Consider the following 55957-nt stretch of genomic DNA (forward strand, 5'->3'; position numbering starts at 1 on the left):
CGATTGGGGGCCAGCGCCGTTTGCGGGATCCTGAGGGGTGCTGCCGCTTAGTTCTCGATGATGGTTCGGTGGAAGTTCAAGTGGCTGCGCGAAGCCGTTGGGCCACGCTGGCCCTGGTAGCGGTTGCCGTAGGGTCCCGAACCGTATGGGTGCTCGGTGTCCGAAGTCAGCTTGAAGAAGCACAGCTGGCCGATCTTCGATCCCGGCCACAGCTTAATAGGCAAGGTGGCCATGTTGGACAGCTCCAAGGTCACGTGACCGGAGAACCCTGGATCGATGAAGCCTGCGGTGGAGTGGGTGAGCAGGCCAAGGCGGCCCAGGGAGCTCTTGCCTTCCAGGCGCGCGGCCACGCCGTGGCCCAAGGTCACCACTTCGTAGGTCGAGCCGAGCACGAATTCGCCCGGGTGCAGGATGAACGGCTCATCGGGGTCGACCTCGACCAGGCGCGTCAGTTCATCTTGCTCCACCGAAGGATCGATGTGCGCATACTTGTGGTTATCGAAAAGCCGGAAGAACCGGTCAAGTCGAACATCCACGGATGCGGGCTGGACCATCTGCGGGTCAAAGGGCTCTAGCCCAATCTCACCGGACGCTATTTCTCGACGAATGTCACCATCTGAATACAACACGCATATAAATTTATCCTGACTTTCCCCGGCAGCCGAACTATTGGGCCAATTATGTACAGTGAGTCGAGAACAGTTGCCGCTTGCCGTTCACCAGCTGGTGGCGCATTTCTCACCAATTACCCAGCGTTTCCAGCTATCGTTAAGGTGGGATTTTCCCATCATCGCTCCGCAACACAAGGGTTTATTCAACATGCGCCTAGCCTCCGCGCTGACTGGCACCGTACTCGCATCGGCACTGCTGCTCTCCGGCACCGCCGCACTCGCTGCGCCGGCCGAGGATCTGCCTGCCGTCGAGAGCTCGCAGCTGACGAAGGCGTCCGGCCCCCTGGCCTTGATCAACCCCACCACGAAGCTTTCGCCGGAGGACTACGTTCCCGGCAAGCTGGTTGGTGTTGCCGGCAGCTCGATGACCCTGCGTCCCGAGGCAGCCAAGGCCGTCGAAGCGTTCATTGCAGATGCGCGCGCTGCGGGCCACTCAATCAAGCTGCTCAGCGCCTACCGTTCGTACCAGCGCCAGGCAGTCCTGTTCAACCAGTACCAAGCCAAATACGGCACCGCTTATGCCGAACGGATTTCTGCGCGCCCCGGGACCAGTGAGCACCAGCTCGGTTTGGCCGCAGACCTGGGCTATACCGATAGCCATGCCGAATTGAAAGCGGAATTCGGCCAGACCCCGGCCGGCCTGTGGATTGCCGAGCACGCCGTGGAGTACGGCCTGATCATCCGCTACCCCCAGGGCAAGGAAGATATCACCGGCTACAAGTACGAGCCGTGGCATGTGCGCTATGTCGGCACCGAGCATGCCGAAGCGATGCTCGCTTCGGGAGCGGAAACTTTTGAAGAGTACCACCAGATGCTGATCGACTCGATAGCGGATGCCGAGCAAAGCGAAGCAGAGGCAGCTGTCGAGAAAGAACCCGGAAAGGCCAAGGAAGAAAAGCCGCAGGAAGACTCCGAGAAGGCCGGCGAAGATGTTGTCGCCGACGAGGACTTGCTGGTTCTGCGTTTCCTTCCGCCGTACCGCGACTGGGGCTTTGGCTTCACCCAGTAGCCTGGTCTAGTAAAAGGTCGCTGCTAGGAACACCAGTACCGCAGGAACCAGTGACATTGCCACTGCGAGTCCCCAATTTCCGGCTTTGCCGCCGAGCGGATCAAGTTCCCCGATACGGGTCCTGCCTGAAATCAACTTGGCGTTGGACAGCACCCAAATCATGGTGCAGATGGCCAACGGAGGACCGAGCAAGGACTGCATGGGCAGCAATGAATTCGCCTCGTACCAGCCCTTGAGCAGCTGGCCCCACCCGGTCAGGGGTTCGCGCAGCACCATCAGGCTGAGCGTCCAGTAATAAATAATTCCGGGGACGCCAAGCAGCAAGTTCACGATAGCAAGTCGCTTCATCCCACTGCCCTTCTGCATTTCCTGGAGGGTGCTTCCCGTTTCGAGAGCATCACGGATTCTGCCCTACCGCACCGGCCAGCAATCCCGGGACCGGTTTTCCGGGTTGCGTGGCGCCGGGCGAAATGAAAAGGAGCCACCAGCCATGGCTGGTGGCTCCTGTCCAGAGCGCTGGATTACTACTTCGCGCGTACTGGAATGCCGGTGAAGGTCGGCTTCAAGGTCTCGGCGAAGAAGTCCTCGCCCTTGTCATCGACAACGATGAAGGCCGGGAAGTCCTCGACCTCGATCTTCCAGATCGCTTCCATGCCCAGCTCCTCGTATTCGAGCACCTCGACCTTCTTGATGCAATCCTGGGCCAGGCGTGCAGCCGGGCCGCCGATGGAACCCAGGTAGAAGCCGCCGTGGGTGTTGCATGCATCGGTGACCTGCTTGGAGCGGTTGCCCTTGGCCAGCATGACCATCGAGCCGCCGGCAGCCTGGAACTGGTCCACGTAGGAGTCCATGCGGCCAGCGGTGGTTGGGCCGAACGAGCCCGAAGGCATGCCTTCAGGGGTCTTGGCAGGACCTGCGTAGTAGACCGGGTGGTCCTTGAGGTACTGCGGCATTTCCTCGCCAGCGTCCAGGCGCTCCTTGATCTTGGAGTGCGCGATATCGCGTGCCACCACCAATGGGCCCGAAAGCGACAGGCGGGTCTTGACTGGGAACTTGGTCAGTTCCGCCAGGATCTGGTCCATCGGCTTGTTCAGGTCGATCTTCACCACGGAAGATCCACCGGTGCCGGTCACGCCCTCGGTCTCGTGGTCGTGGGCCGCGATGGCCGGGTGGGTCTCATCTGGCATGAAGCGGGCTGGATCGGTTTCCAGCTGCTCGACGAACAATCCCTCTTCGGTGATCTTGGCCAGCATCTGGCGGTCAGCCGAGCAGGACACCGCGATGGCCACTGGCATCGAGGCGCCGTGGCGAGGCAGGCGCACCACGCGCACATCGTGGCAGAAGTACTTGCCGCCGAACTGCGCGCCGATGCCGAAGTGGCGGGTCAGTTCAAGGACCTTCTCTTCCAGCTCGGTGTCGCGGAAGCCGCGGCCGGTCATCGCGCCTTCGGTCGGCAGCGAATCCAGGTACTTGGCCGAACCGTACTTCGCGGTCTTCAGCGCCATCTCTGCCGAGGTGCCGCCGATGACGATGGACAGGTGGTACGGAGGGCACGCGGCGGTGCCCAGCGAGCGCAGCTTCTCATCGAGGAACTTCAGCATCGAGTTCTCGTTGAGGATCGCCTTGGTCTCCTGGTACAAGAAGGACTTGTTGGCCGATCCGCCGCCCTTGGCCATGAACAGGAACTTGTAGCTGGTGTCAGCGCCGTCCTTGGTGTTCGCGTAGAGGTCGATCTGCGCCGGGAGGTTGTTGCCGGTGGCCTTCTCTTCCCAGGTGGTGATCGGAGCCAGCTGCGAGTAGCGCAGGTTCAGGCGGGTGTAGGCGTTGTAGATGCCGCGCGAAAGCGAAATCTCGTCCTGCTCTTCGGTGAGCACGCGCTGGCCGCGCTTGCCCATTACGATCGCGGTTCCGGTGTCCTGGCACATCGGCAGGATGCCGCCGGCGGCGATGTTGGCGTTCTTCAGCAGGTCCAGGGCGACGAACTTGTCGTTCGGGCTGGCTTCCTCGTCGTCGAGGATATTGCGCAGCTGCTGCAGGTGGGCCGGGCGAAGGTAGTGCGAGATGTCGTGCAGCGCGGTCTCGGCCAGCTGCTCCAAGGCAGCCGGTGCGACCTTCAGGAAGTTCTTTCCATCCGGGCCGGCGACAACCTCGACGCCTTCGGCGGAAATCTTGCGGTACGGGGTGGTATCTTCGCCAATTGGCAGAAGATCCTCATAACGGAATTCAGGCATGCTCAGTCCTTGATTCAATCGTGTGTGCTCATCTGCCATTTTAGGCCTTTACCCCGAATTAACCGCATTCGGCGTTTGCACCTGAGGGTTTATCGCGACATGCTGTAATACATGAGCAACGAGAACACCTCCGAAGCGCACGAGAACCAAGAGCTGAACCAGGTCCCCGATGCGATCATCGAAACCCCGATGGACAAGCAGCGGGCACAGCCCAAGACCCACTTCGAAATGATGCTGCAGGCCGGGCTCAACAAGCCTGAGCTTTCCGGCTCGGTCATCGGCGCTTTCATGAGTGCAGAGGTGTATTTCCTCTCCCGTGAAGAGGTCACCGGCGAGAACAAGAACGCCCAGCCGATGATGCTGACAAACCCTTCCGGCGAAGCCGTAGTAGCGGTCTTCACCTCCTTGGAGCGCATTCCCTCCTCGTACATCGACATGGCGCCCTACGGCGTGAAGGTCCAGGGTGCCACCGTGGTGCGCGCACTGGAGAACACCGGATTCGTGGTGAACCCCGGCGACGAGCTCAGCTTCGAGGTCCCTGCCGATGGGGTGGCAATCTTGCGCGAGCAGCTGCTCAACCAGAAGCCCTCCGAATAGGCATTGCGTAACTTTGGCCACGATTTTCCGTGCCGTTTTCCGGTGCGCGGGATTCGTGGGATATGCTTTTGATGCCCGGGCCGTCAATAGGCCGCTCGGTGCACTGCGGGCGTAGCTCAATGGTAGAGCGCTAGCTTCCCAAGCTCGATACGCGGGTTCGATTCCCGTCGCCCGCTCAAGCGAACGCCGGGGCACCAATGGTGCTCCGGCGTTATTGGTCTGCTTACAGCCAGCGAAGGAGCACGATGACCGGAGTCCTCGAAGGCTTCTCCATCATCTGGGTTGTCATTCTCGTCGGCTATCTGGTGGGCCGCACCGGTGTGCTGGGCGAGCAAGGCCGCCATGTGCTCAGCCGGGTCACCTTCTTCGTGGCCAGCCCAGCCCTGCTGTTCACCACCCTGGCCGAGTCCGATCCGGTCTCCGTGCTCGGGCCGATGCTCTGGGTTGCCGCCCTGTCCGCGGCGCTGACTGCGGTGCTCTACTACCTGGCGACGGCGCGGATGCTGAAGCGCCCGGCGTCGGAAAGCATCATCGCAGCAATGTCCGCCTCCACGGTGAACTCCGCCAACCTGGGCCTGCCGATCGCGTTGTACGTGCTCGGCGACATGTCATACGCGGCCCCGATCATCCTCTTCCAGCTGGCCCTCTACCAGCCGATCAATCTGGCAATGCTGGATGCCACCACCTCGCGGCACCGCACCACCCCGATCGCATTGCTGCTGGCCACCGCGAAGAACCCGATGATCATCGGATCGCTGCTCGGCTTGGCCGTCGCGCTGACCGGCATCGAGCTGCCTTCTATCGTGCTCGAACCAATCGACCTGATTGCCGGCGCATCGATTCCCGCCATGCTCATGGCTTTCGGCATCTCCCTGGTGGGTTCCAAGCCGCTGGAAAAGAAGTCGGGCCGCCGCGCCGACGTGCTGATTGCCGCCGGGGCCAAACTGCTGGTCCACCCGTTCTTGGCATGGGTACTGGCCTACTGGGTATTCAATTTGCGTGGAGAACTGCTGGTGGCTTCGGTCATCATGGCCGGCCTGCCAACTGCGCAGAACATTTTCGTGACGGCCATGCGCTATGACCAAGGGGTGGTAATCGCGAAAGACACGGTACTGGTCACCACCATCTGCGCGATCCCGCTGATGATGCTGCTGGCGATCGTCCTCGGAATTTAGCGTAACTTTCAACTGCAGGAATAAGCGATCATCACTAGAGTGTTCTTAGGACAACAGCTTTTATCCGCTCCCCTAGTGAGGTCACCATGAAGCGCACTGCACCACTGCTGGCTACCGCCGCAATTATCGCCCTGTCACTGAGCGCCTGCGGGTCGGCAGGCTCATCGACCTCCGCGAGCGAATCAGGTGGCACCAAGTCCTCGGCGGAGACCGGGGCCACCTTGAAGAAGGTCAAGGATTCCGGCGTGCTGACCGTGGGCACCGAAGGCACTTACCGTCCGTTCTCCTACCACGAGGGCAACGAGCTGACCGGCTACGACGTCGAGGTCATCGAGGCCGTTGGCGAAAAGATGGGCGTCGAGGTCAAGTTCCAGGAGACCCAGTGGGATGCGATCTTCGCGGGACTGGACGCCGGCCGTTTCGATGTCATCGCCAATCAGGTCTCGATCAACCCGGAACGCGAAGAGAAGTACCTGTTCACCCAGCCTTACACCGTCTCCACCGGCGTGGTGGTGACCAAGAGCGACAACAGCGAGATCACGTCCTTCGCGACGCTGGAGGGCAAGACCACCGCGCAGTCGCTGACCAGCAACTTCTACGAGACCGCCAAGGCCGCCGGCGCGAAGGTCGAGCCGGTTGAAGGCTGGGCCCAGTCGATCACCCTGCTCAAGCAGGGCCGTGTCGATGCCACCGTGAACGACAAGCTGACCTTCCTGGATGCGCAGAAGACCAACCCGGATGACAGCATCAAGATCGCTGCCGAATCCGAGGAGAAGAGCGAATCCGCCGTAGCCCTGCGCAAGGATTCCACTGAACTGGCCCAGGCCATTGACACCGCACTCGATGAGCTGCGCGCCGATGGGGAACTGGCAAAGATCTCCGAGAAGTACTTCGGCGAAGACGTCAGCAAGTAGCAAACACTATAAGTAGACTGGCTCCACACGTAAGAACGCGTGGAGCCAGTCTCATTTGCGCAAAAGGTAGCCCATGGATTCGAAATGGCAGTTATTCCTCGACTCGCTCGGGCCGTTAGCCCTCGGGGCGATCACAGCAACCATTCCGCTGGCCCTGATCAGCATGGCTTTGGGCCTGGCCATCGCCTTGCTGATGGCGCTGATGCGGATCAGCAAGAACCGGGTAGTCTCCTCGATTGCCCGGATCTACATCTCCATCATTCGCGGCACGCCGCTGCTGGTGCAGCTGTTCGTCATCTTCTACGGGATGCCTTCGGTGGGTCTGACCATCGACCCGTGGCCTAGTGCCATCATCGCCTTCAGCCTGAACATCGGCGGCTATGCGGCCGAAATCATTCGTGCGGCCATCCTCTCGGTCCCCCAGGGCCAGTGGGAAGCCGGCTACACCCTGGGCATGTCACGCACGCGCACCCTGTACCGGCTGATCTTGCCGCAAGCCACCCGGGTAGCTGTGCCGCCGCTGTCGAACTCCTTCATTTCCCTGGTCAAGGACACCTCGCTGGCCTCCACCATCCTGGTCACCGAAATGTTCCGCAAGGCCCAGGAAATCACGGCCTCCACCTATGAGTTCCTGCTGCTCTACTGCGAGGCCGCAGCCATCTACTGGGTCATCTGCCTGGTGCTCTCGGCCTTGCAAAACTCTGTTGAAGGAAGGCTTGAAAAGTATGTCGCCAAGTAATTCCGCCCTGCTGTCCGTCACCGCCCTGCACAAGGCCTTCGGCGAGAACCAGGTGCTCAAGGGCATCGACTTCACCGTGCATTCCGGTGAAGTGCTTGCATTGATCGGCCCGTCGGGCTCTGGCAAGACCACCGCCCTGCGTTGCCTGAACGGCCTGGAAATCGCCGATGCCGGCACCGTGGGATTCACCGGTGGCCCGGAAGTTTCCTTCAGCGCCGGGATGAAGCCCAAGGCCGCACAGATCCTGCGCAGCCGTTCGGCGATGGTGTTCCAGGGCCATCACCTGTTCCCCCATCTGACGGTGTTGCAGAACGTGAGCATCGGGCCGATCGAGGTGCAGAAGCGTCCCAAGGACCAGGTCCTGGCGCAGGCGAAGAAGTTGCTGGCCCGTGTGGGTCTTGAAGCCAAGGCTGATGCCTACCCGAATTCCCTCTCCGGCGGCCAGCAGCAGCGTGTGGGCATTGTCCGCGCGCTGATGCAGCAGCCGGATCTGCTGCTTTTCGATGAACCCACCAGCGCGCTGGATCCGGAGCTGGTCGGTGAAGTGCTCACGGTCATCAAGGAATTGGCCCAGGAAGGCTGGTCCATGGTGCTGGTGACCCACGAGCTGGCCTTCGCCCGGGATGTGGCTGACACCGTGGTGTTCATGGATGGCGGGGTGGTCGTGGAGACCGGTCCGGCCGCTCAGGTGCTCGGCTCGCCTGCCAACCCCCGCACCCAAACTTTCGTCCAGCGTCTTTTGCACCCGTTCTAAAAGCAATAGAGTGAAGCCATGACCCAGGAAACGAATACTTTGCTGACCAGCCTCGTTGAAGGCTACGACTTCAAATCCGATTGCTTGGAGCTCGGGGCTGCACTGATCGGCGGCAAGGCCGAGCCAACCGCCCAGGTCCGACTGCCGTTGAAGATGCTCAACCGCCACGGCCTGATTGCTGGCGCCACCGGCACCGGCAAGACCGTCACCCTGCAGACCATGGCAGAACAGCTCTCTGTTGCCGGCGTTCCGGTTTTCCTCGCAGATGTCAAAGGCGACCTGACCGGTTTGGCGCAGCCTGCCGAGCCTTCGGAAAAGCTCAGTGCCCGCCTGGCCGAACTGGGCCACGAATTCACTGCGCGCACCAACCCGGTCGAGTTCCTCAGCCTGGGTGGCAACGGCGAGGGCATCCCGGTACGCGCCAGCGTGGACTCCTTCGGCCCGATCTTGCTGGCCCGTGTCCTGGAACTGAACGAGACCCAGGAAGAATGCCTTCAGCTGATCTTCCATTACGCCGATTCGAACAAGCTGCCGCTGGATGACCTGAGCGATCTGAAGGCGGTCATCAGCTTCCTGCTCAGCGACGAAGGCGCCTCGGCGTTGAAGGCCCTGGGCGGCGTTTCCCCGTCCACCGCGTCGGTGATCCTGCGCGGCATCACCATCATGCAGACCCAGGGCCTGGACCAGTTCTTCGGCCAGCCGGAGTTCGACACCGCAGACTTCCTGCAGGTACGCGACGGCGCTGGCGTCATCAACATCCTGGAACTGCCATCGGTCAGCTCCCAGCCAATGCTTTTCTCCACCTTCCTCATGTGGCTCTTGGCCGACATGTTCGAGGACCTGCCAGAAGCCGGAGACCTGGAGAAGCCCAAGCTGGTGTTCTTCCTCGACGAGGCCCACCTGCTCTTCAAGGATGCGACCAAGGCGTTCACCGATGCGATCATCAACACCGTGCGGTTGATCCGCTCCAAGGGCGTGGGCCTGTTCTTCATCACCCAGTCCCCGACCGACCTGCCCGATGAGGTGCTCGGCCAGCTGGGTAACCGCATCCAGCATGCGGTGCGCGTCTTCACCGCCAAGGACCAGAGCGCGCTCAAGCAGATCATCAAGACCTTCCCATCCGGTGAGCTGGACCTGCAGGAGGCATTGACCCAGGCCGGGGTCGGCGAGGCCGTGGTCACCGTGCTGGGCGAGAAGGGTGCGCCGACCCCGGTAGCCTGGACCAAGATGTCCTCGCCAGGGTCCAACATCGGGCCGGCATCCCCTGAGATGATGGCCCAGGTCCGTGGCACCTCGACGCTGGCTGCGCAGTACACCGCCGCTGTGGATCGTGATTCTGCCCGCGAAATGCTCGAGGCCAAAACCCAGGCCGCGCCGCCGGCACCAGCACCTGATCCCGAGCCGGAGCAGGAGCCGCGCCGGGAAAGCGCCCCACGTCAGAGCCAATCCCGCCAGGAAGAGAACCCGATGGTGGACATGGCCATGGGTGCCGCCAAGGTGATTGGCCGCGAGCTCATCCGCGGCTTCTTCGGCAACCGCAAGCGCCGTCGCCGTTGGTAATACCTGGCTGTTCCAGCACGCCGTTTACTGTCTGGGCCCGGAAACCAGATAGCCTAGCTACTGATGAACACTCGTAATTCCATGCCGATCTCCGCTGCCCGTCTGGCCCTTCGCTGGGCATTGGCCGCAGCGGCTGTCGTCGTTTTGGTCATTGCCGGAACGATTGCCGCCAACCGTACGCTCTTCTCCCCCCAGCACCAGGTGCAGGCACTGCAACAGCATTTGGCCAGGGGCGAAGGCGCCGAGGCTTTGGGCCTGATGCAGGCCAAGGTCCCCGCTGGCGATGCGGTTGCCCTGGACGGGGACGTGTTGAAGCGCACCCAGGCCGGGATTACAGAGTTCACCACCGATAAGGCCCAGGCGGTAGAGCGTGACGAGCAGTTGCGCACCGTCACCGCGCATTACAAGGCCCACGGCGTGGACAAGGAATCCACCTACACGCTGCGCCATGCTGGCAAGTCCTGGCTGCTGTTCGACAAGTGGGCCTTTGAGCCAAGCACGCTGCCCAGCGTGAAGATCAAGGCCAACACCGTCAACGAGGTCACGGTCAACGAGCAGAAGATCCCGTTGTCTGCTGGCGTGAGCACCCTTCCGGTGTTCTACCCCGCGATCCTCGACGCGAGCTTCAGCACCAAGAACTTTGCAGCCGACACCCGCGGCATGGTGGTCACCAAGCCTGCCAAGGAACCGGTGGAGATCGCGCTGAAGACCGAACCGACCAAGGAATTCATCGCTGCCATCAATGCCAAGGTGAAGAACTACCTCAACGAGTGCGCCAGCGAGCAGGTGCTGATGCCTGCTGGTTGCCCGTTTGCCTACAGCACCTCGGCGCGCGTGGACCCGGCAACCATCGACTGGTCCATCGCGAAGTACCCCACCATTGAAGTGAACTACTACAACGGCGCTTGGGTGCTGTCCCCGCTGAAAGCCACAGCCACCTTGACCCTGACCGAGCAGGATCTGCGCACCGGCGCCAAGGCCAAGAAGACCGTCAAGGATGACTACTCCTTCACCGCCCAGCTGACCACCAGCACCACCGAAGTTTCCGTGGTTCCGGTGGCCGGCGGCGAACAGGTTGCCGGCTAGCGTCCGAGCAGTTCGCGGAACTGGCTGCGCAGCGGCACCGCGTTGGTCTTGAACTTCTGCCAGACCAGCAATGCTGCCAGGCTGGCGGCCAGCGACAGCCCGGCGCCAATGGTCACCGCGATCTGGATGCCGAAGAGTTCGGCGAACCAGCCGATCAGCGGCGAGCCAATGGGCGTACCGCCCATCACCACCATCAGATACAGCGCCAGCACCCGCGCCCGGTACTCCGGCGGCACCGAGGTCTGCACCATGGTATTGCAGCTATTCAAGAAGGTCAGCGACCCCAGTCCCACCGGGATCAGCACCAGCGCGAACGCAATGTAGTTGGGCATCCATGCACTGGCAATCCCGGCGATGCCGAAGAACACGCCTCCGCCGATCAGGAAGCGCCAGCGCGGAGCCGAACGCCGCGCCGCGAACAGCGCACCGCCAAAGGTGCCCACGGCCATGATGGAGCCCAGGATCCCGTACTCCCCTGCTCCCACCCCGTAGACCTCGGTGGCCATCAGCGCGTTGGTCATCTGGAAGTTCAGCCCGAAGGTGCCGATCACGCCGGCCAGGAAGAAGATCAGCACCAGGTCCTTGCGGTTCTTCACGTAGGCGAATCCCTCGCGCACCTGCCCCTTGGCGCGCGCTACCGGCTTGGACGGGTTCAGCGCGTCCTTGCGCATGAAGGCCAGCGAGAAAATTACCGCGAGGAATGAGGCGCCGTTGAGCAGGAACGCCGGTCCGGTGCCCACCAGTGCGATGACCGCGCCGGCCACGCCTGGCCCGGCCAGCCGGGCCAGGTTGAAGTTGGCGCTGTTCAACGCCACCGCGTTGGCCAGGTGGGTGCCGGGAACCACCTCGGAGACAAAGGCCTGGCGTGCCGGGGCATCGAAGGAGGCACCGATGCCCAGCATCGTGGCCAGCACGTAGACATGCCAGAGCTGCGCGGTGCCGGTGACTACCAGTAAGCCCAGGACCAGAGCGCAGACTCCCATGAAGCTTTGGGTGAGGATCAGCAAGCGGCGCTTGTCGAAGCGGTCGGCGATCAATCCGGCATAGGGGCCCAGCAGCAGCACGGGCAGGAATTGCAGGCCGGTGGTGATGCCGGTGGCCACCGCATCGTGGTCGGTGAGCTCGGTGAGCACCAGCCAGTCTTGGGCCACGCGCTGCATCCAGGTCCCGATATTGGAGACCAGGGCACCGATCACCCACAACCGGTAATTTGGCACTTCCAGTGCACGGAACATTTTCGACGCCATAGCAACCGCCAGATCCCTCCGGCTCCTCCCGCCCTCCAGTCTAGCCACCCGGGCAGGAAAATGCTGAGGTTTCCTCAGATTCTTGCTGTGGCGCTGCCCGGGCGTTCGCCGCCGGGCACGCAAAAAGGCGCACCATCCCTGGTGCGCCTTTTTGCATATTGCCGGCCGGGGCTAGTTCACGCCACGCAGGTCAAGCAGCAGTTCGCTCTCGCCTTCCGCATCCAGCACGACCGGGATGCCCCAGTCCTGCTGGTACAGGTGGCAGGCCGCGTGATCGGGGATCTCGCCGCCCGGCTCGCCGTCGCAGGCCGCCGCGCGGGCGGTAATGTGCAGCACGCCCTCGGGCACCTCCGGGTTCAGTTCCAGGGTGCGGGCCAGGCCTACCGAGGTGCCGGCCCCGTCGAGGATCAGTTCCTCCGGGCTGGCCGAGATCTTCAGCTGGGTCGGATCGCCCCAGCGGTCATCGAGCTTCTGCCCCTTCGGAGCGGCGAAGCGCACGAGGATCCCGTGCTTTCCGGCCTGCACGCGAGTCTTGGGGCGCTGGGTCTGGCTCGCGCCCTCGTCGACCACCAGGGCCTCGGCAGGAATCGGGATGCGCACCAGCTGGTGGGTGTTGGTCTCCACGACCAGCAGCACCGGGTCGCCGTCCACGGTGGTGTCCACCAGCACGTCGGCCGGTTCCTTCAGGCCCTTGGCCAGGGTGGAGACGGTCTTGGTGGCCGGATCGAAGCGGCGCACCGCGCCGTTGTAGGAGTCGGCGATGGCAATCGAGTGGTCCGGCAGCACGGCCACGCCCAGCGGGTGCTGCAGGCGCGCCTGCTGCGCCTGGCCGTCGCGGAAGCCGAAGTCGAACAGGCCGGTGCCCACCGCGGTATGCACGGACCTCGCCTTGCCGTTCTCGACCTCGATCCAGCGCAGTGCACTGGTTTCCGAGTCGGCGATCCACACGTTCTCGCCGTCCAGGGCCAGTCCCGAGGACTGGGCGAACCAGGCCTTGTCCGGTGCCCCGTCGGCCAGGCCTTCCAGGCCGGTGCCGGCGAAGACCGAAAGCGCGGAGGTGCGCGGGTCGAAGGCGAAGATCTGGTGGGTGCCGGCCATCGCGATGATGACCTGGCCCGAGGGGTGCCAGAGCACATCCCACGGGGAGGAGAGCGAAATGTTCAGCGCGTCGGTGCCCAGATCGGTGGGCTGGACTTCCTGGCGGGCGCTTTCCGAGTCCAGCAGGCGCTGCACGCCATTGCCGGCCAGGGTGCCCACGGCCCCGGTGGCCAGGTTGACCGAGCGCAGGCGGTGGTTCACGGTGTCGGCGACGATCACGTCGTAGCCGACCTCCGCGGCAAGTTGCGCGGGCAGCGCGGTCAGCCCCTGCAGCTCGTTGAACTGCGCACTCTGCGCATCGCCGTCCGCGTAGCCCTTCACCCCGGCGCCGATGGTGCGCACCACGGTGGACAGGTCGCCGGCCAGTTCCACCAGGCGGTGGTGGCCCGAATCGCCCACCAGGAAGTTGCCGTTGGCCAAGGCGATGGCCTTGCCCGGGAAGCGCAGGTCGCCCTCGCGGGCTGCGGGTGCCACGTACGGCCCGTTGCCGCGGTGCAGCGTGCCCTTGGCTTCGTGCTCGGCAACCAGTTCCTCGATCAGCGAGCCCAGGCCCTGGGCGTGGCCTTCGCCGGAAAGGTGCGCGACGATGTAGCCTTCGGGATCCAGCACCACCAGGGTTGGCCAGGCGCGGGCGCCGTAGGCCTGCCAGGTGACCAATTCCGGGTCATCGAGCACCGGGTGGTGGATTTCATAGCGTTCCACGGCGGCGGCCAGCGCATCCGGATCCGCTTCGTGCTCGAACTTCGGGGAGTGCACGCCGACGGTGACCAGCACGTCCTTGTACTGCTCCTCCAGCGGGCGCAGCTCGTCGAGCACGTGCAGGCAGTTGATGCAGCAGAAGGTCCAGAAATCCAGGATCACGATCTTGCCGCGCAATGCGTCCAGATCCAGCTGCTTGCCGCCGGTATTCAGCCAGTTGCGGCCCAGCAGCTCGCTGGCGCGCACCTTGTAATTGGCGCGGACGGATTCGGAAGTGCTCATGGTGATCCTTTCGCTGTCGCCGCGGCTGCGGCAATTCGAACCTCAATTATCTGCCACCGCGGCCCGCTGGGGCTAACGGTGTTAAGCAACATTGAGAAAAGTGTGAAACTCGCTCACGGTCTGCTGGTGTAACCGCAGGCCCAAGCCTTCTATTCCCTGCCCGACCAGCTAGGGCAGCTGCGCGAGCACGGTGTCCATGATGCTGGTAGCCACCTTGTTGAAGGTGGCATCCTGCAGCGAGGTCGCGGACATGAAGGAAACCATCACCTTACGATGCTAAGCAACTGTCGAATTATTCCGGACGCTTCTTCGATTTCGCCTTTCGTCTTAGCTCTTTAATCAGCTTTGCGGGAAGACCTAAACTCTTCAATTCCATCCACCGAGTCGAAATCTGATCCATCCGCGATAAATTGAGGGCCTCAGCAGTAGTCGGATCTTTCTGGTCATATGCCTTACTACCACTAATTACAGCCACCAGTAGAGAAACGAACGGAGTCACAAGCGCAGCAATTAGGGCACCGGAAATACCCCGACTGAAATCCTCAACTATGTCTGAGATCGAGACTTCACCCTTCTCAAAAAGCCAGAAGTATCCAAGAACAACCGTAATTACCGCAAAAAGCAACGCCAATGCCCCGAAGAGCACAGCCCGACTCATGCGTTGAATTCGTTGATCACGTACGATCTGTCGTGAATCAAATTCTGCCTTAGCAAGCTCTTCTGCGCCCTGCTCCAAAATTTCGTTTGAGTAATCGTTGCCAGCTATTTCGGTAAATGTACATCCAACGATGTCTCTGCCAGCAAAAAAATCACGCATAATGAAGCTCCCCTATCGTCAAATGATTCGATTAGAAGGATAGCACTCGAGACATTAACTGTAGTCAGAGCTGAAAAGTTTATTTACTAATTACTCTGCTGGCGTACCTAGAGCAATTTATTAAGCAAGTTTCAGGGTGCTCAGACGTAGCCCTCGACGGCAAATGACTTTATATCCACTAGACAAGTCGGGTCAACCTGAAACCCCTAGGGCAGCTGCGCGAGCACGGTGTCCATGATGCTGGTAGCCACCTTGTTGAAGGTGGCATCCTGCAGCGAGGTCGCGGACATGAAGGAAACCATCACCGCATACTCCCCGGTGCTCTTGATCAGCACCAGCGAATCCTGCGCATACTGCCCGTCGCGGCTGTAGTACAGGGCCGAATCGGCTTCCGGCACGCCCGGATCCGAGAACTTCAGGGTCTCGCGGTAATCCAGGCCGTTGAGCTTCACGGTTTCGCATTCCTCCAGGATGGTGGCCACGTTCGCATTGTGCGCCGCGACCTTGGCCGCCTGGTCGCCGAGCTTGGCGACCTCCACCGAGCCGGTGATCGACTGGTTCTCGTTGGTGAAGTCGGTCCGCGCCGCCTCGGTGCCCAGCTGCACCGGCGACCAGTTCAAATCCTCGATCGGAGCCGAGCACTGGGAAGGCAGTACCACCAGGTCCTTGAGCGTATCGGTGGGCGGCGTAGCCAGGGATTCGAGGTCCTTGCCCTGGATCTTGGCGCTGGAAGGGAAGCCGAGCTCGGCGGCCATCACTGCCCCGGCCGTGGTGGCCACCTGCGCGGTGCTCATTTCTTCCGGCTGGGCGGGCTTTTGCGGCTCTGGCGATGCGCTTGGCGTCGCGGTGCCCTGCACAGCGATCTTGTGCGTTTCGTCCTGCGGCATTTCGGCCTCGGCGGAGCAGGCGCTTGCGGCCAGCAGCGCGCACACCGCCAGGGAGGCGGCGAGGATTTTCTTGGTGCTAGGCACGTGGGTCCCTTCGGTCGGCCTGCTTGAAGCGGGCGAACATTTCGTTGTAGGCAGCCAGCTCGGCGTCGTTGTCGCGCTCGGCCTGGCGGTCGTAGCGCTTGGTGTCCTTGTTGTCCTGGCGCAGCCAGGAGATGACCACGAAGATGGCCAGCACCAAGGTCGGCACTTCGCCGATCGCCCACATCGCCCCGGCACCGACCACCTGGTCCTCCAGCGCGGTGCCGCCCCAGGTGCGGCCCATGTTACCGAAGTAGTCCGGGGCCAGCAGGGTTTCGGTGCTCATCAGCGCCACCCCGAAGAAGGCGTGGAAGGCGACGGTGGCCAGCAGCACCACCAGGCGCATCGGGTACGGGTAGCGCTTGGGGACCGGGTCGGCATCCACCAGCGACAGGGCGAACAGGTATCCGGTGAGCAGGAAGTGCAGGTTCATCAGCTCGTGGCCCGCGTGGTAGCGCATGGCCGGTTCCAGCAACGGGGTGAAGTAGAAGACCACGATCGATCCGGCGAAGTTCACGGCCGCGAAAATCGGGTGGGTGATCACCTTCGAGTAGCGCGAGTGCACCAGGTAGAGGATCCATTCGCGCGGTCCGCGGGTGCCATCGACGCGCGCTCCCAGCACCTTGAGCAGCAGCGTGATCGGGGTGCCCAGGACCAGGAAGATCGGCACGATCATGGTCAGCGACATGTGATCGACCATGTGGGTGGAGAACTGGATCTTGCCGTATACGGCCACCGCGCCGCTGGTCACGTAGAACAGCGCGATCAGGCCCACGATCCAGCTGGCCAGGCGCAGCACGCTGGGCTTGTCCCCGCGGCGGGCGAGCTTGATGAAGGCCCACAGGTACACGGCCAGGCCGAACAGGCACACAGCCACCCAGATCCAGTCCATTCGCCAGGTGGTGAACCACGCGGCGGTATCCGGGGCCGGTGGCAGGTCGTAGCCGGTGAGCAGGCGCGCCGGGGTCGCTTGCACCGGCGGCGCATCGGAAGTCGGCGGGGCGGTGCGCGCCAGCACGGTGGCCACCGACATCACCGCAGCCATCAGGATAACTTCGCCGGCCACGACCTGCCAGGCCGCGCGCAGCGCCGTGAACTTGCCTTCCAGCAGCTTCGGGATCACCATCCGCCGGTGCCACAGGCCCAGCGCGCCCAGCCCCAAGGTGATCAGGATCTTCACGATCACCAGGGTTCCGTACGGGGTCAGCCACTGGTCCCAGTCGGTGATGCGGATAACCGCCGAGGCCAGCCCGGAGCCGATCATCAGGAAAACCGCGAAGGTGGCCAGCGCCGAATAGCGCTTGAGCACCACTCCGGCCAGCACCTGCCCGCGTTTGCGGCCTGGCGCTTGGCCGGCCAGCGTCGGAGCGAGCAGGGCCAGCACCATGATGCCGCCGAACCAGAGCACCACGGCCAGCAGGTGCAGGCCGATGGAGTTCACCGCGGCGAAGTGGTCATCGCCCCCGGCAGCGTGGCCGATGAAGGCCAGCGGCAGGATGCCGAACAGCGAGAATAATGCGCTGAGCCCCACCGTGGTCTTCGAGCGCGCGGCCAGTGCCAGCGAGCTGGTGATCGCGGCGATCACCACCATCCAGGCCCAGGCCCGTCCGGTGGTGATCGACAGGATGTAGTCCAGGATCGCGGCCGAGTACTGCGGATCCAGGCTCATCGGGATTCCGGCCAAATCCCAGAAGGTCAGCAGCATGACGGTGGCCGCGGACAGGGTCCACACCACCGCGGCCCCGGCGGCGATATTCATCGTGCGGGAGAACGCCGGATGGGCCTGGCCTTCGGCATCGCCGGTCACCTTGGCGGCCCGCGGGATGATCGCCGCACCGAAAACCAGTGCGGCGATGCTCAGCGACATCGAGGCATGGTGGATGGCCCGGGAGATGGGCAGGGACCAGCGCACGAAAGCCCCGGGATCGGCCAAATCCGCCGGCCGGGCGATCCCGGTGAACAACACCGCTGCCAGGAAGGCCACCGCCGCAGCGAGGATTCCGGGCAGGATGAAGCGGGTGACTGAAACCGTGCGCTGTGCTGTATCCATAACCTTCTCATCATCTCATTTTTCGCCCGGCCGGTCACCGCGCAGCAGCCCGCTTTGGGCACATCTCACACCTGGCCCAGCAACGGCTCCCCCAGGTAGCCGCCTTCGCGCGCCCCGGGCAGGATCGCATACAGGCCCGACCCCACCGGCTTCAGCCAGGTGTTCAGCGCATCCGCGGCAGCCAGCCGGTGCTGCACCGGAATGAAGCTGGTGGCCGGGTCGCGCTGGTAGCTGGCGAACAGCAACCCCGAAGCCGGACCGTCGAAGTTGTAGCCCCGACGGTGCATGGCCTCATCCGCGCTGGCTGGTTTGGCCAGCGCCACATGGGCGTTGGCCGCGATCGCCGGGAGCCCCAGCTCATTGGCCGCGGCCAGGTCCACCGGGTCATCCACGCTGGTGCCCGACAACGGTGCGCCGTCGGCCTGCCGGCGGCCCAGTGCATGGTCCCGTCCGGCGGCATCCACCTCGTCCCAGCCATCCAGGTCCATCTCGAACCTGCGCAGCGCCAGGGTGGTCCCGTTCTCGATCCAGCCCGGCTGGCCGAACACCGCGCTCTCGCGCAGTTCTCCGCCGGGGTTGTTGATCCCGTCGAGCTGGCCGAACAGGTTGCGGAAACCGTGCGCGCCGGGGCTGATGAACCCGGTTTGGGCAAAGCGCCTGGCGCCCAGCCCGCGCAGGTTCTTTGACACCGCCCGCAGCGCATGGTGCAGCACGGTCTTCTCCTGCGCGCAGAACTGGATCAGCAGATCGCTCTGCCCGAACTGCTCCTTGAGCTGGTCCCCGGCGAAGTGCGGCAGCGTGCCGATCTGCCCGTGCCCGGCCACATCCAGCAGGCTCTGACCGAGCCCTACGGTCAGCGTCAGCTCGCACCCGGGCTGCGCCATTTCCGGTTCGGTGTCGGCCAGCACCCCGCGGCCGCTGGCCAGCCGGGCCGCATCATCGGTGATCATCTGCAGCACCGCGCGCAGCTGGTCCTTCTTGGAGCCTTCGCGCCAGTGCAGATCCCACCCGGCGAATACCGCGTGCGCCTGTTGGCCGTCGAGGATCCCCGACTGGTACTTCCCGTAGAACGGGCGGTACCCCTGTGGGCCAGCGGTGGCCGCTGGCGCCGGCGTGCTGAGCTTGCCGGTGCCGAACCCGGTGAGCATCCCGCCCAGCGCGGCGGCCGCGGTGGTGCCCAGCAGCACCCGGCGGTCGACGCTAGTGCCCGGCATGCTCATCCCCGGCATGCTCGTCGTAGCTTTCCTTGGCCCCGTCGAAGTTGCGGATCGGGAAGTCCACCTCGGTGCTCGACCCGTCGGCGAATTCCAGGTTCAGCCTCGCCGTTTGGGAGGCCACCAGCGGCTTTTGCAGGTCAATGAACATCAGGTGGTTGCCGCCCGGTGCCAGCACGGCGTCCTTCCCGGGTTCGATCACCAGGTCCCCTTCGAGCTGCGCCATCGTCATCTCGTTGCCGGTGCCGCGCATTTCGTGGATCTGGATCTGATCGCCCTGTGCATTGCTGATCTTGTGCAGCGCAATCGGGGCGCCAGAATTGTTGTGCAGGACACCGAAGGCCGCGCTCATGCCGGACTCGGCGGCCTTGGCCCAGGTCTCGCTGGCGGTGAGCGCTTCGGCTTGCCGGGTGGTTTTCTGTTCGGTGGCCGGTCCAGGCTGCTGCCCGTCGGCGCTCTGCGCGCAGCCGGTGAGCAGCAGTCCAAGGCCCAGGGCCAGTGCAGTGGTTTTGCGGAAATTCATGTTCTCAAGCTTTCGGGTTCGGTGTGCAGGCGCGCCAAAGGCAGCGGTGGCCTTGGGCGCACCGGAAGGGTGGGAGCTACTTGGACTGGCGCATGAACTTGGCAAGCACGCCCAGCGCGCCGCCGAGGATGACCACGCCGATGATGACCCAGATAACCGGGCTCATCGAGCTGCCCAGATCCTGGACCGGGGTATTGCCTGGTTCCCCGTCAGCGGACCCTGCAGATTCGCTTGGCGCGGCCGGCTCGCTCGAGCTGACCAGGGTTGGCGCGGCCTGCGGCGCCTCGACGCTGAAACCGATCTTGTTCTCGATCGGGTGTCCGTCAGAGGACACCACGCGGTAGGCCAGCTGGTACTCGCCATTGCCCAATTCCTTGGCCGGGGTGACGATGACCTTGGTGCCCTTGGTCTTGGCCTCGGTGTCGATCTTTTCCCCATCGAGGGTCAGCGAGACCACGGTGGAGTCCACGCCGGATAGGCTCTGGAGCACGCCGGAGAATTCAAGGGTGATTTCTTCCGGCGCTTCCTGGACGGTGGCCCCGGCTTCCGGGGTGGAGCCAACCAGCTGGTCGTGCGCGCTGGCGGCACCGATCGAGCTGGCAAAGGCCAGCAAGGAGAACGCCAGTACGGCGATCAGGCGGGAGATATTCTTGGTTACTACGCTCATGATGTTCCTTCCAAGCCCCTTTCGGGGCGCTTCGATTCTTTACTCAGGCAGCAAGAATGAAGCAGGGAGGACCGCGTCGCTCCGGCAGCCTTCCCAATTGCGCCAGCTTGAGTTGGAAACGCAACGGGAAGTAGGCACGAAGCGGCCGGGCGGCAGGTGCCTGCACGCGAATGCGCGCGAGGATCCGCCGGGCCGTTGAAAGGGTGAGGCAGCCGCCCAAGGCCTTGAGCAGGCGTTCGCCGCCGTTGAGCACCAGAACGCTGGCGATCGCGGCCAGCACGTGGGCGTAGAGCATCGATTCGGTATGCACGTGGGCGTACTGCGCGGTGATGTCCGCCGCCAGCTCTAAATTGCGCCCCGCATGGTGCGCGTGTTCCAGGCCGGAAAGATCGCCTCCCCGGTGGCTCATCACCGACAGGCTCAGGTGGTAGAGCCCCTGGCTGAGCAGCACGACCAGGCTGGTGGCCCACAAGGAGAACTTCCTGCCAACCAGTACGACGCTGATTGCTGCGGAGACGCAGGTAATGAGCACCATGGCCACCACCGACAGCGCGGTGGGCGCGCTGTGGGCGTGCGCGGCAAAGGCTGTCCAGGTGCACACGCTAGCCGCCAACCAGCCGCGGATAACGCGGTGTGCGGGTTTCTGTGACACGGTGGGCAGCCATTCTTCGTGGAGTTCTACAATCAAGGCTGATTCTACGCGAAGTAGAAGAACGCCTCAAACGGTGCTCGATAAAGCAGAAGGCCCGATCCTGCCTACCGGATTTCTCCGGAGCGGGTCGGGCCTTGCGCAAAGCTCTAGCGGAAGCTTACTTCTTGGCTACAGCAGCCTTCAGCTTCGAACCAGCGGTCAGCTTGACCGAGTGGCCAGCAGGAATCTGGATTGCTTCACCGGTCTGTGGGTTGCGGCCGGTGCGAGCTGCACGATCGGTGCGCTCCACAGCCAACCAACCTGGGATCGACACCTTCTCACCCTTGGAAATCTGGTCGACGAAAACCTCGAAGACTGCATCCAGAACACCATTAACGGCAACCTGGGAGTTTTCGGTCTTCGCTGCAACAGCAGCAACAAGTTCGCTACGGTTCATAGCCAATGTATGGTCCTCCTGGACTAGTGATCCAAAGCCCTCTTCCGGGCCCCGAACGCCGCACGGTCGCACGGACTTATCAGTGAGAACATATCAAACGTTTTGCCCCGAAACACCGGAAAACAGGCGGAAAACCGGGATTTTTTCAACTAATTGCAGATTTCTTGGCTCAACGGCACCATTTTTGGGTTCAATGAAGGCTTTTGCAACGTTCCTTAACGCCGCAAGGCCCGCCAATCCGAGAACGGATAGCGGGCCTTGGGCAAAGCTCTATCGGAAGCTTACTTCTTGGCTACAGCAGCCTTCAGCTTCGAACCAGCGGTCAGCTTGACCGAGTGGCCAGCAGGAATCTGGATTGCTTCACCGGTCTGTGGGTTGCGGCCGGTGCGAGCTGCACGATCGGTGCGCTCCACAGCCAACCAACCTGGGATCGACACCTTCTCACCCTTGGAAATCTGGTCGACGAAAACCTCGAAGACTGCATCCAGAACACCATTAACGGCAACCTGGGAGTTTTCGGTCTTCGCTGCAACAGCAGCAACAAGTTCGCTACGGTTCATAGCCAATGTATGGTCCTCCTGGACTAGTGATCCAAAGCCCTCTTCCGGGCCCCGAACGCCGCACGGTCGCACGGACTTATCAAGAGTTGAACTTACCAGCTGACGGCGACAAAAAGTGCATCAGCTTGCGGATTCTGCTGAATTTTTAGCTAAATCAAGGGTGTGAAAGTTCACCCGGGACCTACAGCGCGAACGGATCGAGCCCCTCGTTTGCCTCCACGAAGAGTTCCCAGGCTTTACTTTGCAGCTCCTTGCCGCGCGTCGCTTTCCCCGGGCTGGCCAGTGCCGTTGGACCCTTCGCGAGGTACTTCGGCCCCAAGTAGCTGCCTCTCGGCGCGTCATCGAGTTCCGGCGCTAAGGCCGCTTCGACCAATGCCACCGCACCTTCGTGTTTGCCCTGCGCGAAACTGGACTGCAATTGGCCGATCAGCCGCTTGGCATAGTCCGGTTCGTTGATGTTGGGCACCTGCGGGGACAGCCCGGACAGCGAATACCCCGGGTGGATCGCCAGCGCACGAGCTGGCAATTCCAGCTGCCGCAGCCGGTGATCCAAGGCCAGGGTGAAGGCCTGCACTGCCGCCTTGGACTGCACGTAGGCGCGGTATGGGTGGTAGTCGCGGGTCAAGGCCAGGTTCAACGGATCGGTGGCCAGCATTCGGGTGGACATCGACCCCAACCCGATGAACCGCAGCGGCTGGGCGAAGCGTTCGGCTAGTTCGCTGACCAATCGCGCGTGCCCGATGAAGTTGGTGCTCATCGTCTGCTCGTGGCCCAGCAGGCCCTCTACGCGGCTCTGCGGCGCCCGGATGACCCCGGCGTTGGCGATCAGCGCATCCAGTGGCCGATTGCGCAGCTCTGCTGCCAGTCCCATGGCCGATTCCATGCGTGAGGAGTCGTACTGCATGAATTCCACGCGGGCCGCCGGTACGCGCAGCCGAATCTGCTCCATGGCATGCTCTGCGCGGCTCTGGTTGCGGCAGGCCAGGATGACTTGCGCACCGGCCTGCGCCAAGCCGAGGCTTGCGAAGAAGCCAAGCCCGCTATTCGCGCCGGTCACCACAACGGTCTTGTCCTGGCCTAGCGGCGCCCACCGCTGCCGGTTCGCATAGATGTCAGTTGCGGGTCTCGGATAGGGCGTCGCTGGCTTCATGGGTTACACGCTACTACAGGGATAGTGCTCGAATGCTGGTGGGACATGGCCGCTTATGGCAACCGCCAGCCACCTCGCAGCCGCTCCCGGGGCCCTCGAACCTTGGCAAGCCGCCCGAACCCGAAGGGAATGATTTTATCTCCCCAGCTCCCCCCATGAAATGCTTCGGAAAGTCTTCAATCGCGTTGCCGGGCTCAGGCCCTCGGTGGGATCATTGGGAGATGAAGCACAGCGAGGATGCCGCACTGAATGCGGCCCGGTACAAGATGAAGCAGGACCACGAGCCGCTGCCTGTGGACGAGTATGCGCAGGCCACCGGCATGGCTTCGGTAGCAGAGCCGAAAACGCCGTTGCAGATCTACGCGCAGGATGAGGCGTGGGAGGTGGCCAACTCCGTGCTCGATGAGGCTTTCGCCCGCGGGGACTTCGACAACCTTGCCCTCTCGGAGCAGAAGATCGACCATCTCACCAGCAATGACGATCCGGACTGGTGGCTCAAATCGATGATGCGCCGCGAGCAGATCACCGGTCTGGGTCCCCCGGCCCTGACCTTGCGGGTGGAGGACGAGCAGATGGAGCAGACCCTGGATCGCCTGCCCACCGAACGGGCGGTGCGCGAGCACATCGAGGATTTTAATCAGCGGATTATCGAGGCCCGGCGCCAGCTGCTCGGTGGCCCTCCGGTGGTCACGGCCCTTCGTGACGCCACCGCTGAGGTGCTGGCCTGGCAGCAGCGCCGCGCCAGCGTGACCGAGCCCGACCCTGCCGCCCCGGCCAAGCGCCGTTGGTGGCAGCGCAAGAACTAGTGCTTAACGGCGAAAGCCGCCTCCCCCGAAGGGAAGGCGGCTTTCGCTAAGCCAAATGACTTGCAGGTCTTACCAGGAAGACTTGGTGATGCCCGGAAGCTCACCACGGTGTGCCATGTCGCGGAAGCGAACACGGGAGATACCGAACTTCTGGAAGGTGCCGCGTGGGCGACCGTCGATTGCGTCGCGGTTGCGAACGCGGATCGGGGAAGCGTCGCGTGGAAGCTTCTGCAGGCCTACGCGTGCAGCTTCGCGAGCTTCGTCGGTTGCGTTTGGATCAACCAGGGTCTTCTTCAATTCGAGACGCTTTGCAGCGTAACGCTCGACAATGACCTTGCGCTGTTCGTTCTTTGCGATCTTGGACTTCTTGGCCATGTCTTAGCGCTCCTCTCGGAATTCAACGTGCTTACGGACGACTGGGTCGTACTTCTTCATGACCATGCGGTCAGGGTTGTTACGACGGTTCTTACGGGTTACGTAAGTGAAACCGGTTCCAGCGGTGGACTTCAGCTTGATGATCGGACGTACGTCCTTATCCTTCTTTGCCATTTTTAGAGCTTCACACCCTTCGCAATCAGGTCAGCAATAACAGCGTCGATACCGCGAGCATCGATTACCTTGATGCCCTTGACCGACAGGGTCAGGGTCACCTTACGGCGCAGGGAAGGCACGTAGTAGGTCTTCTTCTGGATGTTCGGATCGAAACGACGCTTGTTGCGACGGTGCGAGTGGGAGATGCTATGTCCGAAGGCCGGAGTAGTACCGGTTACCTGGCAAACAGCTGCCATGATCACTCCTCAGTTAGTTAGTAGTAAAATTCGGCGGTACTCGCGCACAGTGCCCATACCAAAATATCGACACCGCTTGATGCGTTATGAGTCCCGCCAACCAGTGAAACACCGTTAATACTGCACACTAGGAAGGTAACCAGGCTGGGTGAGAACCAACCGAAGAGCCTTAAAGTATGTAAGTCGGTGAACTTCGCAACCGGTCGAGCAATTTCCCCGTACTCAGTTGGTCACGATATTCGGTATTACGGGCAACGCGCAGTTGTTCTGCTGTTAGACGGCATAACAACACACGCGATTAACGCCTGATTAGCTTATCGAGAATTCCTCAGTGTTCCAAATCGAGCTTTTCAGAATTCAGTATCCAATGATCCGCGTCAAGCGAAGTTGTAATCTTCCTTGCGATCCGCGTGAGATCGTTAACGTCCTTGTCATCGAGGGTATCGAAGAGAAGTCCGCGCACCGAGGCAACGTGATGAGGCGCCATTTGCTGCACAGCTTCCCATCCGGCCTGCGTTAATGAGGCGATTTTCACACGGGCATCTTCTGCGGACTGCTCGCGGATAACCCAGCCGCGCTTCTCCAGCTTCTTCACCACATGCGACAGTCGCGAAAGCGAGGCACTGGTGTGCGAAGCCAGGGTCGTCATCGTCAGCTGATGATCCTTGGCCTCGGAAAGCATGGCGAGCATGTGGTAATCGAAAAGCGTGATGCCTTCCAGGCCCTGCAGATCGGAATCCAGGGCAGCCGGAAGCAAAGTCATGACAGCATGTAGTCCAAGCCAGGCGTCGCGTTCAGGCCCAGAGAGCCAAACCGGCTTATCGCTCATGAAGTTTCCAATCATTTATAGACCTGCACTTACAGGTCAGCAAGGTATCAACCTGTAGACCATATATTGTAAAGCTAAGTATTTACTATATGCCAGATGCCCATATTCCAGCGCTCTGCCAATATTTCATTCCGCCAGCCACCTTAATGGCCCCGATCGCGGCTGCTTCTTGCAGCCAACGATCCTGCTATGAACTGGAAGAACAGCGATCCGCCGACGCGAATAGCCAGATGCCGTCCCCAGTCCAAGAACATGCAATTCCAAGCGGGTGCAAGGTGCCAGCTGGGTAACGCTCATGCTAGTGACTTTCCCGGTCTTTGACTAGCGGGCAAGCCGGCAACGCGAAAGGCCCGCGCTGAAGAGCGCGGGCCATTGGCACTTAGGAATTTTCCAGCTGTTTCTTCTTGCGGTAGCTGATCACCTGTCCGATGACCACCACGAGCAGCGCCAGAATGAACATCGCCGAACCAATCACGTTCGCCTGGGCCGGGATGCCACGGGTAGCAGCCACGTAGATGAACTTCGGGAAGGTCTGGAAGGTGCCGGAGTTGAAGTTCGTGATGATGAAATCGTCGAAACTCATCGCGAAGGACAACAGCGCGGCGGCCACAATGCCTGGCAGCAGCAACGGGAACGTCACCTTCCAGAAGGCCGTACGCGGCGAGGCATAGAGATCGGCGGCCGCTTCTTCCAGTCGCGGATCCAGCGAGGAAACGCGCGCCCTGACGGTGACGATCACGAAGGACATGCAGAACACGATGTGGGCGATCACGATGGTGGCGTAGCCCAGTTCCCAACCGAGGTTCAGGAACTGTGCCAGCAGCGAGGCGCCGAGCACCACCTCGGGCGTAGCCAACGGCAAAATGATCAGCACATCGGTGAGCTTACGGAAACGGAACTTGTAGCGGACCAGCCCGATGGCGATCAGCGTGCCCAAGGCGGTGGCGGCAATGGTGGCCACCGTGCCGACCTGCAGCGAGTGCACCAGCGATTCGCAGACCGCCGGAGCGCCGCAGGGGTTCTGCCAGTTCTCCAGGGTGAAGCCGCGCCAGTCCAGGTTGGTGCGGCCGGCATCGTTGAAGGAGAACACGAAGATGTAAGCGATCGGGACCAAGAGGTAGATGAAGGCCAGCCCGCCAACAGCGGGGATGAACCAGCGTCCAATTTTCTGCTTCATGCTACATCAGCTCCTCGGTGCCGAAGCGGCGGATATAGATCGTGACCAGGATCAGGATCGAGACCATCAGCACGAAGCTCAGGGCCGAGGCCCCGGGGTAATCGATGACCTTGAAGAATCTGGAATCGATCACCTGGCCGATCATCGTCGTATTGCGGTTATTGCCCAGCAGGGCCGCGTTGACGTAGTCGCCGGCGGCCGGGATGAATGTCAGCAGGGTGCCGGCGAAGACGCCCGGTGCGCTCATCGGCAGCGTCACCTTGAAGAACGAGGTCATCGGGCTGGCGTACAGATCCCCCGAGGCTTCGAGCAGGCGGGTGTCCAGCCGGCCCAGGTTCGCGTAGATGGGCAGCACCATGAAGGGCAGGAAGTTATAGGTCAGGCCCGCGACCACTGCCAGCGGGGTGGCTGTCAGGTGCCCGTCAGCTGGCAGGATCGCCAGGAATTTCAGCGTTTGGGCGATGAACCCCTCATCGGCCAGGATCTGCTTCCAGGCCTGGGTGCGCAGGATGAAGCTGGAGAAGAACGGGGCGATCAGCAGCACCAGCAAGATGCCCTGCAGCAGCGTCTTCTCGCGCAAGCGGACCGCCACCAGATAGGCCATCGGGAAGCCGATGAGCAAGGCGAGGACGGTGGCGATCAGCGCGAAGCCGAAGGAGCGCAGCAGCTCGGGCCAATAGGCAGCAAGCACCGTGGCGTAGTTGCCGATTTCGAAGCCCGGCACGAATTCGCCGATTTCCCCGCCTTCGGGCTTCACATACAGGCTCATTGCCAGCAGGACAATCACCGGAAGCGCGAAGAACAGGGCGAGCACCAGCATGCCCGGGGCGATCAGGTAGACACCGGTGCGGCCCTTGCGCCGCTCCGCCCTGATTTCCTCGGCACTGCGCAGATCGGCGATGCCCTTCTTGGTGATCACCGTCATGGCTGGTCAACTCCGTCGTCCTCGTGCTCGGCACCGGCCAGGCCAAAGGAATGCTGCGCATCCCAAGACAGGTGCACGGTGTCGCCTTCGGCCGCCGGTTGCTGGCCGCGGTTCTGCGCGAAGGTTCCCAGGGTGCCGATCCCGTCCACCTCGACCAGGTATTCGGTGGTGGTGCCGGTGAAGGACACGTCGATCACGGTGCCGGTCAAGCGGTTCTCCCCCGCATACCCGTCGCGCGAGATCGAAATCTTCTCCGGGCGCACCCCGACGACCACTTCCCCTGCAGTCTGCACGGCGCGGTCGGCCGGCAGCAAGATGGTTTGGCCGTTGACCGTGACGCTGAGCATGCCGGCCTCATTGCCGCTTACCGTGCCGCGCATCAGGTTGGACTTGCCCAGGAAGTTAGCGACGAACGCGGTCTTGGGCAGTTCGTAGAGTTCGCGCGGCGGGCCCATCTGCTCGATCCGTCCGCCATTCATCACCGCGACCACGTCGGCCATGGTCATGGCCTCTTCCTGGTCGTGGGTGACGTGGATGAAGGTCAGGCCCACTTCGGTCTGGATGTTCTTCAGCTCCAGCTGCATTTGGCGGCGCAGCTTCATGTCCAGTGCACCGAGGGGCTCATCGAGCAGCAGCACCTGCGGGCGGTTGACCAGCGCTCGAGCCAAGGCCACGCGCTGCTGCTGCCCGCCCGAGAGCTGGATCGGCTTGCGATTGGCAAGGTGGCCGAGCTCCACCAAATCCAGCCCGGCCCTGGCTTTCTCCATCGCCTGCTTGTCCTTCTTGCGCTTGAGCCCGAAGGCCACGTTTTCCAGCACGCTCATGTGCGGGAACAGCGCATAGGACTGGAACACGGTGTTCACCGGACGCTGGTGGCTGGCCAGTGCGGTCACCTCCTGGCCGCCGATCGAGATGCTGCCCTCGCTTGGGGCTTCAAGGCCCGCGATCATGCGCAGGGTGGTCGACTTGCCGCAACCCGACGGTCCGAGCAGGGCGAAGAAGGTGCCCGAAGGGACCACCAAATCCAGGTCCTTGACCGCCACGAAGCTGGAAAAGCGCTTGGTGATGCCCGACAGGTGCAGATCCGCACCCGTGGCAGTGGTTTCGGTACGCGTTGCCAAGGTTGTCATGCCCTTATCACTTCCTGGAACTGGTTCTGGAAATCGGTTTCTGCTGCCGGTAAAACACGTTCGGAGGTTGCCCGCTTCAAGAAGTCCCTGGAGCTGGCCGGGCCCGCAGATCCGGCAGGTGCCGAACGGCGCGGGGCCTGGGCGGCACCGATGCCTGGGAGAGGGCGCTGGCGTTGGTAGATGATGGCTCGTTGGCGAGTCATGGTGTTCCTTGCTTTCTAGGCGCCGATTGCACTCTGGAATTCAGAGTTCAACGTGGTCTCTTCATCCGCTTCCAGCGAGCGGAATACATGTGCCTTGGCCAGGTCCTCATCGGTCGGGAAGATCAGCGGGTTGCCGACCAGTTCCGGGTCGATCTTTTCCATTTCTTCCTGGGCGCCGACCACCGGGCAGATGAAGTTCACGTAGGCTGCCACCTGCGCGGCGACGGCCGGGTCGTAGTAGAAGTCCATGAGCTTCTCGGCGTTGGCCTTGCGCGGCGAGGCGACCGGGACCATCAGGTTGTCGCTCCACAGGGTGCCTCCGGCCTCGGGGATCACGAACTCCCACTGGTCATCGTTCTCGAAGTTCATCTGCACGATATCCCCGGACCAGACGATGCCGGCGATCGCGTCGCCCGAGATGAAGTCCTCCTTGTAGGAGTTGCCCTTGACCTGGCGGATCTGGCCGTTGCCGATGTTCTCGCGCAGCACGTCGGTAGCGGCGCCGAATTCGCTTTCGCCCCATTGGCCGGCGATGTCCACGCCGTTTTGCATCATCAGCAGGCCGATGGTGTCGCGCATTTCATCTAGCACGGTGACGCGGCCCTTGAGCTTTGGATCCCAGAGGTCCTCGACGGATTCCAGGCCCTTCGGGAACGCCTTCTTGTTCCAGGCGATGCCGGCGTAGCCGGACTGCCAGGTCAGCGAGTGCTTGCGTCCCGGGTCGAAGTCCACGTCCTTCAGGTTGGGCAGCAGGTTGGCCGAGTTGGGAATGTTCGCCAGGTCCAGTTCTTGGGCGTAGCCCTGGCGGATCATGCGCCCGGCCATCCAGTCGGTCATCGTGATGACGTCCTGGCCGATGTCCTGGCCTGCCTTGAGCTGGCCCTGCACTTTGCCGTAGTAGGTGTCGTTGCCGTCGATATCCTCGCGGTAGTTCACCTTGATGCCGGTCTTCTTGGTGAACGCATCCAGGGTCGGATAGGTCTTCTTCTCGTCGTCGTAATCCAGGTACAGGGTCCAGTTGGCCCAGTTCACGGTGGGGTCGGTTTCGGAAATGTCCTTGATCGACGGCGCGGCTTTGGTGCCGCTTCCTCCGGTGCCGCAGGCTGCGAGCAGCCCGGTCAGGCCCAATGCGCCGGCGGCGGAAAGCACCGTGCGGCGCGAGTAGCTGCGCTGGCTCATGGCCTGGACCAGTGCGCGGACTTGGGGGTCTTGCGGAAGTCGGCGTTGCGAGTGCGACATGGCTGGAATCCTAACGACGAATGTGATCGGCCACACATAAAAGTGTTGTCGTTCATCCTGCCAGCAATGCACAGGTCCAACAAGACCTGGACGCAAGTTTCCTTGTAAAAATTAGGTTACGAAAACTGAAAACTTTCAAAAATACCCCTTTCGCAACTGAATCAGTGACGGTAGGGTCTGTGGAAAGTCCCTTAGACCTAGGAGGTCGATATGACGCTGCCCTCGCATACGGCACAGGCCATTGATGAAATTTCCAAGGAGATCATCGAGCAGCTGCAGGAAGATGGGCGGCGCTCCTATGCCGCCATCGGCAAGGCAGTGGGCCTGAGCGAAGCGGCTGTGCGCCAGCGCGTGCAGAAGCTGGTCGAGAGCCGCGTCGTGCAAATCGTCGCAGTCACCAACCCGCTGGAATTGGGCTTCACCCGCCAGGCAATGATCGGCGTCGTCGCCGCCAGCGACATCAGCGGCACCGCCGACCGGATCGCCGAGCTTCCGGAAGTCGACTACTGCGTGGTCACCGCCGGCAGCTCGGACATCCTCGCCGAGGTCATCTGCTCGAACGATGAGGACCTGCTGCGCGTGATCGGAACGATCCGCGGGCTCGAAGGCGTGGTCAGCACCAATACGTACACCTACCTTTCACTCAAAAAACAGGAATACAACTGGGGAACACGATGAACACACCACGTGGTACCGATCGCCAGCAAGCCGCTCGCGATCACCTTTGGATGCATATGGCCCGGCACTCCGGAATTTCCAACGGCGGGCATGTTCCGATCATCTCGCGCGGCGAGGGGCACAAGATCTACGACGATGCCGGACGCGAATACATCGACGGCCTGGCCGGGCTGTTCGTGGTCAATGCCGGGCACGGGCGCGCCGAACTGGCCGAAGCCATGGCCAAACAGGCCGAGAAACTGGCATTCATGCCGCTGTGGTCCTACGCCCACGAACCGGCGATCGACCTGGCTGAGCGCCTGGCCAGCTATGCGCCGGGCGACTTGAACCGCGTCTTCTTCACCACCGGCGGCGGCGAGGCGGTCGAATCCGCCTTCAAGCTGGCCAAGCAGCACTTCAAGATGAAGGGCAAGCCGGGCAAGACCAAGGTCATTTCCCGCGCCCTGGCCTACCACGGCACCCCGCAGGGGGCCTTGGCCATCACCTCGCTGCCGGATATGAAGACCCCGTTCGAGCCGCTGGTGCCCGGCACCTTCCGCGTGCCGAACACCAACTTCTACCGCGCACCGGAAATGTTCGCGGAAAACGAGAAGGACTTCGGGCTGTGGGCCGCGGAGCGCATCCGCGAAGCCATCGAATTCGAAGGCGCCGACACGGTGGCCGCGGTCTTCCTGGAGCCGGTGCAGAACTCCGGCGGCTGCTTCCCGCCACCACCGGGGTACTTCGACCGGGTGCGCGAGATCTGCGACGAGTACGACGTACTGCTGGTTTCCGACGAGACCATCTGCGCGTTCGGCCGCATCGGCTCGATGTTCGCCTGCAACGACTTCGGCTACGTCCCGGACATCATCACCTCGGCAAAGGCGCTGACCAGCGGCTACGTCCCGCTGGGCGTGATGGTCGTTTCCGACAAGCTGTTCGAGCCGTTCACCAAGGGCGATACCACCTTCTACCACGGCTACACCTTCGGCGGGCATCCGGTGGCGGCCGCGGTGGCGATGGCGAACCTGGACATCTTCGAACGCGAAGGCTTGAACGAGAACGTCAAGAACAACGCTGACGCGTTCAAGTCCACGCTGTCCAAGCTCACCGATCTGGATATCGTCGGCGATGTGCGTGGCGCCGGCTACTTCTACGGGATCGAGCTGGTCAAGGACAAGGCGACCAAGGAAACCTTCAGCGATGCCGAGTCCGAGCGCCTGCTGCGCGGGTATCTCTCCCCGGCCCTGTGGGAGGCGGGATTGTATTGCCGCGCCGATGACCGTGGCGACCCGGTCATCCAGCTGGCTCCGCCGATCACCATCGGGCAGCCGGAGTTCGACCAGATCGAATCCATCCTGCGCACCGTGCTGAAGGAAGCGGCCAGCAAGATCTAGCGCCACGAAGGCTCGCAGGCACCGCCTGCGAGCCTTTGTCGCAAGTCAGAGCGTGTTACTTCACGAAGCTGCACGCAATTGGTGCTTTGTGGCATAGGCCACTAGTCTGAGGTCATTAGACGATCAAGATCGCCTTTTGGAAGATTGCAGGAACCTCATGACTTTGGAACCGACCAGAATCAGGCTGGCACGCGAACGTGCAGCGCTGAGCCGGTCCGCCTTGGCCGCTTCGCTGGGTATTTGCGAGCGCGAACTTGCCCGTGCTCCCGAGGATCTTTCCCTTGCACTGGCCGATGCGCTGGGCTGCGCGCCGCAGTTCTTCCGGCTTCCCGCGACCCAGGGCATCGACACCGAACGGATCTTCTTCCGCTCCCCGCGCCGCACCAGCACCGCGCAGAAGGTCGCCGCCGCCGCGCTGGGCCGCAACGGCGTGGAACTCTACAGTCTGATCACGCGGAACTTCCGGCTCCCGCACACCGAGATCCCCCAGCTGTGCGGCTTCACTCCGGAAGATGCCGCTGCGCAATTGCGCACCGAATGGGATCTGGGATGCGGCGCGCTGCCCGATCTGCTGCATCTGCTCGAATCCCACGGGGTGCGGGTGCTGAGCCTGCCGGCCTCGCACGAAGCGGTCAAGACCTTCAGCTTCTGGGAAGACGGGCAGGCATTCATCTTCCTGGCCGCCGGCAGCCGCAATGCACAGCGCCTGGCGATGGCCCACGAGCTGGGGCATCTGCTGATGCACTCCTCGCTGGGCGAGAACCGCGAGCAGATTGCCGCCGCGGAACGCGAAGCTGATGATTTCGCGGCACGCTTGATCCTGCCCTCCCTGTCCCTGCAGGTGCGGGTCTCCGATTCCCTGCAGATCCCGCAGCTGCTGGCACTCCAGGAACAGTTCGGGGCACCGGCCCAGGTGATCCTCGCGCATTCGCGTGCCCGCGGCTTGCTGGGCGAAGGCACCTACCGGTGGTTGTCCCAGGAGCTGGCGCTGGAACCGGACCAGGAGCACCAGCAGCTGATTTCCCGGGTCTTCTCCCTGGTCTTCCCCTCCCTGCAGCGCGATCATCGGGCCAGCACGGCACGGATCGCCCGCGAATTAGGGCAAACGGCCTCGCAGATTCACGAGTTGACCTTTGGGCAGGCGTTCGTGCTGCTTGAAGGCGAGAACCTGCACGACGCCGGCCAGGCGATCCGCGGCCACCTGCACGCGCTCTAGCAACCCCGCGGTTTCGGGGCTACGCTGGTGCCACCAGGCGATGGCGCCGCGGCCGATCGCCGAGCCAAAGGGGATCGCCATGCAAATCAACGCCGACAAATCCAGGCAAATCGCCGAGGAGTCCCGCGAGCGGTTCGACCGGGCCAGCTTCGCCAAGGGCCTGTACATGGGGTCCGTGGACTTCTCGCTGATCGAGCCGCTGCCCGGCGACCTGCATCCAGAACGCGGCCAGAAGTTCCTGCCGCAGCTCGAAGCGGTCCTCGATGGCATCGACCCGGAACGCATCGAAGCCAAGGCGCGCATCCCCGACGAATATATTGCGCAGTTGCGCCGCATCGGCGCCTTCGGCATGAAGATCCCGATCGAATACGGCGGGCTGGGGCTGAGCCTGCTGGACTACGGCCGGGCGCTGATGCGGGTCGGCGTGGTCTGTCCCGCCCTCGGCGCGCTGCTCTCGGCCCACCAGTCCATTGGCGTCCCCGAGCCGGTGAAGTCCTTCGGCACCGAGGAGCAAAAACGCGAATACCTGCCGCGCTGCGCGGCCGGAGCCATCAGCGCCTTCCTGCTCACCGAGAACGATGTCGGCTCCGACCCGGCCCGGTTGGGCACCACGGCCCGGCTCAGCGACGACGGCAGCCACTACATCCTGGATGGCGCGAAGCTGTGGACCACCAACGGGGTGGTCGCCGAGCTGCTGGTGGTGATGGCCGCAGTGCAGCCGCATGAGGCCGTGGGCGGCGAGCCAGCAGGTCGCGGCGGAATCACCGCCTTCATTGTCGAGGCCGATACCGCGGGCATCATCGTCGAGAACCGCAACCAGTTCATGGGCCTGCGCGGAATCGAGAACGGGGTGACCCGGTTCCGCTCGGTCCGCGTGCCGGCGGCCAACCGCCTGGACAAGGAAGGCTCAGGGCTGAAGATCGCGCTGAGCACCTTGAATACCGGGCGCCTGTCCATCCCGGCCATGTGCGCCGGGGCCGGCAAATGGTCCACGAAGATCGCCCGGGAATGGTCTGCGGCCCGCGTGCAGTGGGGCCACCCGGTCGGCAAGCACCAAGCCATCGCCAGCAAGCTCGCCTACATCGCGGCCAGCAGCTATGCGCTGGAAGCGGTGTTCGAGGTTTCCGCCCGGCTAGCCGATGCCGGCATGAAGGATATTCGCATCGAAGCGGCGCTGGCCAAGCTCTGGGCTTCGGAGGTTGCCTGCACGATCGCCGATGAGCTGCTGCAGATTCGCGGAGGCCGCGGATTCGAGACCGCGCAGTCGCAGGCGGTGCGCGGCGAGCGCGCGGTCCCGGTCGAACAGATGCTGCGCGATCTGCGCATCAACCGCATCTTCGAGGGCTCCACCGAAATCATGCACCTGCTGATTGCCCGCGAGGCGGTGGATACCCACCTGCAGGCTGCCGGGGATCTGGCTCGTGCCGGGTCTAGCATGGAGGAAAAGGCCCGTGCCGCGGCAGCCGCCTCGGGGTTCTATGCCCGTTGGCTGCCCAAGCTTGCGGTGGGCGCAGGTTCGGTTCCGAATTCCTATTCCGAGCACGGCGCGTTGGCCAAGCACCTGCGCTACGTGGAGCGGACCTCGCGGCGGCTGGCTCGCCAGACGTTCGCCGGGATGGCGCGCTGGCAGGCCGGCATGGAAAAGCAGCAGGTCTTTCTGGGCCATATCGTGGATATCGGCGCGGAGCTGTTCGCCATGTCCGCGGTGATTGCCAAGACCACCGCGTTGCCGGATTCCCCGGCTGGACAGCGCAACTCGGCGCAGAGCCTGGCCCTGGCCTTCTGCGAGCAGGCTGCCCAACGCTGCGAGGAGCATTTCGACAGGCTCTGGAAGAACACCACGGGTACCGATGGGCGGCTTGCCGCAGACCTGCTGGACGGGAAGTTCCAGTGGCTGGAACAAGATGTCCGCGATGTATCGACAGGCACCGGAGAGTGGATCGCCCAGTGGTCGGATGAAGTTCGCGAGGATGTGCGCTGGCCGTACGGGCAGGAAGCTTAGGGCTGGGCTATTTCGACGTCCAGCAATCCCGCACGCCACTTCACTGTGGTCTCCTCCGCCAACGCTTCAGCCTCCAACGCTTCAGCCGGAGTCATGAAATAGGTGTTGATCCGCAACTTCTGCTCCGGATCCAACTCCGGCGGCAGCAGCACCATCGGCCGGCTCCCAAGGATCTTCACCGCATGGAACAACCCGCAGTGCCGGGCGGTGTGGTGGATCAGGCAATTCAAGACCGCGGACTTGATATCCGTACGCCCGCCCTTTTCCCACGGATCCAGATGATCCGCCTCGCACCGCTGCGCAGGCATGCTGCACCCGGGATAGGAACAGCCTCGATAGGCTGCCCTCAGGGCTCGGACTTGGGCCTTGGTGAATAGCCGCTGCGTTCGTCCGAGATCCAGGGGCAGGCTCTTGCCGTTCAACACCACCGGAAGAATCCCCGCATTGCACAAAGCTGTCCTGGCCTCGCCCGGGGAGAGCAAGATCCCCGAGGACGTCACCGCGAAATCCCCGGTTTGCTGCCGCAGCTTCTCCCAATCCAAGATGACGCTCACCTGCGCGCCGGCAAGCCCCGGCTGCTGGTCCGGCGGACTCCCGCCGGGTTGCCGATCGCTCATCAGCAAAGCCATGAAACCAACAAGCCGCCGCCGCTCGGGCTTCAGGTCTTCCCACTCAGCAGTCGCCGGCTTCGCTTCATTGACAGCTTCTTCCGGCGGTAATTCATCATCGTCGGAGTGGAGATCCTCTACTTCTGGGTGGAATCCTTCTTCCGGCGGGTGATCCTCGATGTCCTCGGACGTCTCGTCATCCGGTCTGTCTTTCGCCCAATCGGGTTTGCTGTCCTCATCATCCCATTCGCTGGCCTCCTCACCGGTGAACTGGGCATCAAGGTCCTTCAAGCCCTGGCGGTTGCCGGCAACGGTGGCAGGATTATCCAAATTCGCGAAATACGCCTCGATATAGGCCGAATGCGAGGGAAGAACCCGAACGAGGTATTCGACAAACCCCTTGCGCACCCCGCGCTTGAAGATCCCGATCCCGTCCAGCAACGCCTTCAGCGGACGCTTGCCAGCCTTGACCTGCGCGACCAGATCGTTGATGTGCTTGCGCGCCGACTTCGGCTCCGAACGCAGGAAAGCCGCGGATTCAGCCTGGAGCAGCGCCTTCTTCTCGTCCGCGGCCTGGCCCTCGCCCAGGTCCTTGCGGAGAGAATGCAGCTTCATGGCCGCCGAGGCCACCAGCCGCGGATCAATGCCCGGGTCCTCGAACTGCACGGCAAGTTCCGGCAGCCACGGCTCCGTCGCCTGTCCTGCCTCGTCCACGCCGCCGAGCAGGCAGTCGGCCTGCACCAGGCGGGCGGCGGCGGTGCTGCGGGGAATATCCAGCCAGCCGGTCATCAGGCCCTGGGCATCCTTGAAATGCGTGCGCCCCGTGATGGTGCTGCCCTTCGCGGCTTCGATGTGCTCCACGGTGGGGTCGGGCCCGAGATCGGCGATGGCTTGGAAGGAGGCCTGGTCCAGCTTGTGGGCGCCGGTGCGGCGCAGGAGATCTGCCGCATGGACCTGGGCGCGGGCCAGTTCCCGGGACAACTGTTCGGCGAGCATCGCGAAGCAGGCGGCGTGGCCGGCCGGGACTTCCCCAGACAGGGCTGCGGTGGCCGTGGCGACCATCCGGGCCGCCTGGGCCAGGTCCTTGAGTGCTTGCGTTGTGGTGGTGCTCATGGGAAACAGCATGCGCCCGGAACAGCCGGTCCGAGACGCGCCACGGCAAAATGTGGATAACTCAGCCGTGCATGCGGTACCAGAGCAGCGCCACCTGCAGCGAGGCGCGGGACTCGGCGGAGTCCAGCTGCACCCCGAGCTTGGCTTCGAGCTTGGCCAGCCGGGAGTAGAGGGTGGGCCGCGAGAGGTAGCCGGCCTTGGCCAGCGCGGTTTTGTTCCCGCCGTGGGCCAGGTAGAGATCGAGCAGGTCAAGGGCGGGGTGGTCGACCGGGTTGAGCAGGCCGGAGAGCTCGGCCAGGGCGAAGGTGCGCATCCGCGGGTCGCTGCCCATGGCCGAGAGCACCCCGCGCAGGCGCAGGTCGGCGAAGCGGTAGTAGGGCTGGGCGCGGGTGGGCAGGTGCGGGACGATTTGCGCGACATGCGCGGCCTCCTCCAGCCCGGCGATGCTGGTGGCCAGGGTACCTTCGGGCCCCACTCCGATGGCCACCGGCGCGGCGAGCTGCTCGGCCAGCCGGCGGGTGAAGCCCTGCAGGGTGGAGTCCAGCAGCTCGCGGGCGCGCAGCGGCAGGATCAGCCCCAGGTACCCGGGCTTGAGCGAGCCGGCCAGGATGCCCAGGTGCAGGGCGTCGGCCAGCTGGTCGAGCACCTCGAGCAGGGCGCGGTCGGCCAGCTGGGTTTCGGTCGGCGTGCCGGAACCGGCCAGGGAGATGACCACCGGGACGTAGTAGGCGGCGGCGGCCAGGCCCAGGGCCTGGGTGCGGATGGCGATGTCCTTGTCGCTGTAGCTGTGCCCGGCCTGCAGTTCGTGCAGCGTGGAGGTGCGCGCCTGGTAGAGCAGCTCGCGCTGGTCGCGCCCGGACAGGCGGGCGATGGTCAGCGCCTGCCCGGCACGTTCCAGGACCAGGGCGGCGCGGTCGTCGTCATCCAGAACGGCCGGGACGATCAGCCGTCCCCAGCGGCTGCGGACGGCCCCGACCGGGGTCTGCAGCCAGTTCTCGGTGCCGGTGGCGCGTCCGGTGTGCTCCAGGAACCCGACGAAGCGCGAACGGGTGATCCAGTTTTCCAGTTGCGCTCCGGCCTCCGCGAGCACGTGGTGGCGGACATCTTCCAGGACCACGGGGGCCGAGAGCAGCTGCGCGGTGCGGGCCACGATCTGCGCTTCGTCGGCCTCGGTCAGCGAGAGCCCGGTGTAGATCTCGTGCACCGTGCGGGAGAACTGGACGGCCTCCAGCTGCTCGGCAACGAGTTTCTGGTGGATGACCTCGGTGATGGACACGAAGCGGGTAGTGGTGCGCAGGGCGATGACCGGCAGGCCAAGGTCGGCGACGTCCAGGGGGGCGCCGGAAAGATCCTCGATGATGACCCCGACGGCCCCGGCCTCGCGCAGCGCGGTGATGAAGGCGCGCACGTCGCTCACGTTGCGCAGGGTCGTGAGGATCAGCTCGCGGCCCAGCAGCAGGTCGATGTTCTCGGTGGATTCGGTGACGTGCACCCAGCGGAGCTGCGCGTCCATCCCGGTGCCGCAGAGCACCTGCGGGTCGGCAGCCTGGACCACCGGCAGATGCAGAACCTCGTTCACCGTCAGCATTTTTACACTCCGTCATCAATAGTGCTTAAATCATGACACAGTGATGGTGTTGTCCCTCACATCCATGACCCATGATGAATGCAGGCACCCAACTTCGAAAGGCCGATACGATGACCGCAACGCTGACCGACACCCTGCAGCACTGGATCAACAACGCCAATTACTCCGCCGATGACCGCACCGGAAAGATCTACAACCCGGCCACCGGCGAGGTCACCCGACAGGTGGCGCTGGCGTCGAAGGCCACTACCGAGCATGCGATCGCCGCCGCCGCGGCCGCCTTCCCGAAGTGGCGCGACACCTCGCTGGCCCGCCGCACCGCGATCATGTTCAACTTCCGCCAGCTGCTGGCCGAGCGCAAGGGCGAGCTGGCCGCGATCATCACCGCCGAGCACGGCAAGGTGCTGGACGACGCGCTGGGCGAAGTGGCCCGCGGCCTGGAAGTCGTCGAGCTGTGCTGCAACGCGCCCTACCTGCTCAAGGGCGAGTTCTCGCAGAACGCCTCCACCGGCATCGACGTGCAGTCCATGCGCCAGCCGGTCGGCGTCTCGGCCATCATTTCCCCCTTCAACTTCCCGGCCATGGTGCCGCTGTGGTTCTTCCCGGTGGCGATCGCCGCCGGCAACGCGGTGGTGCTCAAGCCATCGGAGAAGGACCCGTCGGCCGCCAACTGGCTGGCCGAGCTGTTCACCGAGGCAGGCCTGCCCGAGGGCGTGCTGAACGTGGTGCACGGCGACAAGGAAGCGGTGGACACCCTGCTGACCGATCCGCGCGTGAACTCGGTATCCTTCGTGGGTTCCACCCCGATCGCGCAGTACGTCTACTCCACCGGCACCGCGCACAACAAGCGGGTGCAGGCCTTTGGCGGCGCGAAGAACCACATGCTGGTGCTTCCCGATGCCGACCTGGACCTGGCCGCCGACATGGCGGTCAACGCGGGCTTCGGCGCGGCCGGCGAGCGCTGCATGGCGATCTCCGTGGTCGTCGCGATCGACACCATCGCCGATGAGCTGGTGGCCAAGATCGCCGAACGCGCCAAGACGCTGCGCGTGGGCGATGGCACCCGAGGCTGCGACATGGGCCCGCTGATCACCGGCGAGCACAAGGCGAAGGTGGCCGGATACATCGAGGCCGGCATCGCCGCCGGCGCCGAGCTGGTGCTCGATGGCCGCACCGGCACCGTGGATTCCGATGGCGAAGGCTTCTTCCTGCACCCGACGATGTTCGATCATGTCGGCACGGACATGTCCATCTACACCGAGGAGATCTTCGGCCCGGTGCTCTCAGTAGTCCGCGTGGATACCTTCAACGAGGGCATCGATCTGATCAATTCTTCGCCGTACGGCAATGGCACCGCGATCTTCACCAACGACGGCGGCGCGGCCCGCCGCTTCGAGGACGAGATCCAGGTGGGCATGGTCGGGGTCAACGTGCCGATCCCGGTACCGGTGGGCTACCACTCCTTCGGCGGCTGGAAGGCCTCGCTGTTCGGCGACCAGCACGCCTACGGCCCGGAGGGCTTCAAGTTCTTTACCCGCAACAAGGTGATCACCAAGCGCTGGCTGGATCCCAGCCACGGCGGCATCAACCTCGGCTTCCCGCAGAATGACTGATACCCATGACTGAGCAAATTACGCAGGGCGTTTCCGCAGCGGATATCGCCGCTGGCCAGCACGCCTACGAGCTGGACCGCAAGCACGTCTTCCACTCCTGGCAGGCCCAGGGCCCGTTCAATCCGATGACCATCCTGAAGGCCGAAGGCTCCTGGGTGTGGGACGGCGAGGGCAACGCGCTGATCGACCTCTCCAGCCAGCTGGTGAACACGAACATCGGACACCAGCACCCGAAGGTGATCGCCGCGATCCAGGAGCAGGCCGGCAAGCTGGCCACCATCGCCCCGCAGCATGTGAATGACGCGCGCTCGGAGGCGGCCCGGCTGGTTGCCAAGCACACCCCCGGGCAGCTGGACAAGATCTTCTTCACCAATGGCGGTGCCGATGCGGTGGAGCATGCGGTGCGCATGGCGCGGCTGCATACCGGCAAGCACAAGGTGCTCTCCGCGTACCGTTCCTACCACGGCGGCACCCACCTGGCGGTGAACCTCACCGGGGATCCGCGGCGCTTCGCCTCGGATCATGGAACCGACGGGGTGGTGCACTTCTTCCCTGCCTACCCGTACCGCTCCTACTTCAATTCGAGCACCCCCGAGGAGGAGACGGCCCGGGCGCTGAAGCACCTGGAGGACACCATCCTGCTGGAAGGCCCCGGCACCATTGCCGCGATCATCCTGGAGAGCATTCCGGGTACCGCGGGCATCTACCTGCCACCCCCGGGCTATCTGCAGGGCGTGCGCGAGCTGACCGAGAAGCACGGCATCGTGTACATCGCCGATGAGGTGATGGCCGGGTTCGGGCGCAGCGGGCAATGGTTCGCGGTGGACCATGCCGGCGTGGTTCCGGATCTGCTGACCTTCGCCAAGGGCGTGAACTCCGGTTACGTGCCGCTGGGCGGGGTGGCGATCAGCCCGGAAATCTTCGAGACCTTCCGCGAGCGGGTCTACCCGGGCGGGCTGACCTACTCGGGCCACCCGCTGGCCTGTGCGGCGGCGGTGGCCACCATCACGGCGATGGAGGATGAGGGCATGGTCGAGAACGCCAAGCGCCTGGGCGAGGAAATCATCGGGCCGCGCCTGGCGCAGTTCGCCGCCGACCACCCGAGCGTGGGCGAGGTGCGCGGAACCGGCGTGTTCTGGGCGATCGAACTGGTGAAGAACCGGGAGACCCGCGAGCCGCTGGCCGCCTATGGAGGCAGCAGCCCGGAGATGAACCAGGTGGTTGCCGCCGCGAAGGCCGCAGGGCTCCTGCCCTTCGCCAACTTCAACCGGCTGCATGTGGTACCTGCCATGAACATCGAGGATGAGGTGCTCATCGAAGCGCTGGATCGCCTCGAGCAGGCCCTGATCGTCGCCGACACGTTCGTTCAATAGCACCCCACTGGCAGGACAGCCCCGCTGTCCTGCCAGTTCTGCATTCCAAGGAGATCGAGATGAACACCATGGCGACCAGCCCCGTGCTTTACGCCCATCCCCGTGCCTCGCTCGATGAGCAGGACCGCAAGCAGGCCAGCGTGGACCGCTCCGGCTATGCGCCCGAAACCTTTGCCGACGGGGTGATCTTCGCGCAGGACATCGATGATGTGGTGCTGGCGATGAAGCTGGCCCACCAGCATGGGGCCACGATCGTCCCGCGCGGAGCGGGGACCGGGCTGGCGGCAGGTTCTAGTGCGCAGGCCGGGCAGATCGTGCTCGATTTATCCCGGATGGACAAGATCCTGGAAATTGATCCGGTGGAAGCCACCGCGGTGGTGCAGCCCGGAGTGATCAACGCGGCGGTGAACCAGGCCGCCGGCGAGCATGGGCTGTTCTACGCCCCTGATCCTGCCAGTACCGCGATCTGCTCGATCGGCGGCAATATTGCCACCAACGCCGGTGGCATGTGGTGCGCCAAGTACGGGGTGACCCGCGAGTCGGTGCTCAGCTTGCTGGTGGTGCTGCCCGACGGGCAGCTGCTGCGTACCGGGCGGCGGACCATCAAGGGCGTGGCCGGCTATGACATGAATGCGCTGATGATCGGCTCGGAAGGCACCCTGGGCATCGTGGTTGAAGCGCTGCTGCGCCTGCGCCCGAAGCCCAAGCACACCTCCACCTTGGTCGCCTACTTCCCCGATGAAGATACCGCCGCGAAGGCCGCCTCGGCGGTGATCGCCGAACGGCTGACCCCATCGGTGCTGGAGCTGATGTGCGGCAAGACCCTGAAGGCAATCGATGCGGCGCTGGGAACCGACCATGGATCACGCGGCGGCGCCTTGCTGCTCGCGCAGACCGACGGCTATGGCGCGCAGCTGGAAATGCAGGCACTGCAGGATGCGATCGCCCCGCTGGCCGGGCACATCGAGATCGCCAGGGACCAGGAACAAGCCGAGGCGCTTATCGAAGCCCGGCGCCAGGCCATCCCGAGCATGGAGCTGCTGGGCACCGCCTCGATCTGCGATATCGGCGTGCCTCGCAATCGCTTGGCCGAAGCCTTCGCCGGCCTGCAGCGCATCGAGGACGAACGCGGAGTATCGATCTTCACCATTGCCCATGCCGCCGATGGCAACCTGCATCCGATCATCGTGGTGCCCGAAGGCCAATCCATCACCAGTGGCCCGCCGAAGGCCGCGCTGGGAGACATGTTCCACCTCGCCAAGGCCCTGGGCGGCACGCTCACCGGCGAGCACGGCATCGGATTGCTCAAGCAGGATTGGTTGGCCGAGGAGCTGGGCGAGACCTCGCTTGCACTGCAGCGACGGGTGCGCGCGGTGTTCGATCCACAGGGCATCTTGAACCCGGGCAAGGCGATTTAACCCTAGAAGTTCTCCACTGACATGGGTAGGGTAAATACATGGATGAGTATCTACCGGTGGTCTTCGGCCTTCCCCTCATGTCGCTGGCGGCTTCTGTGGTCTTTTTGCTGATCGGGTTGCCCTTGTTCATCCACGCCCTGGTCCGCCGCAAGGGCTTCACTCGCCTGCGTGACGGGGAGCAGACTTATGCGCGCCGCGCATCCATTCGCACCGAGTTCATTTCTGCCGGAATTGCCGTGGTGGTGACGGCCATCTTCCTGGTCATGGGCATCACCGGCTACAACACTGCGATGAGCAACCTCGAGGCGAACGTCCAGAAGGAATATTCGCCGACCAAGTTGGACATCAAGTACTGGAACGGGTCGTGGGCAACAGCAGATATCGCCTTTGCCGATGGCACCAGCTACGAGGATGCCCAGATCTCGATGCAGTCTGCCTACCGTCCATTAGTTGAACCGAAGATGACGATGGATTAGCTTGCAGAGAACTGTCGCCATTATCTAACTTCAGTATGAAATACTGACCACAGAATATTTTCACGCCGATATCCTGTGGAGGGAAAAGACAATGACCGGAAGTGGTGCGCCAGCAGGCGATCCGTTCCAGCCGCATCTTGAGTGGGGTCTGAAAACCTCGTTCGTGAGCTATATTTCTTCTCTCGCCGATGGACGCATTGAAGCTGCCAACGGGGTATGGCAGGTAGGCAACGCGTTGGCGTTCCCTGTCTCCCCCGCTGCCGAGGTCCCGGAAAACGAAATCTGGTTCAACGGGCGTGTTTCCTTCTCCGGGCACGGCGGCATGATGAAGCTCGATCTCTTTGAGCCGCGCATCGTGAACCATGATGAGAGCATCAGCCTCACAATCGACGAGGCCGGCGAGCGCGTTGCCATTGCCGAGCTCACCGAAACCAGCGTTTCGAACGCTTTCGGCTTGGTCAAGACCCGCTTCTCGGCGGTGCTCACCGAGGCAGGTTCGAAGCTGTTCAACGGCCAGTATCCTGCAGGCCAGCAGATGGAAGAAGTCGAGGTCGTGCTGCGCGGCTAGCAGCTCACCAGCAAGAGGGCCCGGCACGAAAGTGCCGGGCCCTCAGTGCTTGTGGACTGCTTAGGCGATCTGGTTCTGTTCCAGAGAACGCAGGTAGGCAAGTCCGGGGTGCCTTTCCAATCCTTGTTGCCCACGGACGGCCCAGACCCCGGCTACGGCAGCAAACAAGCCGCCGGTACCACCAAGCATCAGCGGTTGAGTGTCCGGGAATTGCACGATCATCGTGCCGGTTGTGCTGTCAATATCCATGCTGGTGGCTCCGCTGAAGTAGAAGCTCAACCAAGTTCCGTCTTGGCGTCGGCAGATCACTCGGTGGTTCGTTACCACCGCAAGCACTTCCTGTTGCTCACGCCACTGTTCTTTCGCCAATGCTTCAGCTTGAGTACGGCGGGCTTTGTTTCCCAACGCCATGGCCAGAACGCCAACAGCAACCAGCGTTGGATTTCCCATCAGGAAGCCCGAACTCTGCGTGAAGGTGACATCAGAACCATAGAAACGGGCATAGTTGGCATTGGCGGCACAGATTGCCTGCTCGTTCTGGCCCAAGACAACGTCCCATGGCGGGTTTTGCGGTCGCCAAGTTCCGTCGAAAAGGTCACCCGCCAGCTGAGCAGCAGCAACCTGTGCACGGGCGAGTTCCGCCCTTTCGTTGACGATGACCTTTTCCGCCTTGGTGTAGCGTCCTTTGGAACGGCAGAATGCCCGCCAAGCAAGACGCATCTTTCCGAACGATGTCAGCAGGAAGAAGAGCCCGACACTAAAAATGAAGAGCGATCCGAAAGCCATCCCAGCTAGTGCCGTGTCCTCAATCTTGTTGGTTAGCGAAAAGGCATTGAGCAAAAGAATCCCGCTGGCGAAGAAGAGAACTACGGCAACGGCTACCCGGATAGTCCATGGTGCATGGCGCTTCCATATCGAATAGTTGTCGTATTCCATTTCCCTAAGCGTCGATAACTTGCCGCGCAAACTGGCCAACCCCTCTGTTATTTGTCATTCTGCTCAGCTGGTTTGAATATGTTTATTCGGATTGCATCGAATTTTCTTGATATTGCGCGTACCGTTGCTCGAAAGGGCGCATAGCCGCCTGATTGCGCCTATTGCCGCGAAAATTCTGACGCTCGCAGGACCTGCTCCTCGGTGAGCGCCTGGCCGGTGTACTTCTCGAATTGCGCCGCGGCCTGCAGCGCGATGACCTCGGCGCCGGTGATGACCTGTTTGCCAGCGTCACGAGCGGCGCGGATCAGTGGTGTCTCGCTCGGGAAAGCGACAACGTCGAAGATGCTCTGCGCAGAGGCAATATGTTCCGCTGTGAATGACAGCGTTTCGGCTTGGTCCCCGTCCATGCCCAAGGGAGTGACGTTGACAAGGATCTGGTGGCCTGGAACTGGATCCGCCGAAGCGAATAGGTAGCCATATTTGTCGGCCAGGGCTTTGCCTGCACCGGTATTGCGCGCCAGCACCGTCACGTCGCTGAAACCGGCCTCGCGGAAGGCAGCGACCACGGCCTTGGCCATGCCGCCGGAACCGCGCACTAGAACGCTGCTGCGCGCATCCAATCCATGGCGTGCAATGAGGGCGGCGATGGCTTCGAAGTCGGTATTCGATGCAACGAGCCGACCCTCTTTATTCACAATCGTGTTGACCGAATCGATGGCTCTCGCCGAAGGCTCAATCTCGTCCACCAGTTCCATGACTTCTTCCTTGAACGGCATGGAGACCGAGCAGCCGCGAATGCCCAAGGCGCGTACCCCGGCAATAGCTCCTGGGAGGTCTTGGGTGGAGAAGGCCTTGTAGATGAAGTTCAGGCCGAGTTCTTCATACAGGTAATTGTGGAAACGCGTCCCGATGTTCGATGGTCGCCCGGAGAGCGAAATGCAAAGGGACATGTCTTTATTCAAAATGGGCACGCGGGATCTCCAGTGGTGTTGGCCGGTTCACCTCCAATATACGTGCACCGGCTCGTGGATCCCGCCAGGCCCAGTGGGCATCCGGCCGGAACTTGCGCTGCTCTTTCGCTGTGCCGGCCCATCAGCTAAGCTCATTGCGCATGAGCCAGGATCTTGACCAGGGACCATTTTTCCACGGCACCAAAGCCGCACTGCGCCCCGGGGATCTGCTGTCCCCCGGTTTTCCCTCGAACTATCGGCCCGAAGTCATCATGAACCACATCTACTTCACGGCATTTGCCGATGGAGCCGGATTGGCTGCCGAAATTGCGGCCTTGGACGGGACCGCACATGTGTATGAGGTGGAACCGACCGGGGCGTTTGAAAATGACCCGAATGTCACCGACAAGAAATTCCCGGGCAATCCCACGCGCTCCTACCGCAGTGCGCACCCCGTGCGGGTTATCCGTGAAGTCCACGATTGGACCCGCCTGTCGCCCGAAGCCCTGCAAAGCTGGCGTGAACGCATCGCGAAGATCGCCGATGATCCAACAACCGGGATCATCAACTAGCCTTCACGCGAAAATGGACGGTGCCCGATGCCTGGAGAGGCACCGGGCACCGCCCGTGAACGTTGGAGAAGCGAGTCTCCGTTAGCCCTTGATGATCTGCGGCTGGGCCAGGGACTTCAAGCCGTCAATGCCGAATTCCAGGCCGTAGCCGGACTGCTTGGCGCCGCCAAATGGAATGCGCGGGTCGATGGTGCCGTGCGAGTTGATCCACACGGTGCCCGCCTGGATCTGCGCGGCGACTTCCAGCGCCTTCTCGCGGTTGCTGCTCCATACCGAAGCTCCGAGCCCGACTTCCAGGGCATTGGCGTGCTTGATCGCTTCGGCAGTGTCCTTGACCTTGATGATCGGCAGGGCCGGGCCGAATTGCTCCTCGACCACCAGCGGGTTGCCCGGGTCGATATCGGCAATCAGCGTGGTCGGGTAGAAGTAGCCGGCGGCGTTTTCATCCGGGTTGGCACCGAGCAGCACCTTCGCACCGGAATCCACGGCGTCCTTGACCAGGGATGCGACGATGTCGTACTGGGCCTTGTTCTGCAGCGGGCCGAGCACGTTGTTCTCATCGAGGCCGACACCCATGGGCATTTGCGCGGCGACGCTGGCCAGTGCCTCGCAAACCGCGTCGTAGATCGATTCGGGCACGTACAGCCGCTTGAGCGCGGCACAGGTCTGCCCGGTGTTGATGAAGGCACCCCAGAACAGGTCTTCGGCAATGGCCTGCGGATCAGCGTCTTCGAGCACGATGCCGGCGTCGTTGCCGCCCAATTCCATGGTCAGGCGCTTCACGGTATCGGCCGAGGAACGGATGATGGCCTTGCCGGTGCGGGTGGAGCCGGTGAACATGATCTTGGCGATATCCGGATGCCCGGAGAGCTTCTCGCCGACCTCGCGTCCGCCGGCTACGATCTTCAGCACGTCCGCTGGCAGCACTTCGTTGAGCACGTGGACCAGGGCCAGGACCGAGAGCGGGGTGTACTCGCTGGGCTTCATCACCACGGTGTTGCCCATGCGCAAGCTCGGGGCCAGCTGCCAGATGGAGATCATCATTGGCCAGTTCCAGGGGCCGATGGCGCCTACTACGCCCAGTGCGCGGTAGTGCTTGGCGGCGTAGGTTTCGCCGTCGTCCACGACCACTTCCGGCTCGACCTCGTAGGCGGTGGCGGCGCGCAGCCAGGCGGCTGCTCCCCCGACCTCGAAGCGCGCATTCGGCCCGTTCAGCGGCTTGCCCTGCTCGCGGGACAGCAGCTCGGCGAGCGCTTCCGCATTGGCTTCGATGCTGTCCGCGGCGGCATTGAGCACGCGCTTGCGCTCCTCGTGGCCCAAGGCATCCCAGGCCGGCTGGGCGGACTTCGCGGCGGCAACGGCCGCGTCGAGATCCGCGGCGCTCTGCTCGGCAACACGGCCAACCAGTTCACCGGTTGCGGGGTCCAGGATTTCGGTGCCACCGGTTGCTGGCTGGATCGCGTCCAGCAGTTCTTGGGCGTTTGCGTAAGCCATCTTTGAGCTCCTTGGTACTGGGTTGTTAGGTGACGGGAAGTTTTTCGGCCATCGGCGCACGACGTTTGGACGAGCGGATGGCCAGGGCCAGCACCCATGCGATGAGGCCAGGCAGGATCACGATGCCTTGCAGGACATAACCGAGCATTCCCGGTTCTTCCATGCCAAGCAAGATTTCGAAGTTGATGACGATTTGGGCGAAGACATAGATCAGGGCGATGCCGGAGACCAGCGGTGCGATCACGCGGGTCATCAGGGAGTCCCCGGTGCGGTTGCGCTTGAAATATCCAATAACGGCGAAGGAGGTCAGTGCCATGAGCAGCACCAGCCCGTAGGCCGCCGAGTTGGTCATCCAGGTGAACATCGTGAACACGACATACATCGGATCCTTGCCATGGGAGATCACCGCGAAGATGGCGATAACCACCAGTCCGAGGGTGGACTGCGCCAGCGAGCCTGCAATGGGTGCGTGGGTGGTGCGCGAGGTCGCGGCAAGGAACTTCGGCAGCGCCCCGCCGCGGCCCATGGAGTAGAAGTAGCGGGCAATGACGTTGTGGAAGGCCAGCAGCGCGGCGAAGAGGCTGGTGATGAACAGGATGTTGGCCAAATCGACGAACCATGCTGGGGCGTTGGCGCCGAAGAAGGCGAAAATCAGGTCGGGGCCGAATTCTGCCGATGCGCCGATGACGTTCGAGGCGCCTTCGCCGACGGCTACGGCGAATGCCGAAAACGCGTAGAAGCAGGCGATGATGACTACCGCGATCATCGTGGCACGCCGGGCGGTGCGTGCTGGATCCTTCACTTCTTCGTTGTAGATGGTTCCGGATTCGAAGCCCATGAAAGCGGCGATGGTGAAGGCCATGACGGCGCCCATGCCCGGTGCGAGAGCGTCGGCCATGTTGAAGGATGCGCCCGGCTGCGGCGCTTCGGGAGCGAGCGCGAAGGCCATGATGTTGTAGATGATGACGACGAGGAATTCGGCGGCCACGACGATGCCCAGGACCTTGACGGAGAAATCGACCCGGTTCATGCCGAGGAAGCCGACAACTGCCCATGCCACCAGGGCCATGGCCCACCATGGGATGGCGGTGCCGAAGGACGCATTGGCAAAGGACGCCGCGGCGAACCCGAACATGCCGTAGATGCCGATCTGCATGAGGTTGTAGCTGACCAAGGCGACCATTGCCGCCCCGACGCCCAGCGCCCGTCCCAGTCCTTGGGCAATGTAGGCGTAGAAGGCTCCGGCGTTCGGGATGTAGCGGCTCATCGCGGTGTAGCCGATGCTGAAGACCAGCAAGATGGCGCCGACTATGAGGAAGGACAGCGGCACGGATTCCATGCCGGTTACCGCGTAGTTGGTAGTCACGCCGCCAGCCACCGCGGTTAGCGGTGCGCTTGCGGCAATGATCATCACAACCAGAGCCGGCACGGTGAGTGTGCGTTGTTCGAGTCCCATTCGATCCCCCATTTGCCGAGTGCTTCGCTATCAGCATCGCCCAAGTGCCCGGACTTGTCCTTGGCATTGAGTGCAGGACCATTGGCTCCGCGTGCACAAGCGTGTCCTGCGCCTCAGGCGGCGCAGCGGTATTTGCCCGGTGTGGAACCGAATTCCTTGGAGAACATGCGGCTGAAGCCGGCCGCATCGGCGATCCCTACCCGGGACCCGATGGCTTGGACTGGCAGCTCAGCCAGCAGCGGGTCGCGCAGCAGGCGCGAGGCTTCGCGCATCCGCAGGTGGCGGATCAGCGCGGCAACACTGAGCGGCTGGTTCTCGAAAAGCGCGTGCAGGCTGCGCACGGACATGAAATGGGCGGCAGCGATTCGCGCGGGTCCCAGGTCGGCATCATCCAGGTGGGCGCCGATGTAGCTGGTGACCAATTCGCGTTGCCGCACCTTGGCATCGCCATGGCATTCGGCGCCAAGCGCCCCGCCCAGGGCAGTTGCCAGCAGGTCCACGGTATTGCGCGCCAGCTGGTATCCGCCGAATTCATCCCACTGGGACAGATTGGCGCCAAGATGGCGCAGCAGCGGGGCGACTGTTCCCGACAGCGGGTGCGTTTGCCTCAGGGCGACGGCTGTCAGCTGGCCGACCTGTTGCTGGGACAGGCGGAAAAGATCATGGGGAACCAATGTGACCAGTACCGACGCCGGCTTTTCAAAGGCCAGGGTGTAGGGACGCTGCGTGTCATAGATCGCCAGGTCCCCGGGCGCCAGCAGGGTCTCGCGACCGTCTTGGATCAGCAGCCCGTAGCCATCGAGCTGGTAGGAGACCTTGTAGAAATCCCCGTCGCCGCTGGAGGTCAGGTTCTCGGTTCGTTGCACTGCGTGGGGTTTGGCATGAATGCGCATCAAGCCGATGTCGCCGAGCATATTGGCACCCAGCGTGGCGGTGAAGTGGCCGCTGGAAATCTGCTCGCTTTGCAGCCTCACGAAGGCGTCGGAAATGAGCCGCGACCATGCGGTGAACGAATCGACGTGCTGAAGTTGATACATGCTTGCCTCCCCATCGAAGCCCCGGAACTGTGTCAGGCATCACGAATGAGAGTACGCCGAGCGAGCCGAAAAGTCACTATTTTCTTCGCGCGGAGAATATCCGCTTAGCCCTCCGGTCGCAGTTGGCGCAATGCATCCAGGCGGTATTGGAGCTGCGCTTCGAGCGCATCGGGGGTATTGACCGCTTCATCGAGCACGCTGCTGGTCTGCGCGCCCATCAGGAAATTGATCATCGAGTCGCGCGCTACGCGCGCCTTGGGGTGCTCCGAGCCCAGCAGCTGCTCAAGCCATTGGTCAATGAGCTCGCGCCACCGGTCCATGGTTTCCGCATTGACCGCAGCCAGCGCCCGGTCCCCGAGGGCCAGGTGCCAGAAGTGCACCGCAATGCGGGCTTCATTGCGCCGCAGCTCATCAAGCGGGAGCACTTCTCGCGAGAACGCTTCGAGGGCGCCAAGCCCCGCTAGCCCCCGGCACATGCAGGCAATGCGCCTGTCGGTGGCCTCGGCTACGTAGCGGAAAGTAGCAACCAGCAGCGAGTCGCGCGTTGGGAAGTAGGGCTTGAAGGCGCCGTTGGAATAGCCAGCCGTGGCAGCCAAGTCACGCAGATTCAGTTTCTCAATGCCCTCGCGGGCAATGAATCTCCAAGTGACCTCGACAATCTCCCGGCGACGCTGATCATGGTCCACGATTTTCGGCATGGTTCAAGATTAGCGATAAACCATTTATTTCAGGCAAAGGGCTTGCGTCACATTGAGTCCGCCCGTATTCTCTACAATCAGAGAATAATAAATGCCGCAGATCACACTTCAGTGCCGAAGGAGCCCGTCTCATGCCAATCACCACCGCCACGGATTTCACCCTGCTCAGCGAAGCAGAGGTCGCTACCGCCAAGGATTTGCTGGTCAACCACCAGCTTTTCACCGAGAACACCCGCATCGCCTACATGGGCTTGGAAGATCCACGCGCTGACCGTCCCGGACGCTTTGTCCGCGTCATGCTCATGGACAAGCTGGCCAACTCCCCCAAGGATGTCGTCCTCGACCTGGGCGCGCAGGCCGTGCTTTCCAGAATCGACCTGGATCCGGCAAAGGTGGGGCAGATGCCCGTGCTGCTGGAGGAATTCGAAATGGTGGAGGCCATCCTGATTGGCGATCCGCAGTGGGCGGCCGCTCTGGCCAAGCGCGGCCTGAAACCAGATCAGGTGCGCGTTGCCCCGCTCTCCGCAGGAGTTTACGAAGACGAGTACCCGCAAGAAGCAGGACGCCGCATCCTGCGCGGCCTGGCCTTCCGCCAGGATTTCGCCGAAGACTCGGCCTGGGCCCATCCCGTTGATGGACTGGTGGTTTACATCGACACCATCGCCGGAAAAATCGACCAGCTGCTGGACCTGGAAATCATTCCGGTGCCCGAAACCCACGGCAACTACACGGACCCGGAACTCACGGGCCCGGTGCGCACCACCCAGAAGCCCATCGAGATCACCCAGCCTGAGGGCGCCAGCTTCACGGTTAGCGCAGGCAACCATGTTGAGTGGGAGAAATGGTCGCTGGATATCGGTTTCGATATGCGCGAAGGTCTGGTTCTCTACAACATCGCCTTCAATGACCGGGGCACCGAGCGCCGCATCCTGGACCGTGCGTCCATTGCCGAAATGGTAGTCCCCTATGGCGACCCGTCCCCGGTGCGCAGCTGGCAGAACTACTTCGACACCGGCGAATACCTCATCGGACGCCTGGCCAACTCGCTGGAGCTGGGCTGCGACTGCCTGGGCGAAATCCACTACATCTCCCCTGTGGTCACCGACGCCGACGGCAATGCGCAGAAGATCACCAATGGCATCTGCATGCACGAGGAAGACGCTTCGATCCTCTCCAAGCACGCAGATGACTGGTCCGGAGTGAAGTACACCCGCCGCAACCGCCGCCTGGTGATCAGCTTCTTCACCACCGTGGGCAACTACGACTACGGCTTCTACTGGTACCTGTACCTGGATGGCACCATCGAATTCGAGGCCAAGGCCACCGGCATCGTATTCACCTCGGCCATGCGCGACGAACGCTACGCCTCGGAAATGGCGCCTGGGCTGGGCGCCCCATTCCACCAGCACATTTTCGGCGCCCGACTGGACTTCGCCCTGGACGGCGGACCCAGCCGCGTCATCGAAGAAGAAGCCGTGCGCTTGCCGATCAGCAAGGAAAATCCCCGGGGCAACGCCTTTACCCGCAGCCACACGGTCCTGGCAACCGAAAAGCAGGCGGTACGCGATAGCAACCCGACCGCCGGCCGCACCTGGGTGGTGACCAACCCGGATTCGAAGAACTACCTTGGCAAGCCGGTGGGCTACAAGCTGATGTCCCAGGGACTGCCGACCCTGCTGGCCGCCGAAGGATCCTCCATCCATCGCCGCGCAGAGTTCGCGTCCAAGGCCCTGTGGGTGACCAAGCGGGAGAATAGCCACCGCTATCCAACCGGTGACTTCGTGAACCAGAACCCGGGCGTTGACGGCATTGGCTCGTGGATCGAGGACGACAAGAGCATCGACGGCGAACAGATCAGCCTGTGGCACACCTTCGCGCTGACCCACTTCCCGCGCACCGAGGACTGGCCGATGATGCCCGTGGACACGGTTGGCTTCACCATCCGCCCCGAAGGCTTCTTCGACCGCTCCCCGGTCCTTGATGTTCCAGCCCCCATCCAGCACGGCTGCTGCGCCACCAAGGAATCCGACGGTTGCTGTGGCAGCGGCGACTAGCCACGCGGCAAGGGTGCCGGCCGGACACATTGCCCTTGGAGCCGCTTCGCTGTGCCTGGCCGCAACTCACCTGCTAGTTCTGGCACTGATGCCACACGACCTGTGGTGGAATCTGGCATTGCTTGCAATGACCTTGTGGTGCATCAAATGCTCCTGGTGCGTGCTGCGCGGCGGTTCGCCCATGCGCCTGCTGGTGATGAGCGCGCTCATGGGCACCTCCCACGTGGCGATGGTGATCGGCATGCCTTGGTTCAGCGGCCACCACGCGGCGCACGCCGCGCATGGCGCCGGGCATGCACCGGTGATGCTGGGCGTTGCGGCCGCCGAATTCCTGCTGATGTTCGGCGCGGCTTGGCTCAGCCGCCATTTCCCAGGACGGGCGAATCAATTCAATAGCGGCGAACCGGTAGCGGTTCTCCCATGACCAGGCCCGGTCTTCGAAGCAGTGCACTTCTGGTTCGAAGACCGGGTTTCGGCTGCGCTTCTGGACCTTGACAACCCCGAGCGGCGCAGGCTTAGATGAGTAATGAATCACATTCAATTTGTGTTCATCTTTCCGAGAAGAGGGATAGCCTTGACCGCCGATTGGCATTCAACTGGCATCCCCGGTGCCCAGCAGACGGCAAAGCCGCAAGGACCACTGGTCGTTCCCCTGCCTCGATAGCGCCTACTGAACCAGCTATCTTCGAGGAAAGTACCAATGAACAGCACCAATGATCTGACTTTCGACAGGCATGAAGCCGAAGTCTCCCCCGCCCTGATCTCCCAAGCGCTGGCAGATGCCAAGCGCACCAGCTACTGGCTGGATAACGAGCACCGCCCCGCACCCCACCCGGCGCTGCATGGCTCGGTCACCACCGACTTGCTGATTATTGGCGGCGGCTACACCGGGTTATGGACCGCGCTCCAAGCCAAGGAGCAGAACCCCAACCGACAAGTCGTACTGATCGAGGGCCAGCGCTTGGGCTGGGCAGCTTCCGGGCGCAACGGCGGCTTCTGCGAAGCCTCGCTGGTCCACGGCGAGGCCAACGGCGAAAACCACCTGCCCAAGGAAAATGCGCTGCTTGCGGAACTCGGAAAGAAGAACCTCGACGAGTTCGAAGCGACGGTGAGCCGCTATGCGATGGACGTGGATTTCGTCCGCGAGGGCGCCGTCAACGTAGCCACCGAACAGCATCAGGTTGCGTGGGTGGCCGAGGAAGCTGAAGCACCGGGTGTCGATTACCTCGATGCTGGCGCGGTAAGGCAACTGATCAATTCGCCAGACTTCCTGGCCGGCGCCCGTGACCATGATTCAACCGCGCTGGTCCACCCCGCCAAGTTGGCCTGGGAGCTTTCGCGCGTCTGCAGTGAACTAGGCGTCGAGTTCTACGAGCACACCCACGCTGTGGAGTTGAAAAATGCTGGCACGCAGGTGCAGGTGCTGACCGCCGATGGCCAGATCACCGCCCAGCGCGTAGCCCTGGCAACCAATGTTTTCCCTTCTCTGCTCAAGCGCCACCGCTCCCGCATTGTGCCGGTATATGACTACGCGCTGATGACTGAACCGCTCACCGCGCAGCAGCGCGCAGCAATCGGCTGGGATGACATGGTGGGCTTGGCCGACCTGAACAACCGATTCCACTATGCCCGCCCAACCATCGACGCCGATGGGAACTTCCGCATTCTCTACGGCGGCTACGACGCGGTCTATCACTTCGGCGGCAAGGTCCGCTCCAGCTACGACACCAACCAGCAGACCTTCGAGAAGCTCGCCGCACATTTCTTCGGCAGCTTCCCGGACCTCTCGGATATGAAATTCTCCCATGCATGGGGCGGTGCCATTGATACCTGCTCTCGCTTCTTCTCCTTCTTCGATCTGGCCTACGGCGGCAAGGTCGCCTACTGTGCAGGCTTCACCGGCCTGGGCGTAGGCGCTACCCGTTTCGGTGCAAAGGTGATGCTGGATCTGCTTTCAGGCAAGAAAACCGAGCTGACCGAATTGGAGCTGGTGCGTACCAAGCCGATCCCTTTCCCACCGGAACCTGCTGCATGGGTGGGCGTGAACCTGATGACAAGTCAGCTGGTCAAGGCCGATCACAATCGAGGCGAGCGCTCGGCCTTCCTGAAGCTGATGGACAAGATCGGAATGGGGTTCGATTCCTGATGGCTGGAAAAATCCTTCAAGCCAGCATCGTCCAGGCCGATGCCGTTGAGCTGATGCACGAAGCGGCAGACGGCGAACAGCTTGCAGCCGGTCACGTTCCAGCGACTACGGGTTATCGGGCACTGGGCACCCTCGGGGAGGCTGAAGTAGGCATCTGGGAGATGTCGGCCGGTGCCATGCAAGACGTCGAAGCGGACGAATACTTTGCGGTGCTTGCCGGCAGCGCGACGGTGCAGATTCTCGAAGCAGATGGCTTCGGCGCCCAAGAACTAGTGCTGGTTCCAGGCAGCGTTGTCCGGCTTCATGCGGGAATGAAAACCCGTTGGACCGTCACCAAAACCCTGCGCAAGATCTACTTCACCCTCTGAATCCCCCTAGGAGAATTCACA

General features: G+C 62.8%; 56 protein-coding genes and 1 tRNA gene (1 of these 57 cut by a window edge). 25 read left to right on the forward strand and 32 right to left on the reverse strand.

Annotated features, from left to right (window positions below; genetic code table 11):
* Positions 1-47 precede the first annotated feature (47 nt).
* Positions 48-629, reverse strand: coding sequence for a dCTP deaminase (gene dcd, locus ACRDT3_RS11930; RefSeq protein WP_013349886.1), 582 nt, complete (start codon positions 627-629; stop codon positions 48-50).
* 190 nt (positions 630-819) lie between these two features.
* Between dcd and ACRDT3_RS11935 the strand changes: the two genes are divergently transcribed.
* Positions 820-1680: a M15 family metallopeptidase gene (locus ACRDT3_RS11935; RefSeq protein WP_431493183.1), complete on the forward strand. Its 861-nt coding sequence runs from the start codon at positions 820-822 to the stop codon at positions 1678-1680.
* A gap of 6 nt (positions 1681-1686) precedes the next feature.
* Here the strand turns inward: ACRDT3_RS11935 and ACRDT3_RS11940 are convergent, their stop codons facing one another.
* Together ACRDT3_RS11940 and ACRDT3_RS11945 are read right to left on the reverse strand one after the other, a co-directional pair.
* The gene (locus tag ACRDT3_RS11940) at positions 1687-2028 is read right to left on the reverse strand and encodes a hypothetical protein (RefSeq protein ID WP_431493184.1); all 342 of its coding nucleotides are present in this window, start codon (positions 2026-2028) and stop codon (positions 1687-1689) included.
* A 176-nt stretch (positions 2029-2204) separates the two neighbouring features.
* On the reverse strand, positions 2205-3911 hold the full coding sequence (locus tag ACRDT3_RS11945; protein WP_431493185.1) for a fumarate hydratase: 1707 nt from the start codon (positions 3909-3911) through the stop codon (positions 2205-2207).
* Positions 3912-4022: 111 nt separating this feature from the next.
* On the opposite strand from ACRDT3_RS11945, the gene ACRDT3_RS11950 reads away from it, so the two are divergent.
* The 8 genes from ACRDT3_RS11950 (at position 4023) to ACRDT3_RS11985 (ending at position 10736) form a co-directional block, all read left to right on the forward strand.
* Positions 4023-4508: an SseB family protein gene (locus tag ACRDT3_RS11950; protein ID WP_431493186.1), complete on the forward strand. Its 486-nt coding sequence runs from the start codon at positions 4023-4025 to the stop codon at positions 4506-4508.
* A 105-nt stretch (positions 4509-4613) separates the two neighbouring features.
* A tRNA-Gly gene (locus tag ACRDT3_RS11955) sits at positions 4614-4684 on the forward strand.
* Between the two features lie 69 nt (positions 4685-4753).
* Complete coding sequence (locus ACRDT3_RS11960; protein ID WP_431493187.1) at positions 4754-5683, forward strand: AEC family transporter; 930 nt, start codon at positions 4754-4756, stop codon at positions 5681-5683.
* Between the two features lie 86 nt (positions 5684-5769).
* A complete protein-coding gene (locus ACRDT3_RS11965) occupies positions 5770-6597 on the forward strand; it encodes an amino acid ABC transporter substrate-binding protein (RefSeq protein WP_431493188.1) in 828 nt (275 codons plus the stop codon).
* A gap of 73 nt (positions 6598-6670) precedes the next feature.
* Positions 6671-7336 (forward strand): amino acid ABC transporter permease, encoded by a 666-nt coding sequence (locus tag ACRDT3_RS11970; RefSeq protein ID WP_431493189.1) that lies wholly within the window; start codon positions 6671-6673, stop codon positions 7334-7336.
* Entirely contained in the window at positions 7323-8090 is a 768-nt protein-coding gene (locus ACRDT3_RS11975; RefSeq protein ID WP_431493190.1) for an amino acid ABC transporter ATP-binding protein, read from the forward strand. The genes ACRDT3_RS11970 and ACRDT3_RS11975 overlap by 14 nt, the downstream gene beginning before the upstream one ends.
* Positions 8091-8108: 18 nt before the next feature.
* Complete coding sequence (locus ACRDT3_RS11980) at positions 8109-9650, forward strand: helicase HerA-like domain-containing protein (RefSeq protein ID WP_431493191.1); 1542 nt, start codon at positions 8109-8111, stop codon at positions 9648-9650.
* 63 nt (positions 9651-9713) lie between these two features.
* Positions 9714-10736: a hypothetical protein gene (locus tag ACRDT3_RS11985; RefSeq protein WP_431493192.1), complete on the forward strand. Its 1023-nt coding sequence runs from the start codon at positions 9714-9716 to the stop codon at positions 10734-10736.
* Here the strand turns inward: ACRDT3_RS11985 and ACRDT3_RS11990 are convergent.
* The 12 genes from ACRDT3_RS11990 to ACRDT3_RS12045 form a co-directional block, all read right to left on the reverse strand.
* Positions 10733-11971: an MFS transporter gene (locus tag ACRDT3_RS11990; protein ID WP_431493193.1), complete on the reverse strand. Its 1239-nt coding sequence runs from the start codon at positions 11969-11971 to the stop codon at positions 10733-10735. The genes ACRDT3_RS11985 and ACRDT3_RS11990 overlap by 4 nt on opposite strands.
* 183 nt (positions 11972-12154) lie before the next feature.
* A complete protein-coding gene (locus tag ACRDT3_RS11995) occupies positions 12155-14062 on the reverse strand; it encodes an NHL domain-containing thioredoxin family protein (protein ID WP_431493194.1) in 1908 nt (635 codons plus the stop codon).
* A gap of 292 nt (positions 14063-14354) precedes the next feature.
* Entirely contained in the window at positions 14355-14879 is a 525-nt protein-coding gene (locus ACRDT3_RS12000) for a hypothetical protein (protein ID WP_431493195.1), read from the reverse strand.
* Between the two features lie 206 nt (positions 14880-15085).
* Complete coding sequence (locus ACRDT3_RS12005) at positions 15086-15850, reverse strand: hypothetical protein (protein ID WP_431493196.1); 765 nt, start codon at positions 15848-15850, stop codon at positions 15086-15088.
* Positions 15843-17897, reverse strand: coding sequence for a cytochrome c oxidase assembly protein (locus ACRDT3_RS12010; protein ID WP_431493197.1), 2055 nt, complete (start codon positions 17895-17897; stop codon positions 15843-15845). Before ACRDT3_RS12010 ends, ACRDT3_RS12005 begins: the two co-directional genes overlap by 8 nt.
* A 65-nt stretch (positions 17898-17962) precedes the next feature.
* Positions 17963-19111: a Dyp-type peroxidase gene (locus ACRDT3_RS12015; protein ID WP_431493198.1), complete on the reverse strand. Its 1149-nt coding sequence runs from the start codon at positions 19109-19111 to the stop codon at positions 17963-17965.
* Positions 19098-19634, reverse strand: coding sequence for a copper chaperone PCu(A)C (locus tag ACRDT3_RS12020; RefSeq protein ID WP_431493199.1), 537 nt, complete (start codon positions 19632-19634; stop codon positions 19098-19100). Before ACRDT3_RS12020 ends, ACRDT3_RS12015 begins: the two co-directional genes overlap by 14 nt.
* Positions 19635-19710: 76 nt before the next feature.
* The gene (locus ACRDT3_RS12025; RefSeq protein ID WP_431493200.1) at positions 19711-20301 is read right to left on the reverse strand and encodes a copper resistance CopC family protein; all 591 of its coding nucleotides are present in this window, start codon (positions 20299-20301) and stop codon (positions 19711-19713) included.
* A 43-nt stretch (positions 20302-20344) separates the two neighbouring features.
* The gene (locus tag ACRDT3_RS12030) at positions 20345-20953 is read right to left on the reverse strand and encodes a hypothetical protein (RefSeq protein WP_431493201.1); all 609 of its coding nucleotides are present in this window, start codon (positions 20951-20953) and stop codon (positions 20345-20347) included.
* A 157-nt stretch (positions 20954-21110) separates the two neighbouring features.
* Entirely contained in the window at positions 21111-21395 is a 285-nt protein-coding gene (locus ACRDT3_RS12035; RefSeq protein WP_013349906.1) for an HU family DNA-binding protein, read from the reverse strand.
* A 275-nt stretch (positions 21396-21670) separates the two neighbouring features.
* Complete coding sequence (locus ACRDT3_RS12040; protein ID WP_013349906.1) at positions 21671-21955, reverse strand: HU family DNA-binding protein; 285 nt, start codon at positions 21953-21955, stop codon at positions 21671-21673.
* 175 nt (positions 21956-22130) lie between these two features.
* Complete coding sequence (locus ACRDT3_RS12045) at positions 22131-23099, reverse strand: SDR family NAD(P)-dependent oxidoreductase (protein ID WP_431493202.1); 969 nt, start codon at positions 23097-23099, stop codon at positions 22131-22133.
* Positions 23100-23320: 221 nt separating this feature from the next.
* Between ACRDT3_RS12045 and ACRDT3_RS12050 the strand changes: the two genes are divergently transcribed.
* On the forward strand, positions 23321-23905 hold the full coding sequence (locus tag ACRDT3_RS12050; protein ID WP_431493203.1) for a DnaJ family domain-containing protein: 585 nt from the start codon (positions 23321-23323) through the stop codon (positions 23903-23905).
* 69 nt (positions 23906-23974) lie between these two features.
* Here ACRDT3_RS12050 and rpsN read toward each other — a convergent pair whose 3' ends face one another.
* From rpsN to ACRDT3_RS12095, 9 genes are all read right to left on the reverse strand, one after another.
* Positions 23975-24280 carry a 30S ribosomal protein S14 gene (gene rpsN / locus ACRDT3_RS12055; protein WP_013349909.1) on the reverse strand — a complete coding sequence of 102 codons (306 nt, stop codon included), beginning with the start codon at positions 24278-24280 and terminating at the stop codon, positions 23975-23977.
* A 3-nt stretch (positions 24281-24283) separates the two neighbouring features.
* Positions 24284-24454: a 50S ribosomal protein L33 gene (gene rpmG / locus ACRDT3_RS12060; RefSeq protein ID WP_013349910.1), complete on the reverse strand. Its 171-nt coding sequence runs from the start codon at positions 24452-24454 to the stop codon at positions 24284-24286.
* Positions 24455-24456: 2 nt separating this feature from the next.
* On the reverse strand, positions 24457-24693 hold the full coding sequence (gene rpmB, locus ACRDT3_RS12065) for a 50S ribosomal protein L28 (RefSeq protein ID WP_013349911.1): 237 nt from the start codon (positions 24691-24693) through the stop codon (positions 24457-24459).
* 328 nt (positions 24694-25021) lie between these two features.
* Entirely contained in the window at positions 25022-25522 is a 501-nt protein-coding gene (locus tag ACRDT3_RS12070; RefSeq protein WP_431493204.1) for a MarR family winged helix-turn-helix transcriptional regulator, read from the reverse strand.
* A 379-nt stretch (positions 25523-25901) separates the two neighbouring features.
* Positions 25902-26699, reverse strand: a complete 798-nt coding sequence (locus tag ACRDT3_RS12075; protein WP_431493205.1) for an ABC transporter permease — start codon at positions 26697-26699, stop codon at positions 25902-25904.
* 1 nt (position 26700) lies between these two features.
* Positions 26701-27624, reverse strand: coding sequence for an ABC transporter permease (locus ACRDT3_RS12080; RefSeq protein ID WP_431493206.1), 924 nt, complete (start codon positions 27622-27624; stop codon positions 26701-26703).
* Positions 27621-28754 carry an ABC transporter ATP-binding protein gene (locus ACRDT3_RS12085; protein ID WP_431493207.1) on the reverse strand — a complete coding sequence of 378 codons (1134 nt, stop codon included), beginning with the start codon at positions 28752-28754 and terminating at the stop codon, positions 27621-27623. The genes ACRDT3_RS12080 and ACRDT3_RS12085 overlap by 4 nt, the downstream gene beginning before the upstream one ends.
* Positions 28751-28957 carry a hypothetical protein gene (locus ACRDT3_RS12090; protein ID WP_431493208.1) on the reverse strand — a complete coding sequence of 69 codons (207 nt, stop codon included), beginning with the start codon at positions 28955-28957 and terminating at the stop codon, positions 28751-28753. The genes ACRDT3_RS12085 and ACRDT3_RS12090 overlap by 4 nt, the downstream gene beginning before the upstream one ends.
* Positions 28958-28972: 15 nt before the next feature.
* Positions 28973-30196, reverse strand: coding sequence for an ABC transporter substrate-binding protein (locus tag ACRDT3_RS12095; protein WP_431493209.1), 1224 nt, complete (start codon positions 30194-30196; stop codon positions 28973-28975).
* Positions 30197-30406: 210 nt separating this feature from the next.
* Here ACRDT3_RS12095 and ACRDT3_RS12100 point away from each other — a divergent pair, with 210 nt between their 5' ends.
* From ACRDT3_RS12100 to ACRDT3_RS12115, 4 genes are all read left to right on the forward strand, one after another.
* Positions 30407-30874, forward strand: coding sequence for an Lrp/AsnC family transcriptional regulator (locus ACRDT3_RS12100; RefSeq protein WP_105657044.1), 468 nt, complete (start codon positions 30407-30409; stop codon positions 30872-30874).
* Positions 30871-32250 (forward strand): aspartate aminotransferase family protein, encoded by a 1380-nt coding sequence (locus ACRDT3_RS12105; RefSeq protein WP_431493210.1) that lies wholly within the window; start codon positions 30871-30873, stop codon positions 32248-32250. The genes ACRDT3_RS12100 and ACRDT3_RS12105 overlap by 4 nt, the downstream gene beginning before the upstream one ends.
* 157 nt (positions 32251-32407) lie before the next feature.
* Positions 32408-33466, forward strand: coding sequence for an ImmA/IrrE family metallo-endopeptidase (locus ACRDT3_RS12110; RefSeq protein ID WP_431493211.1), 1059 nt, complete (start codon positions 32408-32410; stop codon positions 33464-33466).
* A gap of 79 nt (positions 33467-33545) precedes the next feature.
* Positions 33546-35468, forward strand: coding sequence for an acyl-CoA dehydrogenase family protein (locus ACRDT3_RS12115; RefSeq protein ID WP_431493212.1), 1923 nt, complete (start codon positions 33546-33548; stop codon positions 35466-35468).
* On the opposite strand, the gene ACRDT3_RS12120 is transcribed toward ACRDT3_RS12115, so the two are convergent.
* Positions 35465-37189 (reverse strand): DUF222 domain-containing protein, encoded by a 1725-nt coding sequence (locus tag ACRDT3_RS12120; RefSeq protein WP_431493213.1) that lies wholly within the window; start codon positions 37187-37189, stop codon positions 35465-35467. The genes ACRDT3_RS12115 and ACRDT3_RS12120 overlap by 4 nt on opposite strands.
* A gap of 61 nt (positions 37190-37250) precedes the next feature.
* The gene (locus ACRDT3_RS12125; protein WP_431493214.1) at positions 37251-38777 is read right to left on the reverse strand and encodes a PucR family transcriptional regulator; all 1527 of its coding nucleotides are present in this window, start codon (positions 38775-38777) and stop codon (positions 37251-37253) included.
* 110 nt (positions 38778-38887) lie between these two features.
* On the opposite strand from ACRDT3_RS12125, the gene ACRDT3_RS12130 reads away from it, so the two are divergent.
* The 5 genes from ACRDT3_RS12130 (at position 38888) to ACRDT3_RS12150 (ending at position 44225) form a co-directional block, all read left to right on the forward strand.
* Positions 38888-40390: a CoA-acylating methylmalonate-semialdehyde dehydrogenase gene (locus ACRDT3_RS12130; protein ID WP_431493215.1), complete on the forward strand. Its 1503-nt coding sequence runs from the start codon at positions 38888-38890 to the stop codon at positions 40388-40390.
* Between the two features lie 5 nt (positions 40391-40395).
* Positions 40396-41763, forward strand: coding sequence for an aspartate aminotransferase family protein (locus ACRDT3_RS12135; protein WP_431493216.1), 1368 nt, complete (start codon positions 40396-40398; stop codon positions 41761-41763).
* A gap of 59 nt (positions 41764-41822) precedes the next feature.
* On the forward strand, positions 41823-43181 hold the full coding sequence (locus tag ACRDT3_RS12140) for an FAD-binding oxidoreductase (protein ID WP_431493217.1): 1359 nt from the start codon (positions 41823-41825) through the stop codon (positions 43179-43181).
* 38 nt (positions 43182-43219) lie between these two features.
* Positions 43220-43657 carry a hypothetical protein gene (locus ACRDT3_RS12145; protein ID WP_431493218.1) on the forward strand — a complete coding sequence of 146 codons (438 nt, stop codon included), beginning with the start codon at positions 43220-43222 and terminating at the stop codon, positions 43655-43657.
* A gap of 91 nt (positions 43658-43748) precedes the next feature.
* Complete coding sequence (locus tag ACRDT3_RS12150; protein ID WP_431493219.1) at positions 43749-44225, forward strand: HtaA domain-containing protein; 477 nt, start codon at positions 43749-43751, stop codon at positions 44223-44225.
* 60 nt (positions 44226-44285) lie between these two features.
* Here ACRDT3_RS12150 and ACRDT3_RS12155 read toward each other — a convergent pair whose 3' ends face one another.
* Positions 44286-45161, reverse strand: a complete 876-nt coding sequence (locus ACRDT3_RS12155; protein ID WP_431493220.1) for a hypothetical protein — start codon at positions 45159-45161, stop codon at positions 44286-44288.
* A gap of 158 nt (positions 45162-45319) precedes the next feature.
* Positions 45320-46132 (reverse strand): shikimate 5-dehydrogenase, encoded by an 813-nt coding sequence (locus ACRDT3_RS12160; protein WP_431493221.1) that lies wholly within the window; start codon positions 46130-46132, stop codon positions 45320-45322.
* Between the two features lie 140 nt (positions 46133-46272).
* On the opposite strand from ACRDT3_RS12160, the gene arr reads away from it, so the two are divergent.
* On the forward strand, positions 46273-46683 hold the full coding sequence (arr, locus tag ACRDT3_RS12165; protein WP_431493222.1) for an NAD(+)--rifampin ADP-ribosyltransferase: 411 nt from the start codon (positions 46273-46275) through the stop codon (positions 46681-46683).
* A gap of 81 nt (positions 46684-46764) precedes the next feature.
* Here the strand turns inward: arr and ACRDT3_RS12170 are convergent, their stop codons facing one another.
* The 4 genes from ACRDT3_RS12170 to ACRDT3_RS12185 all read right to left on the reverse strand — a co-directional run bounded on the left by ACRDT3_RS12170 (position 46765) and on the right by ACRDT3_RS12185 (position 51368).
* Positions 46765-48177, reverse strand: a complete 1413-nt coding sequence (locus ACRDT3_RS12170; RefSeq protein ID WP_431493223.1) for an aldehyde dehydrogenase family protein — start codon at positions 48175-48177, stop codon at positions 46765-46767.
* A gap of 25 nt (positions 48178-48202) precedes the next feature.
* Positions 48203-49633: an APC family permease gene (locus tag ACRDT3_RS12175; protein WP_431493224.1), complete on the reverse strand. Its 1431-nt coding sequence runs from the start codon at positions 49631-49633 to the stop codon at positions 48203-48205.
* Between the two features lie 113 nt (positions 49634-49746).
* Complete coding sequence (locus tag ACRDT3_RS12180; RefSeq protein ID WP_431493225.1) at positions 49747-50670, reverse strand: helix-turn-helix domain-containing protein; 924 nt, start codon at positions 50668-50670, stop codon at positions 49747-49749.
* 104 nt (positions 50671-50774) lie between these two features.
* Complete coding sequence (locus tag ACRDT3_RS12185; protein WP_431493226.1) at positions 50775-51368, reverse strand: TetR/AcrR family transcriptional regulator; 594 nt, start codon at positions 51366-51368, stop codon at positions 50775-50777.
* 131 nt (positions 51369-51499) lie between these two features.
* On the opposite strand from ACRDT3_RS12185, the gene ACRDT3_RS12190 reads away from it, so the two are divergent.
* The 5 genes from ACRDT3_RS12190 to ACRDT3_RS12210 all read left to right on the forward strand — a co-directional run.
* Entirely contained in the window at positions 51500-53422 is a 1923-nt protein-coding gene (locus ACRDT3_RS12190; protein WP_431493227.1) for a primary-amine oxidase, read from the forward strand.
* The gene (locus tag ACRDT3_RS12195) at positions 53406-53846 is read left to right on the forward strand and encodes a hypothetical protein (RefSeq protein ID WP_431493228.1); all 441 of its coding nucleotides are present in this window, start codon (positions 53406-53408) and stop codon (positions 53844-53846) included. The genes ACRDT3_RS12190 and ACRDT3_RS12195 overlap by 17 nt, the downstream gene beginning before the upstream one ends.
* A gap of 276 nt (positions 53847-54122) precedes the next feature.
* Positions 54123-55568, forward strand: coding sequence for an NAD(P)/FAD-dependent oxidoreductase (locus ACRDT3_RS12200; protein ID WP_431493229.1), 1446 nt, complete (start codon positions 54123-54125; stop codon positions 55566-55568).
* Positions 55568-55936 (forward strand): cupin domain-containing protein, encoded by a 369-nt coding sequence (locus ACRDT3_RS12205; protein WP_431493230.1) that lies wholly within the window; start codon positions 55568-55570, stop codon positions 55934-55936. The genes ACRDT3_RS12200 and ACRDT3_RS12205 overlap by 1 nt, the downstream gene beginning before the upstream one ends.
* 20 nt (positions 55937-55956) lie before the next feature.
* A protein-coding gene (locus ACRDT3_RS12210) for a gamma-aminobutyraldehyde dehydrogenase (RefSeq protein WP_431493231.1) crosses the window boundary here: on the forward strand, position 55957 shows a 1-nt sliver of it. It continues 1490 nt past the right edge of the window; just 1 of its 1491 coding nucleotides falls inside the window; its start codon straddles the right edge of the window (only 1 of its three bases is visible, at position 55957); the stop codon falls past the right edge of the window.

Source organism: Glutamicibacter sp. (assembly GCF_050701915.1).
GTDB lineage: Bacteria > Actinomycetota > Actinomycetes > Actinomycetales > Micrococcaceae > Glutamicibacter.

Coding starts and splice junctions, on each gene's coding strand:
- ACRDT3_RS11950 (WP_431493186.1), top strand. CDS start 4,023: ATGAGCAACGAGAACACCTCCGAAGCGCACGAGAACCAAGAGCTGAAC.
- ACRDT3_RS11980 (WP_431493191.1), top strand. CDS start 8,109: ATGACCCAGGAAACGAATACTTTGCTGACCAGCCTCGTTGAAGGCTAC.
- ACRDT3_RS12145 (WP_431493218.1), top strand. CDS start 43,220: ATGGATGAGTATCTACCGGTGGTCTTCGGCCTTCCCCTCATGTCGCTG.
- ACRDT3_RS12180 (WP_431493225.1), bottom strand. CDS start 50,670: ATGTATCAACTTCAGCACGTCGATTCGTTCACCGCATGGTCGCGGCTC.
- ACRDT3_RS12075 (WP_431493205.1), bottom strand. CDS start 26,699: ATGAAGCAGAAAATTGGACGCTGGTTCATCCCCGCTGTTGGCGGGCTG.
- arr (WP_431493222.1), top strand. CDS start 46,273: ATGAGCCAGGATCTTGACCAGGGACCATTTTTCCACGGCACCAAAGCC.
- ACRDT3_RS12070 (WP_431493204.1), bottom strand. CDS start 25,522: ATGAGCGATAAGCCGGTTTGGCTCTCTGGGCCTGAACGCGACGCCTGG.
- rpmG (WP_013349910.1), bottom strand. CDS start 24,454: ATGGCAAAGAAGGATAAGGACGTACGTCCGATCATCAAGCTGAAGTCC.
- ACRDT3_RS12085 (WP_431493207.1), bottom strand. CDS start 28,754: ATGACAACCTTGGCAACGCGTACCGAAACCACTGCCACGGGTGCGGAT.
- ACRDT3_RS12135 (WP_431493216.1), top strand. CDS start 40,396: ATGACTGAGCAAATTACGCAGGGCGTTTCCGCAGCGGATATCGCCGCT.
- ACRDT3_RS12010 (WP_431493197.1), bottom strand. CDS start 17,897: ATGGATACAGCACAGCGCACGGTTTCAGTCACCCGCTTCATCCTGCCC.
- ACRDT3_RS12150 (WP_431493219.1), top strand. CDS start 43,749: ATGACCGGAAGTGGTGCGCCAGCAGGCGATCCGTTCCAGCCGCATCTT.
- ACRDT3_RS11945 (WP_431493185.1), bottom strand. CDS start 3,911: ATGCCTGAATTCCGTTATGAGGATCTTCTGCCAATTGGCGAAGATACC.
- ACRDT3_RS12090 (WP_431493208.1), bottom strand. CDS start 28,957: ATGACTCGCCAACGAGCCATCATCTACCAACGCCAGCGCCCTCTCCCA.
- ACRDT3_RS12205 (WP_431493230.1), top strand. CDS start 55,568: ATGGCTGGAAAAATCCTTCAAGCCAGCATCGTCCAGGCCGATGCCGTT.
- ACRDT3_RS11970 (WP_431493189.1), top strand. CDS start 6,671: ATGGATTCGAAATGGCAGTTATTCCTCGACTCGCTCGGGCCGTTAGCC.
- ACRDT3_RS12175 (WP_431493224.1), bottom strand. CDS start 49,633: ATGGGACTCGAACAACGCACACTCACCGTGCCGGCTCTGGTTGTGATG.
- ACRDT3_RS12080 (WP_431493206.1), bottom strand. CDS start 27,624: ATGACGGTGATCACCAAGAAGGGCATCGCCGATCTGCGCAGTGCCGAG.
- ACRDT3_RS12095 (WP_431493209.1), bottom strand. CDS start 30,196: ATGTCGCACTCGCAACGCCGACTTCCGCAAGACCCCCAAGTCCGCGCA.
- ACRDT3_RS12000 (WP_431493195.1), bottom strand. CDS start 14,879: ATGCGTGATTTTTTTGCTGGCAGAGACATCGTTGGATGTACATTTACC.
- ACRDT3_RS12190 (WP_431493227.1), top strand. CDS start 51,500: ATGCCAATCACCACCGCCACGGATTTCACCCTGCTCAGCGAAGCAGAG.
- ACRDT3_RS11940 (WP_431493184.1), bottom strand. CDS start 2,028: ATGAAGCGACTTGCTATCGTGAACTTGCTGCTTGGCGTCCCCGGAATT.
- ACRDT3_RS12100 (WP_105657044.1), top strand. CDS start 30,407: ATGACGCTGCCCTCGCATACGGCACAGGCCATTGATGAAATTTCCAAG.
- ACRDT3_RS12025 (WP_431493200.1), bottom strand. CDS start 20,301: ATGAGCGTAGTAACCAAGAATATCTCCCGCCTGATCGCCGTACTGGCG.
- rpsN (WP_013349909.1), bottom strand. CDS start 24,280: ATGGCCAAGAAGTCCAAGATCGCAAAGAACGAACAGCGCAAGGTCATT.
- ACRDT3_RS12185 (WP_431493226.1), bottom strand. CDS start 51,368: ATGCCGAAAATCGTGGACCATGATCAGCGTCGCCGGGAGATTGTCGAG.
- ACRDT3_RS12115 (WP_431493212.1), top strand. CDS start 33,546: ATGCAAATCAACGCCGACAAATCCAGGCAAATCGCCGAGGAGTCCCGC.
- ACRDT3_RS12110 (WP_431493211.1), top strand. CDS start 32,408: ATGACTTTGGAACCGACCAGAATCAGGCTGGCACGCGAACGTGCAGCG.
- ACRDT3_RS11990 (WP_431493193.1), bottom strand. CDS start 11,971: ATGTTCCGTGCACTGGAAGTGCCAAATTACCGGTTGTGGGTGATCGGT.
- ACRDT3_RS11995 (WP_431493194.1), bottom strand. CDS start 14,062: ATGAGCACTTCCGAATCCGTCCGCGCCAATTACAAGGTGCGCGCCAGC.
- ACRDT3_RS12140 (WP_431493217.1), top strand. CDS start 41,823: ATGAACACCATGGCGACCAGCCCCGTGCTTTACGCCCATCCCCGTGCC.
- ACRDT3_RS12130 (WP_431493215.1), top strand. CDS start 38,888: ATGACCGCAACGCTGACCGACACCCTGCAGCACTGGATCAACAACGCC.
- ACRDT3_RS12050 (WP_431493203.1), top strand. CDS start 23,321: ATGAAGCACAGCGAGGATGCCGCACTGAATGCGGCCCGGTACAAGATG.
- ACRDT3_RS12015 (WP_431493198.1), bottom strand. CDS start 19,111: ATGCCGGGCACTAGCGTCGACCGCCGGGTGCTGCTGGGCACCACCGCG.
- ACRDT3_RS12125 (WP_431493214.1), bottom strand. CDS start 38,777: ATGCTGACGGTGAACGAGGTTCTGCATCTGCCGGTGGTCCAGGCTGCC.
- ACRDT3_RS12020 (WP_431493199.1), bottom strand. CDS start 19,634: ATGAATTTCCGCAAAACCACTGCACTGGCCCTGGGCCTTGGACTGCTG.
- ACRDT3_RS11965 (WP_431493188.1), top strand. CDS start 5,770: ATGAAGCGCACTGCACCACTGCTGGCTACCGCCGCAATTATCGCCCTG.
- rpmB (WP_013349911.1), bottom strand. CDS start 24,693: ATGGCAGCTGTTTGCCAGGTAACCGGTACTACTCCGGCCTTCGGACAT.
- ACRDT3_RS12105 (WP_431493210.1), top strand. CDS start 30,871: ATGAACACACCACGTGGTACCGATCGCCAGCAAGCCGCTCGCGATCAC.
- ACRDT3_RS12170 (WP_431493223.1), bottom strand. CDS start 48,177: ATGGCTTACGCAAACGCCCAAGAACTGCTGGACGCGATCCAGCCAGCA.
- ACRDT3_RS12155 (WP_431493220.1), bottom strand. CDS start 45,161: ATGGAATACGACAACTATTCGATATGGAAGCGCCATGCACCATGGACT.
- ACRDT3_RS11985 (WP_431493192.1), top strand. CDS start 9,714: ATGAACACTCGTAATTCCATGCCGATCTCCGCTGCCCGTCTGGCCCTT.
- ACRDT3_RS11960 (WP_431493187.1), top strand. CDS start 4,754: ATGACCGGAGTCCTCGAAGGCTTCTCCATCATCTGGGTTGTCATTCTC.
- ACRDT3_RS12045 (WP_431493202.1), bottom strand. CDS start 23,099: ATGAAGCCAGCGACGCCCTATCCGAGACCCGCAACTGACATCTATGCG.
- ACRDT3_RS12120 (WP_431493213.1), bottom strand. CDS start 37,189: ATGAGCACCACCACAACGCAAGCACTCAAGGACCTGGCCCAGGCGGCC.
- ACRDT3_RS11935 (WP_431493183.1), top strand. CDS start 820: ATGCGCCTAGCCTCCGCGCTGACTGGCACCGTACTCGCATCGGCACTG.
- ACRDT3_RS11975 (WP_431493190.1), top strand. CDS start 7,323: ATGTCGCCAAGTAATTCCGCCCTGCTGTCCGTCACCGCCCTGCACAAG.
- ACRDT3_RS12200 (WP_431493229.1), top strand. CDS start 54,123: ATGAACAGCACCAATGATCTGACTTTCGACAGGCATGAAGCCGAAGTC.